The sequence below is a fragment of the Agromyces excoecariae genome (assembly GCF_051715505.1).
GTDB lineage: Bacteria > Actinomycetota > Actinomycetes > Actinomycetales > Microbacteriaceae > Agromyces.
The window spans coordinates 1-55,077 of record NZ_JBPSLA010000014.1; the positions used below are offsets into that span (position 1 = coordinate 1).

Genomic DNA, 55,077 nt, shown 5'->3' on the forward strand with positions numbered 1-55,077 from the left:
GTTCGTATGGTTCGCGTGATGACCGTGGTGGTCAGCGTTCGTATGGTTCGCGTGATGACCGTGGTGGTCAGCGTTCGTATGGTTCGCGTGATGACCGTGGTGGTCAGCGTTCGTATGGTTCGCGTGATGACCGTGGTGGTCAGCGTTCGTATGGTTCGCGTGACGATCGTGGTGGTGAGCGGAAGTTCACGCCGCGCGGCACCGGGGATCGCCGGTACGGTTCGCGCGACGATCGCGCCGGCCGCGAGGAACGACGCCCGGATCGACCCGGCGGTTCGCGCGAGCATCGTTCGCACGGACGTGTGGCGGGCCGACCCGCCCAGCGTTCCTCGGATCGCGAGCGCGCTCCGCGTCAGGCTCTGCACGGCGCCGCCGAGCTCTCCGTCCGTCCGCGCCATGACGACCCGCCGATCGCCGATCGCATCACGCCGAAGGATCTCGACTCGGCCGCTCGCGCCGAGCTGAAGACCCTCTCCAAGGAGAACGCGGAGTGGGTCGCGCGGCACCTCGTCGCCGCGGCAGAGGCCCTCGAAGACGACCCCGAGCTGGCGCATCGCCACGCGCTGTCCGCTTCCCGGCGGGCGGGCCGGGTCGCCGTCGTGCGCGAGACGCTCGCGATCACCGCGTACGCGACCGGCGACTTCGCCCTCGCGCTCCGCGAATTGCGCACGTACCGCCGGATCTCGGGCAACGACGACCAGATCGCGCTCATGGTCGACAGCGAACGAGGCGTCGGACGCCCGGACCGCGCCCTCGAACTCGGCCGCTCCGTCGACCGCGCGACGCTTCCGGCGGCGGTGCAGGCCGCACTCGCGATCGCCATGTCCGGCGCCCGCCTCGACCTCGAACAGCCCGAGCTGGCGCTCGCGGAGCTCGAGGTGCCGCAGCTCGATCCGGGGCGAGCGTTCTCGTACAGCCCGGCGCTGTTCTCCGCGTACGCGGAGGTGCTCGACGAGCTCGGCCGTTCTGCGGATGCCGCGCACTGGCGTGCGCTGTCGGACCGCGCCGAAGCGGCACTCGAGGGCGCGCGACCCGATTTCATCGAGGTCTACGAACTGGAGGTCGACGAGGAACCGGTCGCCATCGACGACCGCGCCGCATCGGCCGGGCCCGAGGGCTCGACCGATGCGGACGCCGATGCAGCTCCGCTTCGAGCTGACGCGGTCGGCGACACCGACGGCGACCCGTCTGATGCGATCGAACCCGAGGTCGCGGCGATCCTGGCTGAGACCGCGGACCTGGATGGCGAACGCGACCCAGACGCCCGCCTCGACCAGGCATGAGTCCACTCTTCGCCGGGCGCCGCGCGGCGCCGACGCCACTCGACGGGGTGGATGCGGTCTTCGCCGACCTCGACGGCGTCGTCTACGCCGGACCCCACGCCATCCCGCACGCCGTCGACAGCCTGAACCGTGCCGCCGAGTCGATCCCGGTCGCGTACATCACGAACAACGCCTCGCGCAGCGACGAGCAGGTCGCGGCGCATCTCAGCTCGCTCGGATTGTCGCCCACGCCCCGCGATGTCGTGACCTCGCCCCAGGCGGCGATGCGGCTGCTCGCGGCATCCGTGGCCCCCGGCGCGCTCGTGCTCGTCGTTGGCGGGGACGGGATCGTCAGCGAGCTCGAGCGAGGCGGGTACCGGGTCACCCGCTCCGCAGACGACGCACCCGACGCCGTCATGCAGGGGTTCCACCCCGATGTCGGATGGCGCCAGCTCGCCGAGGCCGCGTTCGCGCTGAACGCGCACGGCGGGCCGGGGGAGCCCGGCGGCATCCCGTGGATCGCGACGAACATGGACTGGACGATCCCGGTCGAGCGCGGGATCGCGCCCGGCAACGGCACGCTCGTCTCCGCGGTCCACACCGCCGCGGGACGCTTCCCCGAGGTCGCCGGCAAGCCGGAGACGCCGATCTTCGACGAGGCCCGCGAGCGCTTCGGCGCGGAGCGTCCGCTCATGATCGGCGACCGGCTGGACACCGACATCCGCGGCGCCAACCGTGCCGGCATCGCCTCGCTCGTCGTACTCACGGGTATCGACCGCGCGAAGCAGGTCCTCGCCGCGGATGCCTCGAGCCGGCCGGACTTCATCCTCTCCGACCTCCGCGGGCTCCACGAGCCGTATCCCGAGGTGGAGCGGCGCCGTGACAGCGTGCGCGTCCGCGGTGCGGAGGTTCGCGTGAACGGGCGTCGCGTCGTGATCGAACGCGACGGTGACGACGCGCTCGACCTGCTGCGAGCCGCATGCGCGGCGATCTGGGAGTGCGGGACGGCGATCCACGCGCTCGACGTGCCGGAGCGCCTGTACCGCTGATCGCGACGGCGTCCGGGTGATCGCCCGGGCGGCGCCGGCACGGCGCGGGTCGAGTCGTGATGACGGCGGCACCGGGTAGCGTTGACGTGTGAGCACTGGAGATTTCGACGCCGGAGAGACGGTGCGGGCACCGGAGGATCTCGCGGCGGCCGCCGCCGACGCGCTCTCCTCCATCGAGGCCTCACCGCTCGACGAGCGCGCGGCCGGGTTCGACGCGATGGCGGATCAGCTCCGGCGTGAGCTCGAGCGTTCCGATCCCACCCGTTCCGCGAGCTGATCGGTGGCCATCCAGCGACTCGACGCGGCGATGGCGGCGCGGGGGCTCGCGCGGTCGCGCACGCACGCGGCGGCGTTGATCGCCGACGGAGCGGTGCACGTCGACGGGGATCCGGTCACGAAGGCCTCGCACCGAGTAGCCGACGACGCGGTGATCGAGGTCACCGCCGCCGACCACTACGTCAGCCGCGCCGCGCACAAGCTCGTCGCGGCCCTCGACGCCTTCGGCGTGGACCCCGCCGGCCGCATCGTGCTGGATGCGGGAGCCTCCACCGGCGGCTTCACGCAGGTGCTGCTCGAGCGCGGTGCGGCGACGGTGCTCGCGGTCGACGTCGGGCACGGTCAACTCGCGCCCGAACTCCACGGACGGCCCGGTCTGGTCCTGGTCGAGGGCTGCAACGTGCGACACCTCGACGCGGCTGCGCTCGCCCGGCTCACCGGCGTCGACGATCCGCCCTCGCTCGTCACGGCCGACCTGTCCTTCATCTCGCTGACGACCGTGCTGCCGGCGCTACGCGTGTCGGCGGCACCCGACGCCGAGTTCGTGCTGCTCGTGAAGCCGCAGTTCGAGGTCGGGCGCAGCGGCACGCGCGAGGGCGTCGTGCGTGATCCCGCGGCCCGGGGCGATGCGGTCGTGAACGTGCTGTGGGCCGCTCATGATCTCGGTCTCCGCACGGCGGGCGTCCTGTCCTCCCCGATCGCCGGAACCCATGGGAACCGCGAGGTCCTCGTCCTGCTCAGTCCGACGCGCGGCGCGGATCCGTCAGAATGGTCCAGTCAGGTCGGAGAAGCGACGGGAGGCGTCACGGCGTGAGCGATGCACGGCATTTCCTGGTGGTCTCCCACACCGGTCGGTCGTCGGCGCTCGAAGCCACCGCCGACGTCTGCGGGCAGCTCGTGGCCGCAGGCGCGGTGCCGGTCGTGGCTGCGGAGCAATGGCACGACGTCATGACCGCCCTCCCCGAACTCGAGGGCATGGTCATGCGCTTCGAGGAGGTCTCCCCGAAGCGCATCGAGCTCGTCATCGTCCTCGGGGGCGACGGCACGATCCTGCGCGCGGCGGAGTTGACGCGGGATCACCCGGTCCCACTGCTCGGCGTGAACCTCGGTCACGTGGGCTTCCTCGCCGAGAGCGAGCGCGACGACCTCGGCTACACCGTCGGCCGCGCGCTGGCGCGCGACTACACGGTCGAAGAACGCATGACGTTGTCCGTGCGGGCCAAGGTCGGCGAGGAGGTCGTGTACGAGGGGTGGGCGCTGAACGAGGCGACCGTCGAGAAGGCCGAACGCGAGCGCATGCTCGAAGTGGTGATCGAGGTGGACCGCCGGCCGTTGTCCTCGTTCGGGTGCGACGGGGTGGTGATGTCGACGCCGACCGGCTCGACGGCGTACTCGTTCTCGGCGGGCGGACCGGTCGTCTGGCCGGCCGTCGAGGCGCTCCTGCTCGTGCCGCTCAGCGCTCACGCGCTGTTCGCGCGGCCGCTCGTCATCGGTCCGGACTCGTCGCTCGCCGTCGAGGTGCTGCAGCGGACCGAGGCGACGGCCGTGATCTGGTGCGACGGCCGGCGGATGTTCGAACTCCCACCCGGCGCGCGGGTGATCGTCCGCCGTTCGACGGTACCCGTGCGCCTCGCCCGGCTGCACCAGGCGCCGTTCACCGATCGGCTCGTGAACAAGTTCCAGCTGCCCGTCACGGGTTGGAAGGGGCCGGTCGCCGGTGATTGAGGAACTCGGAATCCGCGACCTCGGGGTCATCGCCGACGCCACGCTGCCGCTCGGACCGGGCTTCACCGCAGTCACCGGCGAGACCGGCGCCGGCAAGACGATGGTCGTCACGGCGCTCGGGCTCCTGCTCGGGGCTCGGTCCGACGCGGGCACCGTGCGCTCCGGCGCGAAGCAGGCGTGGGTCGAGGGGCGTTGGCTGCTGGCCGATCCCTCGGCCGTGGCCGAGCGCGTCGCCGACGCGGGCGGCGAGATCGATGCGGGGGAGCTGCTCCTCGGCCGCTCGGTGTCCGCCGAGGGGCGCAGCCGTGCGATCGTCGGAGGTCGGAGCGCCCCGGTCGGTGTGCTCGCCGAGCTCGCCGATCACCTGGTCGTCGTGCACGGCCAGGCCGACCAGCAGCGGCTCCGGTCGGCGACCGCGCAGCGCGAGGCGCTCGATCGGTTCGCGGGGCCGGGTCTCGCCGACGTGCTCGGCGCCTACCGCGATGCGTATCGCGCATGGCGCGCCGAAGGCGACGAGCTCCGCTCGCTTCGAGAGCACCACGAGGAGCGGCTCCGCGAGGCCGAGGAGTTGCGCATCGCGCTCGACGAACTCGAGAGCGCCGACCCGCAGGTCGGCGAGGACGAGGCGCTGCAGGAACGCGCCGACCGGCTCACGAACCTCGAAGACCTGCGCCTGGCCGCGGCCCAGGCCAGGGAGCTCATCTCGGCCGAGGTGGCCGGCGACGACACGCCGGACGCCATCACGCTCGTCGAGTCCGCTCGGCGCCACGTCGACCGCGTCGTGGCACACGATCCCGCGCTCGCCCCGATCGCGGAGGCGGTCGCGAGCGCCGGGTTCGCCCTCGCCGATGCGGCCGCGGAGCTCTCCGGGTACCTCGCCGGCCTCGACGCCGACGGGGCAGCGGAGCTCGAGGCGGTGCAGGAGCGCCGAGCGGTCCTCGCGAGCCTGATCCGCCGGCACGGCACGCTCGACGCCGCGATCGCATTCCGACACGACGGCGGACTCCGCCTCGTCGAGCTCGACGGCGACGACGACCGGATCGAGCTCCTCGAGCGCGCCGTCGAGCGCCGCGCCGAGGAGGTGGACGAACTCGCCGTCGAGCTCAGTGCGCTCCGGACCGACGCGGCATCCCGTCTGGCCGCCGCGGTCACCGGCGAGCTCACCGCCCTCGCGATGCCCGACGCCGAGCTCACCGTGGAGGTCGAGCCCCTCGCGGAGCCGACCTCGCACGGTCGAGACCAGGTCTCGATCCTGCTTCGCCCGCACCCCGGCACCGAGCCGCGACCGGTTGCGAAGGGTGCCTCGGGAGGCGAGCTCTCGCGCGTGATGCTCGCCATCGAGGTCGTCATCGCGGGTGCCGATCCCGTGCCGACGTTCGTGTTCGACGAGGTCGACGCGGGCGTCGGCGGCGCCGCCGCGATCGAGATCGGCCGACGCCTCGCGCGGCTGGCCGAGCGCTCCCAGGTGATCGTGGTCACCCACCTCGCCCAGGTCGCGGCGTTCGCGTCGAACCACCTCAGCGTCGTGAAGGGCACCGACGGTCGTGTCACGGCGTCCAGCGTCCGCCAGCTCGAGGGCGTCGAGCGCGAGGCCGAGATGGCGCGCCTGCTCTCGGGACTCGCCGACTCCGAGTCCGGGCTCGCGCACGCGCGCGAGCTGCTCGAGATCGCCGACGGCGACGCGGCCTGACGTTGCGCGGCCGGTCGGCGACACGCCCGGCGATGCCCGGTTCCGGGTCGGGATCCGTGGGGAATTCGCCCGAGAATCCGGCGGACGCGGCATCCGACCCCCGCACACGGGAGAGGTTCGGGCCATTCCCAGCCGGGAGTCGGATAGACTACAAGCCCGTGGTGGATGATCGCGGCGCAGACATTTCGAACGGCACGACCAAGCACATCTTCGTGACTGGTGGTGTCGTTTCCTCTTTGGGCAAGGGCCTGACGGCGGCAAGCCTCGGCAACCTGCTCACGGCGCGGGGCCTGCGGGTGGTGATGCAGAAGCTCGACCCCTACCTCAACGTCGATCCGGGAACCATGAACCCGTTCCAGCACGGCGAGGTCTTCGTGACCGACGACGGGGCCGAGACCGACCTCGACATCGGGCACTACGAACGGTTCCTCGACATCGACCTGTCGCAGGCGGCGAACGTCACGACGGGGCAGATCTACTCGACCGTCATCGCCAAGGAGCGGCGCGGCGAGTACCTCGGCGACACGGTCCAGGTGATCCCGCACATCACCGACGAGATCAAGCGCCGCATGCGCCTCCAGGCGACCGAGACGCCGAAGCCCGACGTCATCATCACCGAGATCGGCGGCACGGTCGGCGACATCGAGTCGCAACCGTTCATCGAGTCCGCGCGCCAGGTGCGCCACGAGCTCGGTCGCAAGAACGTCTTCTTCGTCCACGTCTCACTGGTGCCGTTCATGGGCGCGTCGGGCGAGCAGAAGACCAAGCCGACGCAGCACTCCGTGGCGGCCCTCCGCTCGATCGGCATCCAGCCCGATGCCCTCGTGCTGCGCAGCGACCGTCCGGTCACCGAGGCGAACAAGCGCAAGATCGCGCTCATGTGCGACGTCGACGAGGCAGCCGTCGTCAACGCGGTCGACGTGCCCTCCATCTACGACATCCCGACGATGCTGCACGAGCAGGGCCTCGACGCCTACCTGATCGAGGCACTCGGTCTCGACGACAAGGCCGCCGACGTCGACTGGTCGGCGTGGGCCGACCTGCTGCGCGTCGTGCACGACCCCGCACACGAGGTGACGGTCGGCCTCGTCGGCAAGTACATCGACCTGCCCGACGCGTACCTCTCGGTCACCGAGGCGCTCCGCGCGGGCGGGTTCGCCAACGAGGCCAAGGTCAACATCGAGTGGATCCCGTCGGACGAGTGCCGCACCCCGGAGGGGGCGAAGGAGAAGCTGTCGCACCTCGACGGCATCTGCGTGCCCGGCGGGTTCGGCGTGCGCGGCATCGAGGGCAAGCTCGGTGCGCTGCACTTCGCGCGTGAGAACGGCATCCCGACGCTCGGACTCTGCCTCGGCCTGCAGTGCATGGTGATCGAGTACTCGCGGAACGTGGCCGGGCTCCCGGGGGCATCTTCCAGCGAATTCGACCCCGACACCGAGTTCCCGGTCATCGCGACCATGGAGGAGCAGGTCGAGATCATCGCCGGCGGCGACCTCGGCGGAACCATGCGCCTCGGCCTCTACCCGGCTGCACTCGACGAGGGCTCGATCGTCGCCGAGCTCTACGGCGCGACCGAGGTCTCCGAGCGGCACCGCCACCGGTACGAGGTCAACAACGCCTACCGCGACCGCATCGCCGAGGCCGGCCTGGTCTTCTCGGGCATGTCGCCGAGTCGCCACCTCGTCGAATTCGTCGAGCTCCCGCGCGACGTGCACCCGTTCTACGTCGCCACGCAGGCGCACCCCGAGCTCCGCAGCCGGCCGAACGATGCGCACCCGCTGTTCCGTGGTCTCGTCGGCGCGGCACTCGAGCGCCGGAAGGCGAGCCTGCTCTTCGACGACGTCGAGGACGCCTGACGTGACGCGTGAGGTCGGCGGGCGGGCGAAGGCGCCCGCCGGCCTGCCCGCCGACGACTACGTCGACCTGCCGGTGCTCCACCGCGAGACCGTGTTCGAGGGCCGCATCTGGGACGTTCGCCGCGACACGCTCGAGTACGGCCCGGATCGGACCCGCATCGTCCGCGAGTACGTCGCGCACCCCGGTGCGGTCGCGATCCTCGCGCTCGACGAGGACGAGCGGGTGCTGCTCATCAAGCAGTACCGGCAGCCGGTGCGCGCCCGCGACTGGGAGATCCCGGCGGGCCTGCTCGACGTCGCGCACGAACCGCCCGTCGAGGCGGCAAAGCGCGAACTCGCCGAGGAGGCCGACCTCGTGGCATCCGACTGGGCCGTTCTCGCCGACTACTTCACGACGCCGGGCGGCAGCGACGAGGCGATCCGCATCTTCCTCGCCCGCGGGCTCGCCGCGGCGCCGGAGGCGTACGCCCGTGAGGACGAGGAGGCCGACATGGAACTGCGCTGGGTTGCGCTCGACGACTGCGCCGATGCGGTCCTCGCACGGCAGGTCGGCAACCCGTCGCTGACCGTCGGCGTACTCGCCGCCGTCGCGGCCCGCGCCCGAGGGTGGTCGACGCTCGGCCGCGCCGACGCAGCGTGGCCCGCGCACCCGAGCCAGAGGCCGGCCGCCGGGTGAGTCCGCGCGCGGTCGACGACTACCTGCGGCACCTCACCGTGGAACGGGGCCTCGCGCGGAACAGCCTCGCCTCGTACCGTCGAGACCTCGCCATCTACACCGACTGGCTGGACGGGGCGGGCATCGCCGGACCCGAGCACGCCGCAGCGGCCGACCTGTCGGCGTTCGTGCGCTACCTCGGCGCCGAGCGCGAGCCCACGCTCGCCGTCGCGTCGATCGCCCGGGTGCTCTCCGCGGTGCGGGGCCTGCACCGCTTCCTCGCCGAGGAAGGGCGCACGCCGACCGACCCGGCCAAGGACCTCCGGCCGCCGAAGCTCCCGATGCGACTGCCGAAGGCGATCCCGGTCGAGGACGTCGCCGCGATCATCGATGCAGCCCGCGTCGGCGAGGAGGTCACGGCGCTGCGGGACGTCGCGCTGCTCGAACTCCTCTACGCGACCGGCGCGCGCGTCTCCGAGGCCACTGCGCTGAACGTCGACGACCTGGTCGACGAGGACGTCGTCCGGCTCTTCGGCAAGGGCGGCACCGAGCGGATCGTGCCCGTCGGCAGCTACGCCAGGGCCGCCCTCGACGCGTACCTCGTCCGATCCCGGCCGGTGCTCTCGTCGCGGGGGAGCGCGACGCCGGCGCTCTTCCTCGGCGTGCGCGGCAGGCGCATGTCCCGTCAGGCCGTCTGGCAGGCGCTGCAGGATGCCGCGGAGCGGGCCGGGGTCGCGGCATCCGTCTCGCCTCACACGCTGCGGCACTCGTTCGCGACGCACCTGCTCGCCGGCGGTGCCGACGTCCGCGTCGTGCAGGAGCTGCTCGGCCATGCATCCGTCGCCACGACGCAGATCTACACGCTGGTCACAGCGGACACACTCCGTGAGATGTACACGGTCGCCCACCCACGCGCTCGCTAGAATCGACCAAGCAATCCGGAATCGACGGGGAGAGAGAGCCGCACCGTGACCTATGAACACGACCCGGCGGACGGCACCGCCACGCTGGAGTCGTCGGATCTGGGTCCCACCGGTCGCCCCGCGCGCGAGTTCCCCGAACCGCCCCGGCTGGCCTCGCACGGACCGGCCCGGATCATCGCCCTCTGCAACCAGAAGGGCGGCGTCGGCAAGACCACGACGACGATCAACCTGGGCGCGGCGCTCGCCGAGTACGGTCGCCGCGTGCTCGCGGTCGACTTCGACCCGCAGGGGGCGCTCTCCGCCGGGCTCGGCGTGCAGACGCACGACGTCCCGACCATCTACGACCTGCTGCTCTCGCGGAACGTGGCGCCGGCCGATGCCATCCAGCGCACCGGCGTCGAGGGCCTCGACGTGATCCCCGCCAACATCGACCTCTCGGCCGCCGAGGTGCACCTGGTGACCGAGGTCGCGCGCGAGCAGATCCTCGCCGGGGTGCTGCGCAAGGTCTCGGCCGACTACGACGTGGTCCTCATCGACTGCCAGCCATCGCTCGGCCTGCTGACCGTGAACGCGCTCACCGCGAGCCACGGCGTGGTGATCCCGCTGGAATGCGAGTACTTCGCCCTGCGCGGCGTGGCGCTGCTCATCGAGACGATCGACAAGGTGCGTGATCGACTGAACCCGGCGATCACGCTCGACGGCATCCTCGCGACGATGTACGACGCGCGGACGCTGCACTCGCGCGAGGTGCTCGAGCGGGTCGTCGACGCGTTCGACGACAAGGTGCTCGAGACCGTCATCACGCGCACCGTGAAGTTCCCGGATGCCACCGTCGCCGCGACGCCGATCACCGAGTTCGCGCCCGAGCACCCCGCCTCCCGGGCGTACCGTCAGCTCGCGAGGGAGCTGGTCGACCGTGGCGCGGTCGCCTGAGCCGAGGGCGGCGGAGACGATCGGTCCGGCGGGCGAGGCGGGCGACGCACCCGATGCGCCCGAACCGACTGCTGCCGCCGGCCCCGCCGCACCGATCGAGCCTGCGTCCGAACCCCGGTTCCGGGTCGCCCTGACGAACTTCGAGGGCCCGTTCGACCTGCTGCTCTCCCTCATCGCCAAGCACGAACTCGACATCACGGAGGTCTCGCTCTCGGCGGTGACCGACGAGTTCATCGCCTACCTCCGCGGCATCGAGACCGACGAGGACCTCGACCGGGCGAGCGAGTTCCTCGTCGTCGCGGCCACGCTGCTCGACCTCAAGGTCGCCGGACTCCTGCCGCAGGGCGAGCTCGTCGACGCTGAAGACGTCGCGCTCCTCGAGGCGCGCGACCTGTTGTTCGCCCGGCTGCTGCAGTACCGGGCGTTCAAGGAGGCGGCACGGTGGTTCGGCGGCCGCATCGAGGTGGAGTCGTCGCGCCACGCGCGCACGGTGAAGCTCGAGGAGCGGTTCCGCCAGCGCACGCCCGAGCTGCGCTGGACCCTCGGGCCCGCCGACTTCGCAGCGCTGGCCAAGCTCGCGCTCACGCCGCGCGAGCTGCCGACCGTGGGCCTGGACCACCTGCACGCACCGCTCGTGTCGATCCGCGAGCAGGCCGCGCACGTGGTCGCGGTGCTGCGCCGTGGCGAACCGGTCACGTTCCGTCGGCTCATCGCGGGCGTGGATCGGCCCGGGGTGGTCGTCGCTCGGTTCCTCGCGGTCCTCGAGCTCTACCGGCACAACGCGATCGGATTCGAGCAGCTCGAACCGCTGGGGGAGTTGACGCTGCGATGGGCCGCGAACGAGAACTGGTCCGACGATCGACTGGACAGCCTGGGAGCCGACTATGACGAATGAGACGGATGCCGCGATGCCGAGCGACGGCACGGCGCGCACCGATGCCGGGTCGGCCGCCGGCGACCGCCCCGAGGTCTCGGTGGCGACCCCGCTCGACGTGCCCGGCCAGCCCCGGCTCGACCTCGACCGCGCCCTCGAGGCGCTGCTCTTCATCGCCGACGAGCCGCAGGGCCTCGTGCACCTCGCCGCGGCGGTCGCGCGTCCCATCGCCGAGGTGAAGGCGTCGATCGGCCGCCTCGTCGCGGACTACGACGGCGGGGCGCCGTCGGGCGAGCCGCGCACCGACGCGGCCGGCGAGCAGCGCGAGGCCGGAGGCATCCGTCGGGCCTTCGAACTGCGCGAGGTCGGCGGCGGCTGGCGCTTCTACGCACGCACCGAGTACGACGCGCTCATCACCGACGCGGTGCTCGCACAGACCTCGACCAAGCTCTCGCAGGCGGCGCTCGAGACGCTCGCCGTGATCGCGTACAAGCAGCCGATCTCGCGCTCATCGATCGCGTCCATCCGCGCCGTGAACGTCGACTCGGTCGTGCGCACGCTGTACGGTCGCGGCCTCATCACCGAGGTCGACACCGACGAGGAGACCGGCGCGATCCTGTACGGCACGACCGACCTGCTGCTGACGAACCTCGGCATCGCGTCGCTCGACGACCTGCCGCCGATCTCGCCGCTGCTCGACGGCGGCCAGGAGGGATTCGAACGTGACCTCGTCTGAACGACCCGGCGGCCAGGACGGCTCGCCCGAGGGCGTCCGGCTGCAGAAGGCGCTCGCCGCGGCCGGGGTCGCGAGCCGCCGCGTCGTGGAGAACCTCATCGTCGAGGGACGCATCGAGGTGAACGGCCGGGTCGTGACCGAGCTCGGCACCCGCATCGACCCGCTCGCCGATCGCGTCTCGGTCGACGGCGTCGCGGTGCAGCTCGACCAGGAGAAGCGCTACTTCATGCTGAACAAGCCGCGCGGCGTCGTCTCGACGATGCGCGACGAGCAGGGCCGGCCCGACCTGCGCCGCTTCACCGACCCACTCGACGTACGGGTCTTCAACGTGGGGCGCCTCGACGGCGACACGAGCGGCCTGCTGCTGCTCACGAACGACGGCGAGCTCGCGCACGTGCTCGCGCACCCGTCGTTCGGCGTCGAGAAGACGTACATCGCGAAGGTGGCCGGGCGGATGACTCCGCAGACGCTGCAGCGGCTGAAGCGCGGCGTCGACCTCGACGACGGCCCGATCCGCGCGGACCGCGCGAAGATCCTGCAGGCGCAGGGCGACCAGCGGCACACCATGGTCGAGGTCACGCTGCACTCGGGCCGCAACCGGATCGTCAGGCGCATGCTCGACGCGGTCGGCCACCCGGTCGTCGAGCTCGTGCGCCGCCAGTTCGGCCCGCTGCACCTCGGCACGCTGAAGTCGGGCGCGGTGCGCGAGTTGACTAGAGTCGAACTCGGCCAGCTGCTCACCATCGTGCGCGCGGCGGACGCCGATCGGAAGGGGAACGGGTAGGTGGTCGAGTCACGGCTCATCGGACCGGTCCGCGTCGTCGGTGCCGGGCTCCTCGGAACGAGCGTGGCGCTCGGGCTCCGCACGCGAGGCATCGACGTGATCCTCGCCGACGCGTCCCCGACGCACGTCGCGATCGCCGTCGACCTCGGTGCCGGCCGGCTCGCGCAGGCCGACGACGCGCCGCAGCTCATCGTCGTCGCCGTGCCGCCGGACGTCACGGCGAACGTCGTCGCGGCCGAGCTCGCCGCCTTCCCGGGGGCGATCGTGACCGATGTCGCGAGCGTGAAGTCCGGCATCCTCGCCGAGCTCGAGGCCGTGGGCGCCGACGTCTCCCGGTACATCGGCTCGCACCCGCTCGCGGGCCGCGAGCGCGGGGGACCGCTCGCCGCACGCGCCGACCTCTTCGTCGGCCGCCCCTGGGTCGTCGCCGCGCACGACGAGATCAGCTACCGGCGGGCGAGCGCGATCGACGACCTCATCCTCGACCTCGGCGCGACCCTCGTCGAGATGACGCCGGAGGAGCACGACGCCGGCGTCGCGCTCATCTCGCACGTGCCGCAGGTCGTCTCGAGCATCATGGCGCGGCGGTTCCTCGACGCGCCGAATGCGGCACTCGGCCTCGCCGGGCAGGGCGTTCGGGACGTCACCCGGGTCGCGGCGAGCGACCCCGACCTGTGGGTGCAGATCCTCGGCGCCAACGCGTCTCCGGTGCGCGACATCCTCGTGGCCTACCGCGAGGACCTCGACCGATTCATCGATGCGCTCGAGGACCCCGCCGCGCCCGGCGCTCGCCGACGGGTCGCCGAGGAACTCACCGGTGGCAACACCGGGGTCGCGCGCCTGCCAGGCAAGCACGGGACCGACAAGCGCTTCACGACGATCGTCGTGATGATCGACGACCGCCCGGGGCAGCTCGCTCGCCTCCTCGCCGAGATCGGCGAGATCGGCGTGAACCTCGAAGACCTCCGCCTCGAGCACTCGCCCGGCCGCCAGGTCGGCCTCGCCGAAGTGCAGGTCGTGCCCGAGGCAGCCGACCGACTGACCACCGAGCTGGCCGCCCGCGGCTGGCGGATCGCAGGATGACCATGCAGCACGACCCCGTCCACCCGTTCGTCGTCGCGGTCGACGGCCCCGCCGGAAGCGGCAAGTCGAGCGTGTCGAAGGAGGCCGCACGGCAACTCGGCTGGGGCTTCCTCGACACGGGGGCCGCGTACCGGGCGCTCGCCTGGCACGCGATCGCCTGCGGCGTGGACACGGCGGACGCGGCATCCGTCGTCTCGTGCCTCGATTCGTTCGACTACCGCATCGGCACCGATCCGACCGGCTACGCGGTGCACGTCGGCTCGACCGATGTCACGCAGGCGATCCGCGAGCCGGGCATCTCGGGCGTCGTGAGCCGGGTGGCGCGGGTGCCGGAGGTGCGTGCGCACCTCATCGAGCTGTTCCGGGCGATCATGGCCGCCGAGCGGCGCGGTGGGATCGTCGTCGAGGGACGCGACATCACGACCGTGGTCGCGCCCGACGCGCCCGCCCGCATCCTGCTCACCGCGTCGGAGGAGGTCCGAATGGCGCGGCGCTCGGCGGAGCTCGTCGGTCACTCAGCCGCCGCCACGGGCCAACAGCTGCGCGCGCGCGACGCGGCCGACTCGAAGGTCGTCGACTTCATGAACGCCGCCGACGGCGTCGTCACGGTCGACTCGACCGACCTCGACTTCGACGAGACCGTCGAGGCGGTGCTCGCCGTCATCCGAGATGCTCAGGTTCGAACTGGTTGAATAGACAGGTTGTGCGCTCGCGCGCGACCCCGAGACACCCAGGAGTTGGAATGACCGATCGCGACGACGAGTTCGACGCCCCCGAGGACGACCTCGCCGAGCGCCTCGCCGGCGTCGACGACGAGCTCGCCGAGCAGCGCGCCGCCGCACTCCGGTCGGGCCTCGACGACTACGACCTCGAGGACGAGGACCTCGACCTGCTCGAGCACTCCGAGGAGGGCGTGGAGGGCATCCGCTACCTCCCGGCGCTGCCGGTCATCGCGATCGTCGGACGTCCCAACGTGGGCAAGTCGGCGCTCGTCAACCGCATCCTCGGCCGCCGCGAGGCCGTCGTCGAGGACACGCCCGGCGTGACCCGCGACCGCGTGTCGTACAAGGGCGAGTGGCTCGACCGCCGCTTCACCCTCGTCGACACGGGCGGTTGGGAGCCCGACGCGAAGGGCATCGACGCCTCGGTGGCCGCGCAGGCCGAGGTCGCGATCGACCTCTCCGACGTGGTGCTCTTCGTGGTGGATGCCACGGTCGGCGCGACCGCGACCGACGAGCACGTCGTCCGGCTCCTCCGCAAGACGAAGAAGCCCGTCTTCCTCGTCGCGAACAAGGTCGACGACGCCCGCCAGGAGCCCGAGGCCGCCGCGCTCTGGAACCTCGGCCTCGGCGAGCCGTACCCGGTCTCCGCACTGCACGGGCGCGGGGTGGCCGACATGCTCGAAGAGGTGTTCAAGGTCCTCCCGCAGGTCTCGGCCGTCGCGAAGGACGAATTCGGCGGCCCCCGCCGGGTCGCGATCCTCGGCCGTCCGAACGTGGGCAAGTCGAGCCTGCTCAACAAGGCCGCCCGCGAGGAGCGCGTCGTCGTCAACGACCTCGCCGGCACCACCCGCGACCCGGTCGACGAGCAGATCGAGCTCGGCGGCAAGGTGTGGCGCTTCGTCGACACCGCCGGAATCCGCCGCCGCGTGCACCTGCAGCAGGGCGCCGACTTCTACGCGTCGCTGCGCACGCAGGCCGCGCTCGAGAAGGCCGAGGTCGCGGTCGTGCTCCTCGACGTCTCGCAGCCGATCTCCGAACAGGACGTCCGCATCATCGACCTCGTGCTCGAGTCGGGCCGCGCGCTCGTGCTCGCGTACAACAAGTGGGACCTCCTCGACGACGACCGTCGCCGCTACCTCGAGCGAGAGATCGAGCAGGACCTGCACCACGTGCAGTGGGCGCCGCGCGTGAACATCTCCGCGAAGACCGGTCGGCACCTCGAGAAGCTCGTGCCCGCACTGGAGACCGCGCTCGAGTCGTGGGACACGCGCATCCCGACCGGCAAGTTCAACGCGTTCCTCACCGAGCTCGTCCAGGCCCACCCGCACCCGCTGCGCGGCGGCAAGCAGCCGCGCATCCTGTTCGGCACGCAGGCGTCGACGCGGCCGCCGACCTTCGTGCTGTTCACGACCGGGTTCCTCGACCCCGGCTACCGCCGGTTCATCCAGCGGCGCCTGCGAGAGATCTACGGCTTCGTCGGCACGCCCATCGTGACGAACATGCGCGTCCGCGAGAAGCGCCAGCGGGCGTAGCCCCGCCTGACGACCTGCCGAGCGGATGTCCCGACGAACACGAGCGCGATGGAGCTGACCGTGCGCGTGAAGCCGGGCAGCCGTCGGGGGCCGCTCGTCGTGCCGACGCCGGACGACCCCGCGGCATCCGTCACCGTGCACGTCCGCGAGCGCGCCGTCGACGGAGCCGCCAACGCGGGCGTCGTCGCCGCGCTCGCCGCGCACTTCGGGGTGCGCCGGGGCGACGTCGAGATCTTGCGCGGGCACACCGCGCGGATCAAGCGGGTGCGGGTCGACGGCGTGCGACCGGCTGGAGGCGCCACGCCGGCGCCTCGATCGCTCGCGGACGGCTGAAGGCCGTCACGACGCCCGTCGAAGCGAGCACCGAGTCGGGCGGGCGCGCCGCGAGGTCGTCGAAGCCCGACGCCGCGAGCAGGTCGTCCTCGATCTCGAGGAGCTCGGCGCGCAGCAGCGGCCAGGGTTCGTGCGTGTTCCGCGCCCAGACGGTGCGGCCGAGGTGCTGCTCGTGGAAGCCCCAGCGGGCGGTGAGGAACCCCGCGAGGTCCGCATCGGGCGCGTCGGCGCGGAGGGGCTCGCCGAGGCGGGCGCGGATGCGGGTCGACGGGCCGCCGGGGCCGTGACGACGGCTTCGGAAGTCGAGCTCGTGGCCGGAGGCATCCACCCGGTGGACGACGCGCGAACTCGCCCAGTGGTACGGCAGCCCGAAGGCGACCCGGGCCGCGATGACCGGGAGGAGGCGACCCGCTTCGAGGGTGCGGAAGACCACCCCGCGGTTGCCGTCATGGTCGACCGAGTAGAGCCGCACGTTCACCTCGACGAACGTGCCGAGGCGATGCATCGGCGGCAGCGGCGGGAAGCGGGTGTCGGCGAGGACGAATGGGATGAGGCCGACCCAGGTCGCGCCGTCGAGGACGTCGGGCCGCGTACCCGGCGGGAGGTGTGGCTCGACGAGCGCGGGGTCCACGCGCCAGTGCAGGAAGACGAGGTCGCGCCAGCGCTGCTCGACGACCACGCGGCCGGGCAACGGCGGGCTCGCGGACGGCAGTCCCTGCATGCGGCCATCATCGCGCGCGCGGCGGTGCGGTCGGAAGGGCCGTTGTGCCGTTGACGCACGAGGGCGCCGGCCCGACGATGGTCGCGTGGATCCTGGAGAGGACGCGCCCGAGGCGGCCGACGCACGTGCCGACGCGGGCACGGCGGTCGTCGCCGCGCTCCTCGCGGTCCGCGACCGGTTCCACGGGTTCCTCCCCGCGGCGCTCGCCGATGAGCACGATGCGCTGCACCAGTTGCGGACGAACGTGCGGCGACTGCGCAGCGTCCTCGCCGCGTACGGTGCGGTGCTCGACGAGGCCGTCGTCACCGGCCTGCGTCGACGGTGGCGCGAGCTCGGCCAGGAACTCGGCACGGTGCGCGACCTCGAGGTGCGCGTGCAGGTCGCGGAAGCGGCGCTCCTCGAGGCCGACGAGGCGGGCAGGTTCGCCTCCGCGACGGAACGCGAACGGATCCGCGGGACCCTGATCGACGAGGAGCGCGCCGCCCACGGCCGCGCGCACGCCCGGTTCGTCGAGCGCCAGGCCCTGCCGCGGGCCGTCGAGCGGCTCGAGGAGCTGGATCGGGTGCTCGCAGCGCCGCCGTTCACAGAGCGTGCGGCGCGCGACGCGACCGCCGAGCTCGGTAAGCTTCTCGACCGCGAGGCGACGCGCGCCGCGCGACGGGCGCGCCACCTGCCGACGGAGCCCTCGCTCGACGAGCTGCACGACCTCCGGAAGGCCTCGCGCCGGCTCCGCTACGCAGCGGAGGCGGTGACCCAGCCTCCGTCGGAGGTGTTCGGTGCGCGAGCGCGTGCGCTCGCAGACGCGGGCGACGACATCCACGACGTGCTCGGCGACCATCGCGATGAGCTGCTGTTCGCCGAGCACCTGCGGCGCGCGGCCGCTCACGCGGCGCACGCGGGCGACCCGGCCGACGTGCTCCGTCGCCTCGCCGACGACGCCGATGCCCGCGCCGCCGCACACCTCGCGAAGCTCCCCGACACGGCGCGCGAGCTCACGAGGGCCGCGGGCGCGTGGCACGCGCACCGCCCGCACTGAGCCCCGGAGCGCAGCCTCGTGCAGGTGATGCTCAGCCGAGCGGATGCTGCATGACCACCCGGTGCGGCTTCGGCCGCGCCACCTCGCTGAAGCCCGCGGCCTCGAACATCGACACGGTGCCCGGGAACAGGTCGGCCGCCGGCGGCTTGGTGCGCGCCGTCGGGTCGACCGCGTACGCCTCGAGCAGGGTCGCGCCGTGCTGGCGAGCGGCCTCGACCGCCGCAGCCGCGAGCGCGCGACCGACGCCGCGACGCCGGTGGGCACGCGGTACGACGAAGCAGGTGACCGCCCAGATCGACGGGTCGTCGAAGTCGTCGTCGGGCGAGGCCGATGCGACCTGGCTGTGAGGGAGTCGCTCGAGCGCGCTGCGCGGCTCGACCGCGCACCACCCGACGGGCGTCTCGCCGTCGTAGGCGATGAGGCCCGGCCCGGTGCCGGGCGCGGACAGCTGCTCCTCGAGGCGGCCTCGGAGTTCGTCACGGGTCGCGGACTCCCACCGCGAACCACGCAGCTTGTACCACTGGCACCAGCAGGTCGCGGGATCGCCGCGGGTGCCGAACACCGCTTCGACATCGGCGAACGGCACCGTCGATGCCGAGACCACCCGCAGGTTCGCGGCGGAATCGTCGGCTGCGGCGGCAGGGTCGGCAGGAGTGGCGGCATCGCTCATGGGGCGACGCTAACGCGAGCCGGCGACATCCGTCACACCCGTCGTGGATCGAGGCGCAGCGCCCTGAGGTCCTGCGCGAGGACGCGCAGGTCGTCGGGGTCCGCGGTGAACGCCTCGCCGAGCGCCGCCTTCCCGAGCATGGCGGCGGCGCGCGGGTATCGGCGCTGGTAGTCGGCGAGCAGCACGACACGGGCGTCCTCGTCGAGGTCGACCGCCAACGCCTCGAACCGCCGCGATCGCCAGTCGACGCGCACCTCCGGGCGCGCGGTCGCGTTGCGCCACCAATCGGTCTTCGCCCCGCGGCTCGCGACCACCCAGAGGGTCGGCGGACCGGATGCCCCGGCCGCGGCCTCGCGCCTGACGACCTCGAGCACGGTGCGTCGTGGGATCCCGCTCGTGCGTCCGACCGCGGTCAGCATGAGGAACCGGCCGCCCATGAGCCAGCCCAGGTGCGCTCGATACAGCGCCGACGGCGCGCGGTAGAACCAGGCGAGCAGGGGACCGGGCTTGGACATCGCCATCCCGCCACAGTAGGGCGTGGCGCCCCGCAGACCCGACGACGGCACGCTGCTGCTGCGCGACCCGAGAGATCGTGCATCAAGGTGATAGTGAAGTACCATCACGATATGGACGTCCCGCTGACCGTACTCGATCGACTCCTCCAGATCAGCGATCTCTTCCAGCGCGACCTCGCCCGCGAGTTCGCCGGCACGTCGCTCACCCCGGCGCGGACGCGCGTGCTCTGGGACCTCGTCCACTCCGGCCCCTCCTCACAGCACGCCCTCGCCACCCGACTCGAGGTGAGCCCGCGCAACATCACGGGCCTCGTCGACGCGCTGGAGGCGTCCGGCTACGTCCGGCGCGAACCGCACCCCGGCGACCGCCGTGCCGTCCTCGTCTCGCTCACGCCGTCGGCCGCCGAACTGATGCACGAGATGCAGCGCGACCACGCCGAGCTCTCCGACACGCTGCTCGGCGCCGTCGCGCCGGCCGACCGCGACGCATTCCAGCGCGGCGTCGGCGCCGTCGCCGACCGGCTGCGCGACCTCGTCGAGACGGCGGAGGCCGGCCGGACCGCGGCCCGCGCGGGAGTCGAACGGTGACCGCCGACGTCGATCGCGCCCCCGCGGCATCCGTCGCCCGCCGTGTCGGCGGCGTCGCTGTACGAGCCCTGAAGCTCGAATTGCGCATCTACGCGAGCATCGGGCGCCTCGTCGCCCGGCGGCCGGCGATCGCGCCCGGCGCCGCCGGGTTCGGCTACCACGCCCCGGTCGTCACGATCCTGTGGATCTTCATCGTGCTCTCGGCCGTCGAGATCCCCGTGCTCGACCTGATCGTGCACCGCTGGCCCGTCGTCAGGATCGTCGTGCTCGTCGTGGGCATCTGGGGCCTCACGTGGATGTTCGGCCTGCTCGCCGCCTACCTCATGCGCCCGCACACGGTCGGCCCCGAGGGCATCCGGGTGCGCGAGGGCCTCGAGACCGACGTGCTGCTCACCTGGGACGACGTCGCCTCGGTCGCTCGCGTGAAGCGGATCGACGAGCCGAAGTCGCCGAAGATCACAGAAGTGGATGGCTCGCGCACGCTGTCGCTCCGGATGCAGCACGAGACCGCCGTCGCCATCGAACTCGAGCGGCCGACCCTCGTTCGACTGCCGGTCGCGGCGCCGAAGGGCGGCGAGCAGCTCGTCGACGAGGTGCGCATCTGGGTGGACGACGTCGACGGATTCATGGCCGCCGTTCGGCAGCACATCTGAGGCGCGCTCGGCTTCGGTCGGCGCGTCTGGGCGGGCGCTCGCCGGTGCGCCGGTGTGCCCGCCCGCGTGCACGAGCACCCCTCCGGATGCCGCTATGATGGTCGAGTTGCCTTCGACGGAGACGCTGAGGGCATCGGGCTGTGGCGCAGCTTGGTAGCGCACTTGACTGGGGGTCAAGGGGTCGCAGGTTCAAATCCTGTCAGCCCGACCGAATGGAAGTCCCGGCGGATCGAATCCGCCGGGACTTCTGCGTTCCGGCCGTGATCCCGACCACCGCGCGCCCCCGTATGGTGAGGCCATGGAGATCGTCCCGGCGGCCGGCGCCGTGATCACCGACGACGACGGTCGCGTGCTGCTCGTCAGGCGCGGTGCGCCGCCGCAGCGCGGCCGCTGGTCGGTACCGGGCGGCCGTCTCGAACCGGGGGAGTCGTTCGCGGATGCCGCCGCGCGCGAGGTGCTCGAGGAGACCGGGCTGCGCGTGGCGGTCGGACGCGAGCTCTGGCGCCTCCGACTCCCGGCCGGGGACGCGCGGGAGTTCGACGTCCACGACTTCGCGGCGACCGTCGTCGGCGGTGCGCTCGCCGCGGGCGACGACGCCGCGGACGCGCGCTGGTTCGCGCCCGACGAGGTGCACCGGCTGCGCGTGACGACGCACCTCGTCGAGTACCTCAGGCGGGCCGGCGTGGTCGCCCCGCTGCCGCACGTCGACGAGCACGTCGACGAGGTGGCGGCCGGCCGCGAGCTCGTGTGGACGGCGCTCGTCGAGGTCGTGTCGCGGGCGGCATCCGCTCGGTTCGCCCGCATGCTGGGTGCGGAGGACGTCACGCGCGACGGCCCGGCCGTGCCGGCCGTCGGGGCGACCGTTCCGGGCTTCCACGTCGTCGTCGCCGAGCCGCCGCAGCGGCTGTCGCTCGCGGGGCGGCACCGGTACTCCGACTACGAGCTGAGCTTCCGGGTCGATGCGCTCGGGCCCGGCCGGAGCCTCCTCCGCGCGGAGACCAGGGCGATCTTCCCGGGCCGGCGCGGCACCGTGTATCGCGCCGTGCTGATGGGGCTCGGCCTGCACCGGGCGGCGACGCGACGGATGCTCCGTGCCGTGCGCCGACGCGCCGAGGCTTCCGCCCGCACGACCTGAGGCGCCCCGCGGATGGCGTCAGTCGAGGACGGACGCGGTCTCCACGAGCCGGCGCAGCGTCTCCGTGAACCGCGAGGCGGGGGCGCCGTCGATCAGGGCGTGGTCGAAGCTCAGCGTGATCGGCAGCATGCGGCGTGCGACGATGCGGCCGTCGCGGACGACCGCACGATCGGCGACGCCTCCCACGGTGACGATCACGGTCAGCGGTGCGAGCGGAACGGCCCAGCCCCAACCACGCGAGAACATGCCGATCGAGGTCACCCCGATGGCCGGACCGAACGCGGCGGCGATGCCCGGAACGGTTCCGGCGACGCGGATGGCGGTGCGCCGGAGCGGCCCCGGAAGCGCCAGGATCGCGCGGATCGGACCCCGTGCGCGATGATCGGTGCCGGGTCCGAGCTTCACCTCCCGCAGCAGCGCGGTGATCGCGGCCGGCGTCATCAGGTCGGCATCGTGGACCGTGACGACGTCGAGCACGGCGCGACCGGAGGTGCGACGCTCGACCGTCGCACCGATGTCGACGTGGTCGAAGGCGAGGATCCGCCCGCCCGTCCGGCGCACGTTCACGTCCGGATGCGCCGCGACCGCCCGGGCGAGCGAGGCGACCACGAAGCCCGTCCACGACACGTGCGGGTCGGCGACCGCGAGCCGGGCGGCGGCCTCGCCGACATCGAGCTCGACGAGCGCGTGCACCTGGAAGCGCCGATGCGCGCTCGCGAGGCGGTCGAGCACCGGGCGGCGCTCGCGGGGGATCGGCCGGAGGGAGTAGCCCCGGCGCTCCCGGCCCTCGGTTCGGGGCGGGTCCGGCACGCCGCCTCGGGTCGGGGCCGTGCTCACCGCACGCCGCCTCTCACCGCACGCCCGCCCAGAGGTCGCGCTCCCACGCTCGCGGGTCGACCACGACGCGCGACTCGACGTCGAACCGCATCGTCGCGCGCAGTTCCGCGTCGTACCGGGGCCAGTGCTCGCCGGGGTCGCCGGAGGTGGCGAACGCGACCCATGCGCCGTGCATCGCATCGGCGAGCGCTCGGGGAGGATTCGGGCCGAGCATGGGGCCGAACAGCGGCGTGTCGGGGGAGAGCGTGTCGAACACGAAGGGGATCTCGAGCGCGTGCACCGCGCCGAGCCCGGGCGAGGGCCAGGCGAACTCGTACATGTAGGTGCGTCCGCTCCCGGGCAGGTGGGCGTCGGCGAGGCGGATGGCGGGGATCCGCATCCACCAGTCGGTCTGGACCGAGGCGAGCACGTCGCCCGGCGCGGCGGGACCATGCCGATCCCGGTACGCCGCGAGCGAGGTCTCGACCGGCAGGTCGTACGCCGCCAGGGATTGCGAGCCGTACCGGGACACCGCTCCGGTGAGGATCTCGTCCGTGATCCGCCCGAACGCGCCGCTCACCATGAGCCACAGGCGCCAATCGTCGACGTTCGTGCCCACGATCACGTCGACCTCGCTCGCCGAGCCCGCCGCGATGCGCTCGATCGGCGCACCGGGGATCACGTCGCCGTCGACGACGGGCTGCCACGGCATGGTCGTCGCCACGACCGGCATCCCCCACCGATCGGGATCGGGGTGCGCCATCACGTCGGCCTTCAGGTCGGCCTGCGCCGCGAGCAGGCGCGGCACGCCGACCGACGCGATCCCCTCACGGGTCGCGGGGACGCCCAGTCGCTCGGCGAGGCGCTCCGCCACCCGCGACGCATCGGCCCGGGAGATCGCGTGGTGCGCGGCACCGCTCTGCAGGATCGCCCGCCGGAACAGTCCGGCCGCGGCCGGCATCGCCAGCAGCATGCCGATGCTCATCGCCCCCGCCGACTCGCCGAACACGGTCACGTTCCCCGGGTCGCCGCCGAACGAGGCGATCCGGTCGCGGACCCACTCGAGAGCCGCCACCTGGTCGAGGAGCCCGCGGTTCGCATTCCCGTCGTCGAAGGCGAGGAAGCCCTCGGCGCCCGGTCGCCAGTTGATGACGACGCACACCACGCCGTCGCGGGCGAACCGGCTCCCGTCGTAGGCGGCCGTCGAACTGAGCTCGAACATGCCGCCCTGGATCCACACCATCACCGGCAGCCGCACCGCGCCCGGATCAGGCGTCCAGACGTTCAGGTTCAGCACGTCCTCCGCGGGCGCCGCGTGCTCGAGGCCGGCGAACGCCTCGTCGACCCCGCGCCAGTCCTCCGACGCTCCTGCCGCCGCGCCGCCCGTCGGCGGGGGAGCGACCTGCGGCGGCTCCGGCCCGAGCGCACCGGCGTCGCGGACGCCGTCCCACGGTTCGACCGGTCGTGGCGGGAGCAGGCGGTTCGCGCCGAACGGCGGAGCCGCGTACGGCACCCCGAGGAAGGCGTGCACCCCGTCGACGACCCTGCCCCGCACCGCGCCCTGGTCGGTCCTGACGACCGTGTCCATGTTCTCCACGCTGCACCCGGCGGGCGCGCGCGTGCGGGGCGAAGGTCCCGCATCGGGTGCGCACGCCCGCGCAGTAGGCTGCGCGTGCATCCGTGCGTGGGAGGAGGTTCCGCCGTGGGCTTCACGCGCGCCGAACTCGAGTCGTACCGCGACGCGAGCGTCGACGATCTCATGCCGGAGCACCCGCGGCTCGTCTTCGTCGGCATCAACCCGGGGCTCTGGACCGCCGCGACCGGCACCCACTTCGCCCACCCTGGCAATCGCTTCTATCCGGCGCTGCTCGCCGCCGGCATCCTCCCGCGGCTACCGCACGTGGCGAACGGCATGAGCGACGACGACCGCCGGATGCTCCTCGACGCCGGCATCGGCATCACGAACCTCGTGCACCGCGCCACGGCCCGCGCGGACGAGCTCGACCGGAGCGAGCTCCGCAAGGGAGCCGCGCGCCTCGAGCACGATGTCGCGGCGTGGCGTCCGCTCGTCGTCGCCATCGTCGGCGTCACGGCGTACCGGCAGGGATTCGACCGTCCGAGGGCCCGCGTCGGGCGACAGGACGAGCGGATCGCGGGTGCCGAGCTCTGGGTCGTGCCCAACCCGAGCGGGCTGAACGCCCATGCGACCGTCGCGGACCTCGCACGGGCGTACGGCGAGCCCGCGCTCGCCGCCGGCGTCATCGCCGCACCGCCGGCGAGCGGCTGACGCTCGGCCGTGTCGACGACGGACCTCGTCTTCGCGCGTCGCACCGATCGCGGATGAGCGCATAATGGATTGATGGATTCATCAATCCATGGAGGAGTCAGCATGTTCACCGACGCCAGCAGGCCGCTCTACGAGGTCAAGGCCAACCTGTTCAAGGGCCTCGCGCACCCGCTGCGCGTCCGCGTGCTCGAGGTGCTCGCCGCGGCGCCCGACGCGGACACGCCGGTGGCCGTGCTCCTCGAAGCGACGGGGCTCGAGGCCTCCCACCTCTCCCAGCACCTCGCCGTGCTCCGCAACAACCGGCTCGTGACCGCGGAGCGCCGCGGCAACCAGGTCTCCTACCGACTCGCCTACCCGCAGGTCGCCGATCTCCTCCGCGTGGCCCGGGCACTGCTCGGCGAGATCCTGCAGGCCACCGAGCGTCAGCTCGTCGAGCAGGCGGGCCTGCCCGACATCCCCGCGCGGGCGACGGCGACGGATGCCGCGGCCGCCCCGATCGCCGAAGACGCGACGGCGCCGGCGGCCGGGTCATGACCGCGGCGACCGTGCACCGCGGCGCACGAGGCATCCGATCGCTGCTGCCCGGCGTCGCCGACTACCGCGGCCTCCGCCGCACGTGGAAGGGCGACCTCGTCGCCGGCGTCACCGTGGGGATCGTGGCGCTGCCGCTCGCGCTCGCGTTCGGCGTGAGCTCCGGGGCCGGTGCGGCGAGCGGGCTCGTGACGGCGATCGTCGCAGGGGTCGTCGCCGCGGAGTTCGGCGGTTCGAACGTGCAGGTCTCCGGGCCGACCGGCGCGATGGTCGTCGTGCTGGCGCCGATCATCGCCGAGCACGGCCCGGGCGCGCTGGCGGTCATCGGACTCCTGGCCGGCGCGATGGTCCTCGTGGCCGGCGCGCTGCGGCTCGGGCGCGCCGTGACGTTCATCCCGTGGCCCGTGATCGAGGGGTTCACGCTCGGCATCGCGGTGATCATCTTCCTGCAGCAGGTGCCCGCCGCCGTCGGAGTCCCCGCGACGGCGGGCGCGAATGCCGTGGCCGGCGCCGTGAACGCGCTGCTCGGCGCATCCTGGCCCGACTCGGCGTGGTCGATCGCGGTCGTCGCCGCGGTCGCCGCGATCATGCTCGTGGCGCCCCGCATCCATCGGCTCGTGCCGGGCTCGATCGTCGCCATCGTCGTCGTCACCGCGGTCGTCGCACTCGCCGGAGCGCCGGTCGCCACGATCGGGGCGCTGCCGAGCGGCCTCCCGGCGCCGACGCTGCCCGCGTTCGACCCCGCGACGATCCTCGCGCTCCTGCTGCCCGCGGCGACGGTCGCCGCCCTGGCCGCGATCGAGTCCCTGCTCTCTGCGCGGGTCGCCGCATCCATCTCCGACACCGGCCCGTACGACGCCGACCGCGAGCTCGTCGGCCAGGGGCTCGCCTCGATCGCCTCGGCTCTGTTCGGCGGCATGCCGGCGACCGGTGCCATCGCGCGAACGGCCGTGAACGTGCGCACCGGCGGACGCACGAGGCTCGCGGCGATCGTGCACGCGGTGCTCCTCGCCGTCATCGTCGCCGCGGGGGCCTCGCTCGTCGCCTCCGTCCCGCTCGCCGCGCTCGCCGGCGTCCTGATGGTCACCGCTGCGCGCATGATCTCCATCGCGACCGTGCGATCGGTCCTCGGTTCGACCCGGGCCGACGCAGTCGTGTTCGTCGCGACGGCTGTCATCACGGTCAGCGTCGACCTCATCACCGCGGTGCTCGCGGGCATCGCGGTGGCGGCGTTCCTCGCGCTGCGCGCGCTCGCCCGGTCGAGCGGCGTGCATCGGGAGGAACTGCCGGGACCGGCGGAGGCCGGCGACGAACGCGTCGGGCTGTTCCGGCTCGAGGGCGCCCTCTTCTTCGGCGCGGCCGAGCGCATGCTCGAGCGCGTCGGGGCGATGCGCGACGTCGACGTCGTCATCATCCGGATGTCGCAGCTCCAGATCCTCGATGCGACCGGGGCGCAGGTGATCACCGAGCTGGTCCAGGCGCTCGAGCGACGCGGCGTGACCGTGCTCGTGAAGGGGATCCAGGCCCGGCACCTCGAGCTCGCCCGCCGGGTGGGCGTCATCGACTCGCTCCGGCACCGGAACCACCTGTTCGACGACCTCGCGAGCGCGGTCGCGCACGCGCGCAGCCACGTCCGCCGGGCGTCAGCGGCGATGTGACGATCGGGGTCGGTCCGACGTACGATCGAGGCACGCCGGCCGGGGCGCTCGGGAGGGAGCACCACTGGCCACCTGGCATCCGATCCTCGCCGCCGACGAACCCGAACCGGGGCGGTGGCGGCTCGTCGACTCGCTCGGCCGCGAGTACGGCCGTGTCGACATCGTGCGCCTCGGCGGCGACGTGCGCTACCGCGCCGAGTTCGAGGGGCGACTCCTCGGATGGGGCACGACGCTGCGCGGCGCCTGCGAGCGCGTGCACCTGGCGTTCGTGCGCTCGCACGGCCCCGGGGAGTGGCAGGGGTACCCCGATTTCTCGCGTGCCGAACCATGAGGATCCCCCTCTCACGGAGGTGAGCATCCGTCGACTGTTCGGATGACTTTCACAGGGAATGGGCACGACTCGTGGAGAAAGGGTGTGCAGACTGGCGACTTCGCCGCGGCGACCCCCATTTCCAGCACCGAGACGAGAACCGCGACGCGCGAGGACAGCACCTCGGGCGTCGCCACGAGATTTCATGCGCAACCAGAACAGTTCCCCCAGCACCACCCCGACCACCCACGACGAGACCGTCGACGCCACGCGCGCCCGGGTCCGTCGGACCCGTCGCAACCGGCGTGCCGCGTGGATCGCCTCCGGCGCCGTCGTCGCGATCGGCGCGATCGTCGGCTCCGGCTTCGCGGTCCAGTCGGCCGTCGCCGACCAGGAGCGTCGCATCGCCGAGACCGCGGCGATCGCCGAGGGCGCCGACCGCGGCATCGACCAGCTCGACGCGGCCGGCGGGCTGCTCGAGGCCCACGCCGTCAAGACGGCCGAGGACACGCTGAAGGCCGCCGACGTCACGATCGCGAAGGCGAAGGGCAAGGCGGATGCCACCGACCTCGCCTCCTCCGTCGCGAGCCTCTCCGACTACAGCTACCTGGCGCCGGAGCGCGTCTTCGAGCTCGCGAGCCTCACGTCCGCGAAGGTCGACGACGTGACGGCGAAGGTCGCCGAGTTCGACAAGAAGGCCGCCGAGAAGGCCGCTGCCGAGAAGGCCGCCGCCGAGAAGGCCGCTGCCGAGGCCGCCGCCGCGGCCGCGGAGCAGTCGGCTGCCGCCACGCCGTCGTACCCGAGCGGCCCCGCCAACCCGAGCGGTGCGCAGGCGACCGCCCGCGACCTCATGGCCTCGATGTACGGCTGGGGCGGCGACCAGTTCGGCTGCCTCGTCGACCTCTGGAACAAGGAGTCGGGCTGGAACGTCTACGCCCAGAACCCCTCGAGCGGCGCATACGGCATCCCGCAGGCGCTGCCCGGCGACAAGATGGCGACCGCCGGTGCCGACTGGGCGACGAACGCCGCCACGCAGATCAAGTGGGGCCTCGGCTACATCGCCGGTCGCTACGGCACCCCGTGCGGCGCGTGGTCGCACTCGGTGTCGGTCGGCTGGTACTGACCCCGGGTCCGATCGGACCCCCGCTCACCCGGTGGCCGACGGCGTCTCGAACGCCGACAGCCACCGGGTGAGCACCCGTTCGAGCACCGCTCGTTCGTCGGCGTCGATCGCCGCGAGCAGGCGGTGCTCGTTCGCCATGTGCGCCGTCACGACCTCGTCGATGAGCTCCCGGCCGCTCGGCGTCAGCGCGATGACCCGACCGCGCCCGTCGATGTCGCTCGTGCGTCGCGTGACGAGTCGGCGCGCGACCAGCCGGTCGACGCGCTTGGTGACGGCACCGCTCGTCACCATCGTCGAGGCCGCGAGATCGCCCGGCGTGCGTTCGAAGGGCGTGCCGGCCCGGCGGAGCGTGGCGAGCACGTCGAACTCGCCCTCGGAGAGCCCGAACCGGTCGTAGACGGCGACCAGCTCGTCGGTGAGCGCGTTCGCCAACCGGTGCAGGCGGCCGATGACCCCCTGGGGGGAGACGTCGAGGTCGGGGCGCTCGCGGCGCCATTCCCGCATGATGCGGGCGACCCGGTCGTCGGTGGCATCCGTCGTCATGTGGGCCATTGTATCTTCCATGGAAGCTATACTGTCTTCCATGGAAACTATATGGCGTCCGGTGGTCGTGACCGCGATCGCCCCGATCGCGTGGGGCAGCACGTACTGGGTCACCCGCGAATTCCTCCCGCCGGACGCCCCGCTGTGGGGGTCCGTCTTCCGCGCACTCCCGGCGGGCCTGCTGCTGTTCGCACTCAGGCCGCGGCGCCCCCGCGGAGCATGGTGGTGGCGGGCCGGCGTCCTCGGCGCCCTCAACGTCGGGGTCTTCTTCGCGCTCATCTACCTCGTGGCCCAACTGCTTCCCACGAGTATCGCCACGACGATCATGGCGACCTCGCCCGCGGCCATGATGGTCCTCGCCAGGCTGTTCGCCGGTGAACGGTTGAGGCTCGTCCCGCTCCTCGGCGCCGGGCTCGGCATCGCCGGCGTCGCGCTCCTGCTCGCCGGCGGCGGCGGCAGGGCGGCCCCCCTCGGCATCGGCGCGTCCGTGCTGGCGATGCTGCTCTCCTCGCTCGGGTACATCCTCGCCAAGCGCTGGCGCGGGGGCACCGACATCCTCTCGATCACGTCGTGGCAGCTGCTCGCCGGCGGCCTCCTGCTCCTTCCCACCGCGTTCGTCGTCGAGGGGGCGCCTCCGATGCCGGACGGCCCCGGCCTCGCCGCATTCGCCTACGTCAGCGTGATCGCCACCGCCGTGGCCTTCGCCGCCTGGTTCGCGGGACTCGCGCGCCTCCCGGCCGGCACCGTCGGCCTCGTCGGGTTGCTGAACCCGGTCGCCGGCGTGCTGCTCGGCGTGCTGGTCGCGGGCGAGCGGCTCGAGGGCTGGCAACTGGTCGGCCTGGCCGTCGTGCTCCTCGGGATCGTGCTCGGGCAGCCGGCGCTCCAGCGATCGCTCGCCCGGTTCGGGGAGAGCATGCCGCTCGTGTGGTGGCCCCGCAGGCACGCGTCGACGTCCGAGGCGGAATCGCATCCCGACGTGCCGTCGAGCGCCCGGATCTCGTGGGCGGCTCGCGCGTCAAGGCCGTGATCGGCCGCGGCTCGCTCGCTAGCCTGACGTGATGACCGAGCAGACGAGCGACGATCAGGCGGGGGAGCAGGCCGCCGTTGGCGGACTTCGCGAACGGATGACGCGGCTCGTGCAATGGGCGCTCAGCACGAAGCCCGCGCGCGCGTTCCTGCTCTACCAGGAGCAGCACGGGGCGATGCTCGCCGACAGCGTGACCTACCGCACGCTCTTCTCGGTGTTCGCCGGCACCTTCCTCGGGTTCGCCGTCGCGGGGATCTGGCTGGCCGGCAATCCCGACGCGATCGACGCGATCGCCGCCACGGTGGGAGGGGTCATCCCCGGTCTCATCGGCGACGGGGCGGTCATCGACCCGGAGGCGCTGATCCAGCCCATCACCCTGAGCATCGCGGGAACGCTCGCGCTCATCGGACTCGTCGGCGCCGCGATCGGCGCGATCCGATCGCTCCGGATCGCGCTCCGGCAGTTGGCCGGACGCCCCGACGACGACAGCTTCTTCCTCTGGCAGCTGCTTCGCGACCTCGCGATCGCGATCGGCTTCGGCGGTCTGCTGACGGCGGGGGCCGTCGTGACGGTCGTCGGCACGGGTGCGCTCGACGCGCTCGTCGACTGGCTCGGACGCCCCTTCGGCGGCGTCCTCTTCGACACCGGGTCGCGCGCGCTCTCGGTGCTCGTCGCGTTCGCGATCGACACCGTCGTCATCGCGGGCCTCTTCCGTTTGCTCGCCGGATTGCGCCCGAGCGCGCGTGCCCTCTGGTCGGGGGCCCTCCTCGGCGGCGCGGGACTGACCGTGCTGCAGGTGCTCTCGGGACTCTTCGTCGGCGGCGCGACGAGCAACCCGCTGCTCGCGTCGTTCGGCTCGCTCATCGCCCTGCTCATCTGGCTGAACCTGTCGAGCCAGGTCGTGCTCATCGCCAGCGCGTACGTCGTGACCGGCGTCGAGGAGGAACGTGATCGCGTCGCCGTCCGCTACGGCGCGACCTCGATGGCGTTGCGCCGGCTGAAGCGCGCCGAGCGGCGGGCAGCGGATGCCGCGGCGGAGGTCGCTGCGGCGCGCGACGCACTGCCCGGGGTCCACGACCCGGCCGCGCGCGACCGGCGCTGAGCGGTTCCGTCGACGTCGTCGGGTGCGCTGCGGTGCGGCCGGGCTCGCGATCGACGCACCCGGCCCGGCACACTGGTGGCGTGCCGACCGTGCTCCAGCTCACGCGCTCCATCGTCGCCCCGATCACCCGGACCGGGCTGTTCCGGCGGATCGCTCCCGTCCTGCTCCCGCCGGTGGAGGCCGTCCTCGGCACGCTGAGCGGCGGACGGCTGCAGCTGGCATCGCTGCTCGTGCCCTCGCTCGTCCTGCACACCGTCGGCGCCCGCACGGGCGTCGCGCGGGACGTGCACCTCATGTACACGCCCGACGGCCGGGGTCGGGCGATCGTCGCGGGCACCAGCTTCGCGCGGGACCGGCACCCGGGGTGGACCTACAACCTCCTGGCGAACCCCGACGCATCGATCACGGTCCGCGACCGTACCCTCCGCGTCCGTGCCAGCCCGATCCCGCCGACGGGTCGTGAGGCGGCGTGGGCTCGCATCGAGGCGCAATGGCCCGGCTACCGCGGATACGAGCGCGACTCGGGGCGCATCGTGCGGCTGTTCCTCCTCCGACCGGTCGCGGAGCTCGCCGGCCCTCAGGACGGCAGCTCGGTCGCCGGCGGTTCCCTCGACGCGTCATCCGCTGCAGATTAGGCTGCACCGCATGTGCAGGAACATCCGAACCCTCCACAACTTCGAACCGGCGGCGACGAGCGACGAGGTCCGGGCGGCCGCACTCCAGTACGTCCGGAAGGTGAGCGGTTCCACGCATCCTTCGAAGGCGAACCAGGCGGCATTCGACGAGGCGGTCGAGGAGATCGCGCACCTCACGCAGCACCTCCTCGACCACCTGGTGACCTCTGCGCCGCCGAAGGACCGCGAGGTCGAGGCCGCGAAGGCGCGAGCGCGAGCCGCGCAGCGCTACGCCACGGCGAGCGCGTGATCGCCGACGTCGGGGGAGCGCGGTAGCGTCGCCGACATGGCCCGCGACGCGACGACCCTCGAGATCGACGGACCCGACGGCGTGCGCGTCGTGCGGGTCTCCAGCCCCGACCGCGTCGTCTGGCCCGAGGTCGGCATCACCAAGCTCGAGCTCGCGCAGTACTTCGTCGCGGTCGACGGGGCGTTCGTGGCGGCCAACGGCGATCGCCCCGTCTCGCTCGAACGCTTCCGCGACGGCATCGGCGGCGAATCGTTCTTCTCGAAGAATCCGCCGAAGGGCGCGCCGGCGTGGATGCGGGACGTGATGGTCACCTACCCGAGCGGTCGCAGCCATCCGCAGCTCGTCATCGACGAGCCGGCCGGCGCGGTCTGGGCCGCCCAGATGAACACCATCGTCTTCCACCCGTGGGCCTCGCGGGCGAGCGCACCGGACCTGCCCGACCAGCTTCGCGTCGACCTCGATCCGCAGCCCGGCACCGGGTTCGACGATGCGGTGCCGGCCGCGTTCGCCCTGCGGGAGCTGCTCGCAGAGGTCGGGCTCACCGGTTTCGTCAAGACCTCCGGCAATCGCGGCATCCACGTCTTCGCGCCGATCGAACCCGTGCACGAGTTCCTCGACGTCCGGCATGCGGTCATCGCACTCGGGCGCGAGCTCGAGCGTCGCATGCCCGACCGCGTCACGACGGCGTGGTGGAAGGAGGAGCGGGGCGAGCGCATCTTCGTGGACTTCAACCAGGCCAACCGCGACCGCACGATGGCCGGCGCCTACAGCCCGCGGGCGCTGCCCACGGCCGCCGTCTCGTGCCCGCTCGAGTGGGAGGAACTGGAGGGGGCGGACCCGGCGATGTTCACGGTCCGCTCGGTGCCGGAGCGCCTCGCCGAGCGCGGCGACCCGTGGGCCCGCATGCACGCCGCGCCGGGTCGGATCGACGCCCTGCTCGACTGGTGGCGGCGCGACCTCGACGACGGGCTCGCCGAACTGCCGTTCCCGCCCGACTTCCCGAAGATGCCCGGCGAGCCGACGCGCGTGCAGCCGAGTCGGGCGCGCCGGCCCGACGCCGACTGAGTCTCAGACCTCGGTGAGCGCGCGGCGCGCGGGCGGCGGCTGGCCGTGCACCTGGCGATGCAGGCGTTCCATCCTGGCGTCGAGCTCGGCCGCGGTGCGCGCGGCGTCGGTGAGCTGGTCGAGGAGTTCGTCGGGAACCATGCGGTCGAACTTGTAGTAGATCTTGTGCTCGAGGCTGGCCCAGAAGTCCATCGCGATCGTGCGGATCTGCACCTCGACGGCGACGGGATGCGCGCCGGTCGAGAGGAACACCGGGACCTCGACGATGAGGTGGAGGCTCTGGTACCCGTTCGCCTTGGGCTCCGCGATGTAGTCCTTCACCTTGACGACGCGCACGTCCTCCTGTGCGGTGAGGAGTTCCGCGATCCGGTACGCGTCCGACACGAAGCTGCACGTGACGCGGACGCCGGCGATGTCGGTGATCGTCGACCGGATCGCCTCGAACGACGGTGCGATGCCCTTCCGGCGCATCTTGTCGATGACGCTGTCGAGGCTCTTCAGGCGGCTCGAGATGTGCTCGATCGGGTTGTACGAGTGCGCCTGGCTGAACTCCTCCCGCAGGATCGAGAGCTTGGTGATCACCTCGTCCATGCCGAACTTGTAGCGCTGCATGAACCGCTCGGTCTCGTCGCGGAGGGCGCGCATCTCATCGAGCGTCTGCCCGTCGATCGTGTCGAGGGTGCGCTGCGCCCGGTCGGTCAGCATCGGCTGCGGAGCGGGGCGGGCTGGCGGAGTTCCGTCGAGCGGCGTCACGCCCGCAACGCTACGGCGCGAACCTCGGTGTTCCCTCTGCGGGCGCGATGCGTCGCCGATGAGCGCTGGGGAGCGGGCGAGATTCAACGGTGGGCGTCGAGGTAGCGCCAGCGGTCCTCGCGGACGAATCGGCTCGTCTCCCGCTGCACCCCGCGTTGGCCGTCGTGCACGTACCGCGCGGCGAACTCGACGATGCCGTCGCGATCGAGCGGGCCGCCGCGTTCGGTGCGCACGATCTCGAGCGAGCGCCAGCGGAGTTCCGGGTCGAGTTCGAGGTGCTCGGGTCGGGTCGACGGATGCCACGTGGCGAGCAGGTACGCGCGGTCCCCGACCACGAACGCCGTGTAGCGGGAGCGGATCAACTGCACCGCCGTCGGTGCGGCGCCGCCGGCGAGCAGGGGCCCGCAGCATTCGCCGTACGCGTTCCCGCTTCCGCAGGGACAGCGGGCGTCGTCGGTCGGAGTCATGAACGTCCGGTCGGGATCCATGGGTCCAGTCTCACGCAGGCACGGTCATGGTCTGCCCAGCAGAAGTCGAGGTTTCGTTCAGAAAGACCGTGCAGAGTAGGGGACTCGTGCGCCCGGGCCCTCGGCTCGCGCCCGTCCATGCCCCAGCTCGGAGGGCCACCGACCCCCAGGATCCGAGCCCCCAACGCCTATGCAGTCTTCCAATCCGATCACGCCTGCCCCCACCGAGACCACCGGTACGACCGGCACCGCCGGGACCACCGGGATCACCGAGACCACGCCGTTCCGCACCGAGGCCGCGACCCGTCGTGCGACGCGACGGAACCGTCTCGTCCGACGTCGTCGCCTCATCCTCGCCGGTGCGCTCGTCGCCGTCGGCGCGATCGCCGGCACCGGGCTCACCGTCAACTCGTCGCTCGCGGCGCAGCGCGTCGCGGAGACCGACGCCCTCACCCAGTCCACCGGGCTCGCCGCCGAGCAGCTCGGCGCGTACGCCGGCGTCGCCGAGGCCAAGGTCCACGCCGAGGCCGAGGACACGCTCACGCTCGCCGCGGACACGCTCTCGGCCGTCGAGGGCAAGATCGACGCCGAGCCGCTCGCGTCGTCGGTCGCCACCCTCGGCGACTACGAGGTGCTGCCGATCGACGAGGTCCGCGATCTCACGCGATCGACCCGCGCCGAGATCCAGAAGGCCGAGGAGGCGGCGAAGGCCCACGACCAGGAGGTCGCCGCGCGCGAGGCCGCAGAAGCGCTGGCGCGCGCCAACACCCCGGAGGGCGCCAAGCAGACCGCCCGGGCCATGGCCGCATCCCAGTACGGCTGGGGCGAGGGCGAGTTCCAGTGCCTCGTGCAGCTGTGGACCAAGGAGTCCGGCTGGAACTACCAGGCCGAGAACGCCTCCAGCGGCGCGTTCGGCATCGTGCAGGCCCTTCCGGCCGAGAAGCTCGCGACCGCCGGTGCCGACTGGCGCACGAACGCCGCCACGCAGATCAAGTGGGGCCTCGACTACATCGCCCGCGGCTACGGCACGCCGTGCTCCGCCTGGGGGCACTCGCAGTCCGTCAACTGGTACTGAGCGCCGAGCACTTCGAGTGAGCCGTCGACCCGCGGGGTCGGCGGCTCACGTCGTCCTCGGATCCAGCAGCGCGCGTCGATCGGGGTGCCGGTCGAACCACTGCTCCACGTACCAGCAGCTCGGGACGATCCGCAGCTTCGACCGCGCCTCGACGTCGTCGACCGCGAACCGCACGAGTTCCGCCGCGAGGCCGCATCCACGGTACGGCGGGTTGGTGAACGTCCGCACGAACGCCACCGTGTCGCCGAGCTCACGGTAGTCGAGCACGCTCGCGACCTGCCCGTCGATGCGGATCAGGTACCGCCGGAGTTCGGGTTCGTGCACCACAGCCTTCACCCGCCCAAGGCTACGCCCGGCGGGGCGCATCATCGCTCAGCGACCGCGGAGGCGATCGAGGTCGCGTCGTTCGCGCTTGGTCGGTCGCCCGGTGCCGCGGTCGCGCAGCGGAGCGGATGCCACGGACTCGCGCGGTGGGGGCGCGGGCGTCCGGTCGTCGGCCGCCGCCGCCGCGAGCTCGGCCGACACGCGCTTCACGATCGGGCGTCGCACGATCAGGATCCGGTCGAAACCGTGCAGCCGGACGCGTACCTCGTCTCCGGGTCGGACGGGCTGCGCGGCCTTGGCGCGCTCGCCGTTCACCCGCACGTGGCCGGCCCGGCAGGCCGCGGTCGCCGCCGAGCGCGTCTTGCACACCCGGACCGCCCAGAGCCACGCATCCACGCGGGCCGAGTCGAGTTCCGCCACTCCGCCAGCCTACGGCCGCGGTGGAGGTCGCACGCGCCCCGTCAGCCCAGGAGCGCCCACCAGATCATCAGCATCGTCACGAGGAAGCCGACGACGTAGTTGATCAGGATGAAGTGGCGCCAGCCGCGGTTCGAGGCGCCGGAGTCGGCATCCGTCACCGAGCGGTACGGCCACGCGGCCCAGAGGTAGGGGAGCACGAGCAACGAGGCCAGCGGCCCCGGCCATTCGGTCGCGAGCATCAGGAGTCCCGCGACCGCCCACAGCCCGAGCGCGATCCGTACCGTCGTCGCGGCGCCGAACGCCGTGGCGATCGAGGAGATCCCCGCCTCGCGATCGGGAACGACGTCCTGGACGGCGCCGAACGCGTGGCTCGCCATGCCCCACGAGAAGAAGGCGATGAGCAGTGCGACGAGCGACCACGTGAAGTCGGCGCCGGCGACCGCGAGGCCGTAGACCGCCGGACTGACGAAGTGCGTGCTCGACGTGACCGAATCGAGCACCGGGCGCTCCTTGAAGCGCAGGCCGGGCACCGAGTAGGCGAAGACCGCGAACAGGCTGATCGCCAGCACGAGCCACGACCAGGGTTCGTCGGCCCCGCCGAGCCAGAGCATGACCGCCACGAGCGGTGCGGCGGTCACGATGCCGGACCAGACGACGGTGCGGTGCAGGCTCGGATCGAGCAGGGCCCCCTCGGCGCCGCCCTTCCTCGGGTTCCGCAGGTCGGATTCGTAGTCGAACACGTCGTTCACGCCGTACATCAGCAGGTTGTAGGGCACGAGGAAGAACAGCGTGCCCACGACGAGCAGGGCGTCGACCCGGCCGGTCGTGAGCGCGTACGCGGCGGCGAACGGGAACGCCGTGTTGATCCAGCTGACCGGCCGAGACGACAGCAGCACCTGGCCGGCCCGGTGCGCGATCCCCCCGCGGGTCTCCGCCGCGCTCATCGGTCGACCCCCTCGGTGCGGCCCGCACGCGCTCGAGTGCCGATGCCCCAGACGGCGGGAAGCAGCAGCACGCCGGCGAGCGGATACAGGAAGTCCTCGATCGGCGCGAGCCCGATCGTCCAGCCCGACCGGTGCGCGTCGTCGTACGCGACGATCCCGGTGCCGACGATGATCGAGTCGAAGACGGCCGTGAGGACCAGGAGGACCGCGGCGGCGATCGAGGTCGCGATCACCCGCCGCCGGAGCGCCGCACGTTCCCGAGGTCGCGCCGCCCACGCGGCGAACACGGCGACGGCGAGGAACGGGAGGCTGATCAGCAGGTACGTCACCGACGCTCCTCCCGCTCCGTTGCGGCGCCACGACGGTCGAGCACGGCGAGGGCGCGCTCGCCGCCGAGCACGAGGACGAGCGTGAGGTAGCACAGGAAGAGGAGGAAGACCGGCTCCTCGAGCGGAAGCTCCGGTGCGAGCTCGATCCCGGTCACGATCTCCGACGTGCCGCGGAAGAAGACCCCGGTGACGATGCCCGCCGCGTCCCACACGAGGAAGAACGCGACGCCCACGACGACGGCGACCGCCGCGGCCAGCGGTGCCCGCCAGAACACGAGGCGCCAGCGGGCGTCGATGAGCGCCATGCATCCGATGACGACGAGCAGGCCGGAGAGGTAGGCGAACGCCGTCATGCGACGGTCGTGGTCGGGTCGGCCGGCTCGTGAGCGCCCGTGCCGACGGGCTCCGCGAGTGGGCCGGGCGACCGGTCGCCGCGCACGCGCTTCAGGACGTTCTCGGCGCTGATCAGGCACATCGGCAGGCCGATGCCCGGAACGGTCGACCCGCCCGCGTAATACAGGCCGTCGACGCGCCGCGACCGATTCGTTCCGCGGAGCATCGCCGATTGCCGGAGCGTGTGCGCCGGGCCGAGCGCACCGCCCTGCCACGAGTTGAGGTCGGCGGCGAAGTCGGCAGGGCCCACCGTCCGGCGCACCACGATGCGCTCCTGCAGGTCGTCGAGGCCCGAGACCTCGGCGATCCGGCGGATGGCGCGGTCGGCGGTCTCCTCGACGAGGCGGTCGCCCGTGCCGTCCTCCCCGCCCCGTCCGATCGCCGGGTCGGCCGGCACCGGCACCAGGAGGAACAGGTTGGTGTCGCCGGCGGGTGCCACCGAGGCATCCGTCGCGCTCGGCATGCACGCGTAGAAGGATGCGGGATCGGGCACGTGCGGGTCACCGCCGAAGATGGCACCGAAGTTCTCATGCCAGTCCTCGGTGAAGAAGAGGGTGTGGTGCGCGAGGCCCGGCACCGTCCCGCGGATGCCGAGCATGGCCAGCACCGCGCCCGGGCCGGGGTTGCGGCGGCGCCACCAGGCCTCCGGATACGTCTGAGCGTGCCGCGGGAGCAGTTCGGTCTCGGTGTGGTGCAGGTCGGCGGCGGACACGACCCGATGCGCCGGGGCGACGACGCTCCGGCCCGATGCCGACCTGAAACGAGCTCCGGCGACGGCCGGCCGGGCACCGCTCGAGGACAACTCGATCGCCTCGACGCGCGCACCGGTGACGACGTCGACGCCTGCCGCGACCGCGAGCGCGGCGACGCGGTCGATGAGCTCGGCGAACCCTCCGCGCGGGTAGAACACGCCCTGCTCCAGGTCCATGTGGCTCATCAGGTGGTACATGGCGGGCGTCGCATCCGGCGAGGAACCGAGGAACACGGCCGGATAGCCGAGCACCTGCCGCAGACGACGATCGTTGACGGCGCGGGCGGCGAACCGCTCGAGCGGCGTCGTGAGGAGCGTCGCGAAGCGCCCCGCCTGCCGGAGGACCTCGCCGGAGAGCAGCGAACGGGGATCGTCGAAGTTCGTGTAGAGGAACCGCCGGCGGGCGACGTCGTACGCGGACGCCGCGGAGTCGAGGTAGCGCTCGAGGGCGGCGCCGGCTCCCGGCTCGATCGACTCGAACAGCGCGACGTTCCCTGCTCGTGTCGGCTGCACGTCGAGCGGCCGGTCGTGGCCGTCGGCCCACACGCGGTAGCCGGGATCGAGCTGCACGAGATCGAGCTCGTCCGCGGCGCTGCTGCCGAACAGGCGGAAGAAGTGGTCGAAGACCTCCGGCATCAGGAACCACGACGGTCCGGTGTCGAACCGGAACCCGTGGCTCGACCAGCTCCCCGCCCGGCCCCCGAGTTCGTCGCGTGCCTCCAGGAGGGTGACGCGGTGGCCGTCGCGCGCGAGGAGCGCCGAGGCCGCGAGCCCTGCGATCCCGCCGCCGATCACCACGATCCGTTCGGACGACCCGATCATCGTCGATTCCCTCCAGTGATGAGTGCTGATCGGACGGCGATCGCCAGCTTCTCGCCGTCCGGGACGCGGATCCGCGTCGCGATGATCTCGGAGGCCGGCGTGGCGCGGCATCGTGCCGACAGGCTCGCGAACAGGCCGTGCGCCGCGGCGACCGCGGTCCGCGCTCGGCGCGGGAGCTCGTGGAGCACGTCGCCCGCGATCGCGAGGTCGTGGTCGATGTCGTCGAGGATCGCGGTCTTGTCGGCCTCGGTGAACGCGTCGGGGTCGACGCCGGGGAAGTAGTTGCGCCCGAGCGTCCGCCAATCCATCGCCAGGTCGCGGAGGAAGTTGATCTTCTGGAACGCCGCGCCGAGGTGGACCGCGCCGCGCTCGAGGCGCGTACGCCGTTCGGGATCGACGGCGCTGTCGGCTCCAGGGACGTCGGCAGCGAGGAAGGTCTGCAGGCACATCAGGCCGACGACCTCGGCAGACCCGTGGATGTACGGACCGATCTCCTCCGGCGCGAACGGTGCCGGATCGAGGTCGCGCCGCATCGAGGCGAAGAAGGGCCTCGTGAGCTCCGTGCCGAACCCGGTCCCGCGGGCGACGCCCGCGAACGCGTGCACGACGAGGTTCGCGGAATACCCGCACGCCATCGCCCGCTCCGTCTCGGCCTCGAGCCCGTCGAGGACCTCGAGTTGCTCGTCGAGCGTCAGCCCGGCCTCGGCCGCGGCGCCGTCGACGACTTCGTCCGCGATGCGGACGAGTGCGTACACCGACCTGATCCGGCGACGGGACTCCGCGTCGAGGAGCCGGGCCGCCGCGCCGAACGAGGTCGAGTACCGGGCGATCACCGTGGCCGAACTCGCCTCGGCGGCCTCCGAGTACCGCTCCAGGAGGGTGGGGTCGTGCCGTCGATTCATCGCACCCGCTCCGTCGCGCGCTGCGCGAACTCGCCGAGCTCCGCGCGGAGGGCCTGCGGCAGTTCGGCGGCGTCGAGCTCGTATCGGGCGAGCGTGACGTGCTCGTGGGCGAGGGCCAGCGCTGCATCCAGCGCGCCGCAGGCCCGGAGCTCCTCGCGGAGTCCGGCGGCCGACTCGTCGTCGAGCGACGGGTCGCCCAGCCGCTGCCGGATGCTCGGCCACGAGGACGTCGTCGCGGCATGCGCGATGAGCGCGGTGCGCTTGCCCTCGCGGAGGTCGGCCGATGCCGACTTGCCCGTCACCGAGGGATCACCGAACACCCCGAGGACGTCGTCGACGATCTGGAAGGCGACTCCGGCGAGGCGGCCGAACCGGCAGAGTGCCGCCACCGCGGGCTCCGGCGCGCTCGCGAGCACGGCGCCGGCCGCGAGCGGCGCCTCGAACGAGTAGACCGCGGTCTTCTGCTCGAGCGTCGCGAGCACGCCCTCGAGCGCCGGCGTCGATCCGTCGAGCGTCGAGACCACGTCGGCGAGCTCGCCGGCCGCCGAGACGAACACCGCATGGTCGAGGATGTCCAGGAGCGACTCGCGGCAGGCCCGATCGACCGGGAGCATCGCGAGCTCGCGGTGCGCACGGCTGAGGGCCAGGTCGCCCGCGAGCACGGAGGCGGTCGACGCCCAGACCTCGCCCGCGCGTTCGTCGCCGCCGTGCGCCTGCGCGCGGGCCGCGAACCGCCCCGCCACGTTCGGCATACCGCGCCGGACCGTGTCGCGATCGATCAGGTCGTCGTGGATCAGGAACGCCGTGTGCAGCAGCTCGAAGGCGAGGGCCACGCGAGTGGCGAGCGCTCGTTCCGACCCGCCGAATCCGTGGTACGCCGACCACACCAGCCGCGGGCGGACGCGCTTGCCGCCGGAGCTCTGCTGCTCGATCGACTCCCACAGCGCCGTGTAGTGGCTGCCGTACGCGCCCGCCCGGTCCCGCGCGTCGGCGAAGAACCGGCGGAGCTCCTCGTCGATCGCGGAGTCGAGCAGTTCAGGCACGGAAGAGCTCCAGTTCCTTCGCCTGGAGCACGAGCCACGGGCTGAACGCCCACGGCGCTGCATCGGCGGCGGTGGCGAGGGCCCGCGGGTCGACCCAGCGGTACTCCGCGACCTCGCGCGGATTCGGGTCGGGCTCGCCGGCCGCGGTCGCGACGTAGACCGGGCACACCTCGTTCTCGACGATGCCGTTGGCGTCCGTCGCCCGGTACCGGAAGAGGGGCAGCGCCAGCTCGACGGTGTCGAGTTCGAGCCCGAGCTCGAAGTCGGCGCGACGACGCACGGCGTGCAGCAGCGGCTCGGCCGGCTTGGGGTGGCCGCAGAACGAATTCGTCCACACACCCGCCCAGGTCTGCTTCGTGACGGCGCGGCGCGTGATGAGCACCTCGCCGATCGGGTTGACGATGTGGCACGAGAAGGCGAGGTGCAGCGCCGTGTCGGGTCCGTGGGCCGCGCTCTTCGGGGCTCGGCCGATGGGCGTGCCCGACTCGTCGAGCAGGACCACCTCGTCCTCTACGGTCTCGGTCGTACGGTGCATGGCGGCCTCCTCGTCCGTTGGGCGATGCGACGAACCGGGGTTCGTGTCCCCGAAGCTAGCAGCGGGCCCCACCGCGGCGGAACAACCGAAAGTTGGACCGGGACCGCGCGGCGGCCGACGGATGTCGCGCAGGGCGGATCGTGCGTCATGCTTGACGGGTGACTGGCGAGAGCGGGGACGGCTGGGCCGAAGGCCCCGGCGGCGCCCGGTACTGGGGTCGGTACGGTGCGGCCGGCCTGCTGCTCGTCGAACCGAGCGGGTCGATCCTGCTGCAGCACCGGGCGGCGTGGAGCCACTTCGGCGGCACGTGGGGGATTCCCGGTGGAGCGCGCCATCGCGGCGAATCCGCTCTCGACGCCGCCGTTCGCGAGGCGACCGAGGAGACCGGGATGCCCGAGGGCATCGCGACCGCACGGTTCGAGAGCGTGCTCGACCTCGGGTTCTGGTCGTACACGACGGTCGTGGCCGACGCCGCGGAGCGGTTCGAGCCCCACCTGGCCGACCCCGAGAGCATCGCGCTTCGTTGGACGGCGCTCGGGGCGGTCGAGGGGCTCCCGCTGCATCCTCGATTCGCGGAGGCATGGCCCGCGTTGCGTGCCCGGCTGCAGGACGCCTCCGCTCGATAGGATCGAGACGTGGCCGAGAAGAGCACGGGGGTGTCGGATCGGATCTGGACGCTGCCCAACCTGCTGAGCATGCTCCGGCTCCTGCTCGTTCCGGTCTTCCTCGTCCTCGTGATCCTCGGCGAGTACATCCCGGCACTCGTGGTGCTCGTCGTGGCGAGCCTCAGCGACCTGCTCGACGGGTTCCTCGCCCGCCGGCTCGACCAGGTCACCCGGCTCGGACAGCTCCTCGACCCCGCCGCCGACCGCCTCTACATCTTCGCCGCGCTCATCGGCCTGGCCGCGAACGACCTGGTCCCGTGGTGGATCGTCGTCGTCATCGTCGCCCGCGACGTCTTCCTGCTGGTCCTCGGAGTCGTGCTCGCCAACCACGGGTACGGGCCGCTGCCCGTCCACCAGCTCGGCAAGGCGGCGACCTTCGCGCTCTTCACCGGCATCCCCGTCATCATGCTCGGGCTGGCCTTCCCGGTCCTCCTGCCGATCAGCGAACCCTTGGGATGGGCCATCACGATCTGGGGCGCGTTCCTCTACTGGTGGGCCGGCGTCATCTACGCGATCGAGACCGCGCGTGTCGTCCGCGAGACGCGTGCCTCCGGGCCACCGGCATCCGATACGCTTGAGCCGGGAGGTTAGCGGTGGCGGATTCCGACATGACCCAGACCGGCGCGAACGGCGAGGAGCGCGAGCCGGCGGCTGAGACGTCGGCGCATCGCGTCGACCAGCCGAACGACACGACGATGGGGTTCAGCCGCGAGGCTGCGGCGCAATTGAGCGCACTCGACGCCGACGTGAGCGCGGCCGAGCAGGAGGCGATCGCGGCATTGCCGTCGGCGTCCGCGTTGCTCATCGTGCGCCGCGGTCCGAACGTCGGCGCCCGGTTTCTCCTCGACACCGAGGTGACCTCGGTCGGCCGGCACCCCGACGCCGACATCTTCCTCGACGACGTCACGGTCTCACGGAAGCACGCCGAGTTCGTGCGCCACGGCACCGCGTTCGAAGTCCGCGACCTCAACTCGCTGAACGGCACCTACTTCGACGGCATCCGGATCGAGACGGCGCTGCTCAGCGACGGCGCCGAGGTCCAGATCGGCAAGTACCGCCTCACGTTCTACGCATCACGACACGACCTCGCCCCGACGGGCACCGGGTGAGCGAGGGCGCCGCGGCGCGGCGTCCGGCTCACGCCCCGCCGCTGCTCGGCATCGGCCAGGTCCTGGCGAAGCTCCAACCGGAGTTCCCGGAACTGACGCCGTCGAAGCTGCGCTTCCTCGAGGAACAGGGCCTGGTGGCGCCTGCGCGCACTGCGGCGGGATACCGCAAGTTCTCGCCCTCCGACATCGAGCGGATCACGGTCGTGCTCTCGATGCAGCGCGACCACTACCTGCCGTTGAAGGTCATCAGGGCCCACCTGGACGAGATCGACGCGGGCCGCACCCCCGCGTTGCCGGGTGTCGTCGATGCGGCGGCGTTCCGTGCGACGGCGACCCGGTACTCCCGTGAGGAGCTGCTTCGTGCCGCCGGTGCGGGCGCGGCGTTGCTCGATGAGGCCATCGGCGCCTCGCTCATCCGTCCCGCAGAGGTCTACGGCACGGAGACGCGGGACCTGCTGGCCGCGTTGGCGGCGTTGCGCGCCAGCGGGATCGAGCCGCGTCACCTTCGCGGGCTGAGGGCGTCGGTGGAGCGCCAGGTCGAGCTCGTCGAGCGCGCGATCGCCCCCGAGCGGCGTTCGGACCCGGCCGGTCGGGCCCGGAGTGCCGAGCGCGCCAGGGAACTGGGCGATCGGCTCGCCGTCGTGCACGCCGCAGTGCTTCGCGACACGCTCGACCGCCACGCGCACTGACCGGACGACACGCCGTGACGTTCGGCCCGATGTCCTCGACTCCGGTGGTCGGCGTGGGTAGCGTTGAGTCCGCGCCGCCGCGGCGACGACGAGAGTAGAGGGGCGATCGGATGAGCGAGCTCGATCGGAGCGAACGAACACGCTACGACCTCGGACTGCTCTTCACCGACGGCCTTCCGGAGCACGACGACGCTGCCGGGTATCGCGGGGCGGTCGCCGCCCGGGCCGCGGGCATCAGCTACCGTCAGCTCGACTACTGGGCTCGCACGCAGTTGGTCGAACCCACCGTGCGCGGCGCAGCGGGCTCAGGTTCCCAGCGGTTGTACGGCTTCCGCGACATCCTCGTGCTCAAGCTGGTGAAGCGACTGCTCGACACGGGGATCTCGCTGCAGCAGATCCGGGTCGCCGTGACCCAGCTGCGCGAGGCGGGAATCGACGACCTCGCCCAGACGACCCTCATGAGCGACGGCGCGAGCGTCTACCTGTGCACCTCTGACGATGAGGTCATCGACCTCGTGAACCGTGGGCAGGGCGTGTTCGGCATCGCGGTCGGCAAGGTGCTGCGGGAGGTCGAATCGACGCTCGTGGAACTCGATACGCAGTCGTCCGACCACGTCGACGAACTCGCCGCGCGCCGGGCGCGCGCATCACGCCGGATCTCCTGAGAAGCGACCCGTTCAACGCGCGACGCACCCGCTCCCGAGTCCTCGACGGAGTCCCTCGAGCTGCGCATGACGCCATGTGACGTCGCCTGCGAGGCTCAGCGCTTCGGCGCGTCGAGCTCCATCTGCGCGGCGCCGGCGGGACCGTAGTCGCCGATCCGAGCCGCGCGCAGCACGCGCTCGAGCAGCTGGTCGAAGTGGCTCGACATCTCCTCCGCGCTCTCGCCCGGCCACATGTGCAGCGGCTTGGCCGCGCCCTGCGCCTGCTGCAGCGAGGTGCGCTCGGGCAGCTGCGGGCTGAGGACGAGCGGGCCGAACATGTCGCGCAGCTCCTTGATGCGGAACTGGTGCTCGAGCGACTGCACTCGCGCCCGGTTCACGATGATGCCGAGCGGCTGCAGCCGCGGTGAGAGCCCGCGCCGGATCTCCTCGATGGCGCGGAGCGCGCGATCGGCCGCCGCGACGGAGAACAGGCCCGGCTCGGTCACCACCGCGACGCGGTCGCTCGCAGCCCAGGCGGTGCGGGTCAGCGCGTTCAGCGACGGCGCGCAGTCGATGAGGACCAGCTCGTAGTCGGACTCGACGTTGGCGAGCGCCTCCTCGAGCTTCCAGATGTCGCGGATCGACGGGTGCGGTCCGTCGTAGTTGATCGCAGACGGACTCCCGATCATCACGTCGATGGTCGACTGCGGGTTGGACCTCGTCCACCCGCTCGGAGCGATCGCCGAGCGGACGATCTTCTCCTTCGGCGATGCCAGGACGTCGGCGACGTTGAGATGACCGGACACCTGGATGTCCATCCCCGTCGAGACGTCGGACTGCGGGTCCAGGTCGACCACCAGTGTTCGCACGCCTCGCGCGAAGGCAGCCGACGCCAGCCCGAGGGTGACGGTGGTCTTGCCGACCCCGCCCTTCAGTGAACTGACCGAGAGAACGTGCACGAGCGAATACGTTACCGTTACTCGCAGAGCGATACCTAAATGTTCGCTGAGCGGAAGACCCCCATCGGAAAGGCCTGCATGTTCTCGAAGATCCTGGTCGCCAATCGCGGTGAGATCGCCATCCGCGCGTTCCGAGCCGCCGTCGAGCTCGGTGCGAAGACCGTCGCCGTCTTTCCCTATGAAGACCGCAACTCGCTCCACCGGCTGAAGGCCGACGAGGCGTACCAGATCGGCGAGCAGGGGCATCCGGTTCGCGCCTACCTCGACGTGTCGGAGATCATCCGCGTCGCGAAGGAATCCGGGGCCGACGCGATCTACCCGGGCTACGGCTTCCTGTCGGAGAACCCCGAGCTGGCGCAGGCCGCGGCCGACGCCGGCATCACCTTCATCGGGCCGCCCACGCGCGTGCTCGAGATGGCGGGCAACAAGGTGACCGCGAAGCAGCAGGCGATCGCCGCGGGCGTCCCGGTGCTGAAGTCGACCGAACCGTCGACGGACGTCGAGGCGCTCCTGGCCCAGGCCGACGACATCGGCTTCCCCATCTTCGCGAAGGCCGTCGCCGGCGGCGGCGGCCGCGGCATGCGCCGGGTGGACCGCAAGGAGGACCTGCGCCGTTCCCTCGAGGAGGCGATGCGCGAGGCCGACAGCGCCTTCGGCGACCCGACCATGTTCCTCGAGCAGGCCGTCCTCCGTCCCCGTCACATCGAGGTGCAGGTGCTGGCGGATGCCACCGGCGAGACCGTGCACCTCTTCGAGCGCGACTGCTCGGTCCAGCGGCGCCACCAGAAGGTCGTCGAGATCGCACCGGCGCCGAACCTGTCCGACGACATCCGCCAGGCGCTCTACCGCGATGCGGTCGCGTTCGCCAAGTCGATCGGGTACGTCAACGCCGGGACGGTCGAGTTCCTGCTCGACACCGCGGGAGATCGAGCGGGGCAGCACGTCTTCATCGAGATGAACCCGCGTATCCAGGTGGAGCACACCGTGACCGAGGAGGTCACCGATGTCGACCTCGTCGTCGCGCAGATGCGCATCGCGGCGGGGGAGCGGCTCGAGGACCTCGGCCTGACGCAGGATCGCATCCACCTGCGCGGCGCGGCCCTGCAGTGCCGCATCACGACGGAGGACCCGACCGCGAACTTCCGCCCTGACACGGGGAAGATCACGACCTACCGCTCGCCCGGCGGCGCGGGCATCCGACTCGACGGCGGCACTGTGAACCCGGGTGCGCAGATCAGCCCGCACTTCGACTCGATGCTCGCCAAGCTCATCTGCCGCGGGCGCGACTACCAGCAGGCGGTCACGCGCACGAAGCGCGCCCTCGCAGAGTTCCGGATCCGCGGCGTGTCCACCAACATCCCGTTCCTGCAGGCGGTCATGGACGACCCGCACTTCATGAGCGGCGACCTCAGCACCTCATTCATCGACGAGCGGCCTCAGCTCGTCCGCGGGCGCGTCTCGAAGGACCGTGGGACGAAGATCCTGAACTGGCTGGCCGATGTCACGGTGAACCAGCCGAACGGCGCCGCCCCGACGGCCGTCTCACCGGCCGAGAAGCTGCCCGAGATCGACCTGTCGGCGCCGGCACCCGCCGGCTCGCGTCAGCGACTGCTCGAGCTCGGACCGACGGGGTTCGCGGCGGCGCTCCGCGCCCAGACGCCGCTCGCCGTCACCGAGACGACCTTCCGCGACGCCCACCAGTCGCTCCTCGCCACGCGCGTCCGCACGAAGGACCTGGTCGCAGTCGCGCCGTACGTCGCTCGCATGACACCGCAGCTGCTGTCGGTCGAGGCCTGGGGCGGTGCGACGTACGACGTCGCCCTGCGCTTCCTCGGCGAGGACCCGTGGGAGCGGCTCGCCGCGCTGCGCGAGGCACTGCCGAACATCAACATCCAGATGCTCCTGCGAGGGCGCAACACCGTCGGTTACACGCCGTACCCGACCGAGGTCACGGACGCGTTCGTCCAGGAGGCGGCGGCGACGGGCGTCGACATCTTCCGCATCTTCGACGCGCTGAACGACATCGCCCAGATGCGCCCGGCGATCGAGGCCGTCCTCGCGGCCGGCACCCCGATCGCCGAGGTCGCGCTCTGCTACACCGGCGACCTGCTCGACCCGGCCGAGGACCTCTACACGCTCGACTACTACCTCCGCCTCGCCGACGAGATCGTCGACGCCGGGGCCCACGTGCTCGCGATCAAGGACATGGCCGGCCTGCTCCGCCCGGCCGCGGCCGAGAAGCTCGTCGCGGCGCTCCGCGAGCGGTTCGACCTGCCGGTGCACCTGCACACGCACGACACCGCGGGCGGTCAGCTCGCGACGCTGCTGGCGGCCAGTCGCGCCGGCGTGGATGCGGTCGACGTCGCAAGCGCGCCGATGGCGGGCACCACCAGCCAGCCCTCGGCGTCCGCACTCGTCGCCGCACTCGCACACACCGACCGCGACACCGGGATCGCGCTCGACGCGGTGTCCGACCTCGAGCCGTACTGGGAGGCCGTGCGGCGGATCTACCGTCCGTTCGAGTCGGGCCTGCCCGGACCCACCGGTCGCGTCTACCACCACGAGATCCCCGGCGGCCAGCTGTCGAACCTCCGCCAGCAGGCGATCGCCCTGGGACTCGCCGACGACTTCGAGCTCATCGAGGACATGTACGCCGCGGCCAACGAGATCCTCGGTCGGGTGCCGAAGGTGACGCCATCTTCGAAGGTCGTCGGCGATCTCGCGCTGCACCTCGCGGCGGTCAAGGCCGACCCGGCGGACTTCGCCGAGAACCCCGAGAAGTACGACGTGCCCGACTCGGTCATCGGCTTCATGGCCGGCGAGCTCGGCGACCTGCCGGGTGGATGGCCCGAGCCGTTCCGCACGAAGGTCCTCGCGGGCCGCGACGTCCGCATCGGCGTCACCGAGCTGACCCACGCGCAGCGTCGCGGGCTCTCCGAGCCCGGGGTAGAACGGCAGGCACTGCTCAACTCGCTGCTGTTCCCGGCACCGACGCGCCAGTTCGAGCAGATCCGGGAGCTGTTCGGCGACCTCTCCGTCATCGACACGGCGGACTACCTCTACGGACTCCGGCCCGGCTCGGAGCACGTCGTCGAGATCGACCGTGGCGTCCGACTCTACGCGGGCCTCGAGGCCATCGGCGAGGCCGACGACAAGGGCATGCGCACCGTCATGACGATCCTGAACGGCCAGCTCCGGCCGGTGTTCGTGCGTTACCGCAGCATCACCGTCGAGTCGCGGGCCGCTGAGAAGGCGGATGCCTCGCAGCCGGGTCACATCGCGGCGCCGTTCTCCGGCGTGGTGACCCTGCAGGTCGAGGCCGGTGCCGAGATCGAGGCGGGCCAGGCCGTGGCATCCATCGAGGCGATGAAGATGGAGGCCGCGATCACGTCGCCCGTCGCCGGGGTCGTCGAGCGGGTCGCCATCCCGAAGACCCAGCAGGTGGAGGCGGGTGATCTGCTCGTCGTCGTGCGCCCGGGTTAGACTCGGGACTGTTCCGCACTGATGAGGAGGGGAATCGGTGGCAGAGCACGATGACGATCCGACCCGCGGCACCCGCCGGCCAGTCTCCCGCACCACCGCCGACCGCGCACGGTCGAGCGGGGCGCATGCCGCAGACGAGGTCGACGTCCGCGTCGACCTCCCGCCGGCGCCGGCTCGGGTCATGCCCGACGACGAGGTCGCCGTGGCCATCGACGATGTCGCGGTCGACCCCGGCGACCTGACCGCGGTCACGACCGGTACCACCTCCGTCGACGTGGTGCCCGCCCTGGCTGGCGCCGCGTACCGTTCGGCCGGGCGGCACGACGCGTCGCCGTACGGAGCGCTCCTCGCCGCCGACGGTGCACGGCTTCGTCGTGAGCGGGTGACGACCGACACTAGCTCGCATGTGGCGATCGTCGCGGACGGCGAGTCGGCGGTCGTGCCCGCCGAGATGCCCGAGACCGCCGAGTCGCTGACGGCGGATCGCCTGATCGACGTCAACCGAACGACGCGACCCGCCCCCCACGGCGGCATGAACCGCCTCCTCTACGAAGCGACCTTCCACCTCGTCAACCTCGGGGACTCGGCGAAGGTCCGGGCGCACAAGGAGATGAGCGAGCGCATCCGCCGTCGATTCGAGGGTGGGGCGCGCTTCGTCCCGGTCCTGACGCGCAAGGGCGGTGTCGGCAAGACGACGGTGACGGCGTTGCTCGGCATGGCCCTCGCCGATGCGCGCGACGACCGGATCATCGCGATCGACGCGAACCCCGACCGGGGGACGCTCGCAGAGCGGGTCGATCGGCAGACGCGGGAGACGGTGCGCGACGTCGTGGCGAAGGCGTCCTCGATCGGCGGCTACACCGATTTCTCGCGGTTCGTCTCGCGCGATGGGACACGGCTCGACATCCTCGCCTCCGACACCGATCCGACGCTCTCCGAGGCGTTCGACGACAACGACTACAACGTCGTCGCCGGACTCGCGGCACGCTATTACTCGCTCGTGCTCACCGACTGCGGCACGGGGATCGTCCACTCGGTGATGCGCGCGACGCTGCAGCGCGCGGACTCCATCGTGATCGTCTCGGGCGGCAGCGTCGACGAGGCGCGCCTGGCCAGCGAGACGCTCACCTGGCTCGAGGCGAACGGGTACGGCGAGCTCGTCCGCAACGCCGTCGTCGCGATCAACCTGGCCACGCAGGGCACGCATCTCGTCAAGGTCGACGAGATCGAGGCCCATTTCCAGTCTCGAGTGCGCGAGATCGTGCGGATCCCGTACGACCCGCAGCTCGCAGCGGGGTCGGTGGTGAACTGGAGCGACCTTCGTCCGGTGACCCAGCACTCGGCCCGCGAACTCGCCGCCCTCGTGGTGGAAGGCCTGCCCGTCGAACGCGGGCACTGAACACGGAGCACCATTGCCGGAACGTCCGATTCGCCTGTTCGGCGACCCTGTCCTGAAGACCGTCTCGAGCCCCGTCGACCTCGTCGACGACCGCGTGCGATCCCTCGTCGAAGACCTCGTCGACAGCGTCCGGCTGCCCGGGCGCGCCGGCGTCGCGGCACCCCAGATCGGCGTGAACCTGCGGGTGTTCAGCTACAACGTCGACGGGGAGGTCGGGTACATCATCAACCCGGTCCTCGTCGAGGTCGAGGGCGACCCCGAGCTCGTGGACGAGGGCTGCCTCTCGGTCCCCGGACTCTGGCACAAGACGCCGCGGCATCCGTTCGCCCGCGTTCGCGGCATCGACCTGGACGGCAACGAGATCGAACTCGCCGGGGAGGGCCTCATGGCGCAGGCGCTCCAGCACGAGACCGACCACCTCGACGGAGTGCTCTACCTCGACCGACTCCAGAAGGACGAACGCCGGGCGGCGATGCGCGCCGTGCGCGAATCCGACTGGTTCTGACCCGCGCGCGCCGGCCGCACGTCACCTTCGATGCACTGGTGACCGACGACGGATGCCCCGCGGCGCGGGCCGCGGGGCATCCGGTCGACGCTTGGTTCAGCTGATGATCGAGTGTCCCTCGGTCGCGGGAGCGCCCGAGTAGAGCCCCTCGATCTCCGCCGAGAAGTCGTCGAGGATGACGTTCCGCTTGATGCTCATCTTCGGCGTCAGGTGACCGCTGTCCTCGGTGAACTCGATCGGCAGGATCGCGAACTTGCGGATCGACTCGGCACGCGAGACGTTCTCGTTCGCGGCGTCGATCGCGCGCTGCACCTCGGCGAGCACCGCCGGGTTGGTCGCAGCCTCGTCGACGCTCATCCCGGCGTCCTCGCCATGGTTGTTCAGCCAGACGGGGAGCATCTCGGGGTCGAGCGTGACGAGCGCGGAGATGAACGGCTTCTGGTCGCCGACGACGACGACCTGCCCCACCAGCGGGTTCGCGCGGATCGGGTCCTCGAGCGCCGCGGGGGCGACGTTCTTGCCACCGGCCGTGACGATGATCTCCTTCTTCCGGCCCGTGATCGTGAGGAAGCCGTCGGCGTCGAACTCGCCGATGTCACCGGTCTTGAACCACTCGCCGTCGAAGGTCGCCGCCGTCGCCTCGGGGTTCTTCCAGTACTCCTTGAAGACGTTGACGCCCTTGACCTGGATCTCGCCGTCGTCTGCGAGCCGCACTGCGACACCGGGGAGTGCCGGGCCGACGGTGCCGATCTTGGACCTGTGGGCGAGGTTCACGGTCGCGGGCGCGGTGGTCTCGGTGAGGCCGTAGCCCTCGAGGATCGTGATGCCGAGCGCGTGGTTGAAGTGGCCGAGCCGGGGGCCGAGCGGCGCGGACCCGGAGACCGCGTACTTGACGTTGCCGCCCATCGCCGCCCGCAGCTTGGAGTAGACGAGGCGATCGAACAGCGCGAACCTGAGCTTGAGGCCGAGCGGGATCTTGCCGCCCGCCTCCTTCGCCGTGGAGTACGCGACCGCGGTCTCGGCGGCGGCGTGGAAGATCTTTCCCTTGCCGCCGGCCTCTGCCTTCTGCTCGGACACGTTGTAGACCTTCTCGAACACCCGCGGGACGGCGAGGAGGAAGGTCGGCTTGAAGCTGGCGAGCGAGGGCAGGAGCTGCTTGGTGTCGGGCTGGTGGCCGACGCGGACGCCTGCATGCACGCAGAGCACCGAGATGAACCGGGCGAAGATGTGCGCCGTGGTGATGAAGAGCAGGGTCGAGGCGCCGTTGGGGTCGAGCACGACCTCATCGAGGGCCACCGCCGAGTTGCGGCAGAGCTCGACGAAGTTCGCGTGCGTGAGGACGCAGCCCTTGGGCTTGCCGGTCGAACCCGACGTGTAGATGAGCGTGGCGATGTCGGAGCCGACCGCGAGGTTACGGCGTCGCTCGATCTCGTCGTCGGGGACCTCGGTGCCGGAGGCGGCGAGCTTGTCGAGGTCGCCGAGGTCGATCTGCCAGACGTTGCGGATGCCCGGGAGGTCGGGGTGCACCTCGTCGAACCGGGCGAAGTGGTCGGCCGTCTCGAGGATGACGGCGATCGCACCGGAGTCGCTGAGGTTCCAGCGGACCTGGGCGGGAGAGCTCGTCTCGTACACGGGGACGAGGATGGCGCCCGCGAACCATGCGGCGAAGTCGATGAGGGTCCACTCGTACCGGGTCTTGCTCATGAGCCCGATCTTGTCGCCGGGCTGGATGCCCGCTGCGACGAGGCCCTTCGCGAGTCGGACGACCTGTTCGTGGAACTCGCGGGTCGTGACCGGGCTCCACCCGCCGCCGGCGGTCGGCAGGGAGAAGAGCACCGAATCGGGCGTCGCCTTGACCCGTTCGACCAGCAGGTCTGTGGTGTTCGCGTCGGGGTCGGCGGGGACCAGGGGCGCGGTGGTGAACTCGATCACGGTAGCTCCTTCGGCACCGGGAGGGTCGCACGGGTACGGGGTCGCACGACCACGGCAGTGGGGTTGACTACACTCTAGTCGGTGCGGCGCCGGCCGGACCGGCTCCTCATACCCACCCACCCCAGGCGAAAGGCGTTCGACGTGCACGCGATCGGCATCGACATCGGCGGCACCAAGATCGCGGGCGCCGTGGTCGACGAGCTCGGAGTCATCGTCCGCTCGGCCAGGGTGCCGACGCCCGTGGACACCGCCGCCCTCGAGGATTCGGTCGTCGCGATGATCGGCGAGCTCGCCGGTGGCGAACGCATCGACGCGGTCGGCGTCGCCGCCGCGGGCTTCATCGACGCCGCGCAGTCGACCGTCTACTACGCGCCGAACATCGACTGGCGCAACGAGCCGTTCCGGGAGAAGCTCGAGGCGCGCGTCGGCGGCAACGTCGTGGTCGAGAACGACGCGAACGCCGCAGGCTGGGCCGAGTTCCGCTTCGGTGCCGGCCGGATGGTCAGCGACATGGTCATGCTGACGATCGGCACGGGCGTCGGCGGCGCGATCGTGGCTGGCGATCGACTGTTCCGAGGCGGGTTCGGGGCGGGCGCCGAGCTCGGGCACCTGCGACTCGTCCCGAACGGCGTGGCCTGCGGGTGCGGCCAGCACGGGTGCCTCGAGCAGTACGGCTCCGGTCGGGCCCTCCTGCGGATGGCGAACGAGATCGCCGACGCCGGTGGGATCGGCCAGAATCTCGCTCGCGCACGGGAGCAGCACGGCGCGCTCGACGGCACGATCGTGGGCGGCCTCATCGCGGTGGAGGATCCCGGCGCGGTCGCCGCACTCCGCCAGCTCGGACGGTGGCTCGGCGAAGCGTCGGCGAGCCTGTCGGCGGTGCTCGACCCGCAGCGCTTCGTCTTCGGCGGCGGCGTCGCAGTCGCGGGAGAGCTGCTGCTGGCGCCCATCCGCGAGGCCTACCTCGAGCACCTCCCTGCGCGTGGCTACCACCCCGAGCCCGACTTCGTGATCGCCGAGCTGGTCAACGACGCCGGCGTCGTCGGCGCGGCCGACCTCGCGCGCGTCTGGGTCGAGGAGCACGCCTGACGCCAGCGGCGCTAGGCTTGCCGGGCAGCGGGACGAGACGGAGGACCAGGGTGTTCTACTGGATCATGAAGCACATCGTGGTGGGGCCGCTGCTCCTCTCGATCTTCCGCCCGTGGGTCGTCGGACTCGAACGGGTCCCCAAGGAGGGCCCCGTCATCCTCGCCTCCAACCACCTCTCGTTCATCGACTCGATCTTCCTGCCGCTCGTTGTCGACCGCCCGGTCGTCTTCCTCGCCAAGAGCGAGTACTTCACCGGCAAGGGGCTCAAGGGCTGGGCGACGCGGGTGTTCTTCCAGGCCGCGGGTCAGCTGCCCATCGACCGCTCCGGCGGCAAGGCCTCCGAGGCCTCCCTCAACACGGGCCTGCGCGTCCTCGGCGAGGGACGGATCCTCGGCATCTACCCCGAGGGCACCCGCAGTCCCGACGGCAAGCTCTACCGCGGGCGCACGGGCGTCGCTCGCATGGTGCTCGAGGCCGGCGTCCCCGTCGTCCCGGTGGCGATGATCGGAACGGCCGAGATCATGCCGATCGGCACGCGACTGCCGAAGGTGCGGCGGGTGGGCATCGTCTTCGGCGAGCCGCTCGACTTCTCGCGTTTCCACGGCATGGAGGGCGACCGCTTCGTGCTCCGCTCGGTCACCGACGAGCTCGTGTACGACCTGCGGAGCCTCAGCGACCAGGAGTACGTCGACGTCTACGCGAGCACGC

Annotated in this window: 62 protein-coding genes and 1 tRNA gene (1 of these 63 only partly in view); 43 read left to right on the plus strand and 20 right to left on the minus strand. The window is 71.9% G+C overall.

The window, feature by feature from the left end; all coding sequences use genetic code 11:
- A partial coding sequence (locus ACSJD1_RS13350; RefSeq protein WP_438855782.1) for a hypothetical protein occupies window positions 1-287 on the minus strand: 287 nt, incomplete at its 3' end.
- Between the two features lie 15 nt (window positions 288-302).
- Between ACSJD1_RS13350 and ACSJD1_RS13355 the strand changes: the two genes are divergently transcribed.
- From ACSJD1_RS13355 to ACSJD1_RS13435, 17 genes are all read left to right on the plus strand, one after another.
- Entirely contained in the window at window positions 303-1,283 is a 981-nt protein-coding gene (locus ACSJD1_RS13355) for a hypothetical protein (RefSeq protein ID WP_438855783.1), read from the plus strand.
- Window positions 1,280-2,311 (plus strand): HAD-IIA family hydrolase, encoded by a 1,032-nt coding sequence (locus tag ACSJD1_RS13360; RefSeq protein ID WP_438855784.1) that lies wholly within the window; start codon window positions 1,280-1,282, stop codon window positions 2,309-2,311. Before ACSJD1_RS13355 ends, ACSJD1_RS13360 begins: the two co-directional genes overlap by 4 nt.
- 88 nt (window positions 2,312-2,399) lie before the next feature.
- Window positions 2,400-2,588 carry a hypothetical protein gene (locus ACSJD1_RS13365; protein WP_438855785.1) on the plus strand — a complete coding sequence of 63 codons (189 nt, stop codon included), beginning with the start codon at window positions 2,400-2,402 and terminating at the stop codon, window positions 2,586-2,588.
- A 9-nt stretch (window positions 2,589-2,597) separates the two neighbouring features.
- Window positions 2,598-3,401 carry a TlyA family RNA methyltransferase gene (locus ACSJD1_RS13370; RefSeq protein WP_438856033.1) on the plus strand — a complete coding sequence of 268 codons (804 nt, stop codon included), beginning with the start codon at window positions 2,598-2,600 and terminating at the stop codon, window positions 3,399-3,401.
- Window positions 3,356-4,312 carry an NAD kinase gene (locus ACSJD1_RS13375; protein ID WP_438855786.1) on the plus strand — a complete coding sequence of 319 codons (957 nt, stop codon included), beginning with the start codon at window positions 3,356-3,358 and terminating at the stop codon, window positions 4,310-4,312. The genes ACSJD1_RS13370 and ACSJD1_RS13375 overlap by 46 nt, the downstream gene beginning before the upstream one ends.
- Window positions 4,305-6,002, plus strand: coding sequence for a DNA repair protein RecN (recN, locus tag ACSJD1_RS13380; RefSeq protein ID WP_438855787.1), 1,698 nt, complete (start codon window positions 4,305-4,307; stop codon window positions 6,000-6,002). Before ACSJD1_RS13375 ends, recN begins: the two co-directional genes overlap by 8 nt.
- A 182-nt stretch (window positions 6,003-6,184) precedes the next feature.
- Window positions 6,185-7,858 carry a CTP synthase gene (locus tag ACSJD1_RS13385; protein ID WP_438856034.1) on the plus strand — a complete coding sequence of 558 codons (1,674 nt, stop codon included), beginning with the start codon at window positions 6,185-6,187 and terminating at the stop codon, window positions 7,856-7,858.
- Between the two features lie 43 nt (window positions 7,859-7,901).
- Window positions 7,902-8,534, plus strand: coding sequence for an NUDIX domain-containing protein (locus ACSJD1_RS13390; RefSeq protein ID WP_438856035.1), 633 nt, complete (start codon window positions 7,902-7,904; stop codon window positions 8,532-8,534).
- Window positions 8,531-9,436: a site-specific tyrosine recombinase XerD gene (locus ACSJD1_RS13395; RefSeq protein WP_438855788.1), complete on the plus strand. Its 906-nt coding sequence runs from the start codon at window positions 8,531-8,533 to the stop codon at window positions 9,434-9,436. Before ACSJD1_RS13390 ends, ACSJD1_RS13395 begins: the two co-directional genes overlap by 4 nt.
- A gap of 45 nt (window positions 9,437-9,481) precedes the next feature.
- Window positions 9,482-10,369 (plus strand): ParA family protein, encoded by an 888-nt coding sequence (locus tag ACSJD1_RS13400; RefSeq protein WP_438855789.1) that lies wholly within the window; start codon window positions 9,482-9,484, stop codon window positions 10,367-10,369.
- A gap of 94 nt (window positions 10,370-10,463) precedes the next feature.
- Window positions 10,464-11,264 (plus strand): segregation and condensation protein A, encoded by an 801-nt coding sequence (locus ACSJD1_RS13405; protein WP_438856036.1) that lies wholly within the window; start codon window positions 10,464-10,466, stop codon window positions 11,262-11,264.
- Entirely contained in the window at window positions 11,254-11,979 is a 726-nt protein-coding gene (gene scpB / locus ACSJD1_RS13410) for an SMC-Scp complex subunit ScpB (protein WP_438855790.1), read from the plus strand. Before ACSJD1_RS13405 ends, scpB begins: the two co-directional genes overlap by 11 nt.
- The gene (locus tag ACSJD1_RS13415) at window positions 11,966-12,763 is read left to right on the plus strand and encodes a pseudouridine synthase (protein WP_438855791.1); all 798 of its coding nucleotides are present in this window, start codon (window positions 11,966-11,968) and stop codon (window positions 12,761-12,763) included. Before scpB ends, ACSJD1_RS13415 begins: the two co-directional genes overlap by 14 nt.
- On the plus strand, window positions 12,764-13,846 hold the full coding sequence (locus ACSJD1_RS13420; protein ID WP_438855792.1) for a prephenate dehydrogenase: 1,083 nt from the start codon (window positions 12,764-12,766) through the stop codon (window positions 13,844-13,846).
- Entirely contained in the window at window positions 13,843-14,538 is a 696-nt protein-coding gene (cmk, locus tag ACSJD1_RS13425) for a (d)CMP kinase (protein WP_438855793.1), read from the plus strand. The genes ACSJD1_RS13420 and cmk overlap by 4 nt, the downstream gene beginning before the upstream one ends.
- 50 nt (window positions 14,539-14,588) lie before the next feature.
- On the plus strand, window positions 14,589-16,100 hold the full coding sequence (gene der, locus ACSJD1_RS13430) for a ribosome biogenesis GTPase Der (protein ID WP_438855794.1): 1,512 nt from the start codon (window positions 14,589-14,591) through the stop codon (window positions 16,098-16,100).
- Window positions 16,101-16,148: 48 nt separating this feature from the next.
- Window positions 16,149-16,433, plus strand: coding sequence for a DUF167 domain-containing protein (locus tag ACSJD1_RS13435; RefSeq protein WP_438855795.1), 285 nt, complete (start codon window positions 16,149-16,151; stop codon window positions 16,431-16,433).
- On the opposite strand, the gene ACSJD1_RS13440 is transcribed toward ACSJD1_RS13435, so the two are convergent.
- Window positions 16,357-17,154 (minus strand): YqjF family protein, encoded by a 798-nt coding sequence (locus ACSJD1_RS13440; RefSeq protein ID WP_438855796.1) that lies wholly within the window; start codon window positions 17,152-17,154, stop codon window positions 16,357-16,359. The genes ACSJD1_RS13435 and ACSJD1_RS13440 overlap by 77 nt on opposite strands.
- Window positions 17,155-17,239: 85 nt before the next feature.
- On the opposite strand from ACSJD1_RS13440, the gene ACSJD1_RS13445 reads away from it, so the two are divergent.
- Window positions 17,240-18,190, plus strand: coding sequence for a CHAD domain-containing protein (locus ACSJD1_RS13445; protein WP_438855797.1), 951 nt, complete (start codon window positions 17,240-17,242; stop codon window positions 18,188-18,190).
- A gap of 31 nt (window positions 18,191-18,221) precedes the next feature.
- On the opposite strand, the gene ACSJD1_RS13450 is transcribed toward ACSJD1_RS13445, so the two are convergent.
- Together ACSJD1_RS13450 and ACSJD1_RS13455 are read right to left on the minus strand one after the other, a co-directional pair.
- The gene (locus ACSJD1_RS13450) at window positions 18,222-18,860 is read right to left on the minus strand and encodes a GNAT family N-acetyltransferase (protein ID WP_438855798.1); all 639 of its coding nucleotides are present in this window, start codon (window positions 18,858-18,860) and stop codon (window positions 18,222-18,224) included.
- Between the two features lie 32 nt (window positions 18,861-18,892).
- Entirely contained in the window at window positions 18,893-19,381 is a 489-nt protein-coding gene (locus ACSJD1_RS13455; protein WP_438855799.1) for a nitroreductase family deazaflavin-dependent oxidoreductase, read from the minus strand.
- 105 nt (window positions 19,382-19,486) lie between these two features.
- Here ACSJD1_RS13455 and ACSJD1_RS13460 point away from each other — a divergent pair, with 105 nt between their 5' ends.
- The 4 genes from ACSJD1_RS13460 to ACSJD1_RS13475 all read left to right on the plus strand — a co-directional run bounded on the left by ACSJD1_RS13460 (window position 19,487) and on the right by ACSJD1_RS13475 (window position 21,751).
- Entirely contained in the window at window positions 19,487-19,963 is a 477-nt protein-coding gene (locus ACSJD1_RS13460; RefSeq protein WP_438855800.1) for a MarR family winged helix-turn-helix transcriptional regulator, read from the plus strand.
- On the plus strand, window positions 19,960-20,616 hold the full coding sequence (locus tag ACSJD1_RS13465) for a hypothetical protein (RefSeq protein ID WP_438855801.1): 657 nt from the start codon (window positions 19,960-19,962) through the stop codon (window positions 20,614-20,616). Before ACSJD1_RS13460 ends, ACSJD1_RS13465 begins: the two co-directional genes overlap by 4 nt.
- A gap of 134 nt (window positions 20,617-20,750) precedes the next feature.
- Window positions 20,751-20,824: transfer RNA gene (locus ACSJD1_RS13470), tRNA-Pro, on the plus strand.
- Between the two features lie 90 nt (window positions 20,825-20,914).
- Complete coding sequence (locus ACSJD1_RS13475; protein ID WP_438855802.1) at window positions 20,915-21,751, plus strand: NUDIX hydrolase; 837 nt, start codon at window positions 20,915-20,917, stop codon at window positions 21,749-21,751.
- An 18-nt stretch (window positions 21,752-21,769) separates the two neighbouring features.
- On the opposite strand, the gene ACSJD1_RS13480 is transcribed toward ACSJD1_RS13475, so the two are convergent.
- Both ACSJD1_RS13480 and ACSJD1_RS13485 read right to left on the minus strand, forming a co-directional pair.
- Entirely contained in the window at window positions 21,770-22,588 is an 819-nt protein-coding gene (locus ACSJD1_RS13480) for a 2-oxo acid dehydrogenase subunit E2 (RefSeq protein ID WP_438855803.1), read from the minus strand.
- 13 nt (window positions 22,589-22,601) lie between these two features.
- Complete coding sequence (locus ACSJD1_RS13485) at window positions 22,602-24,155, minus strand: carboxylesterase/lipase family protein (protein ID WP_438855804.1); 1,554 nt, start codon at window positions 24,153-24,155, stop codon at window positions 22,602-22,604.
- A 114-nt stretch (window positions 24,156-24,269) separates the two neighbouring features.
- On the opposite strand from ACSJD1_RS13485, the gene ACSJD1_RS13490 reads away from it, so the two are divergent.
- The 5 genes from ACSJD1_RS13490 (at window position 24,270) to ACSJD1_RS13510 (ending at window position 28,476) form a co-directional block, all read left to right on the plus strand.
- The gene (locus ACSJD1_RS13490; protein WP_438855805.1) at window positions 24,270-24,854 is read left to right on the plus strand and encodes a mismatch-specific DNA-glycosylase; all 585 of its coding nucleotides are present in this window, start codon (window positions 24,270-24,272) and stop codon (window positions 24,852-24,854) included.
- 102 nt (window positions 24,855-24,956) lie between these two features.
- Complete coding sequence (locus tag ACSJD1_RS13495) at window positions 24,957-25,388, plus strand: ArsR/SmtB family transcription factor (RefSeq protein WP_438855806.1); 432 nt, start codon at window positions 24,957-24,959, stop codon at window positions 25,386-25,388.
- Window positions 25,385-27,043: a SulP family inorganic anion transporter gene (locus tag ACSJD1_RS13500; RefSeq protein WP_438855807.1), complete on the plus strand. Its 1,659-nt coding sequence runs from the start codon at window positions 25,385-25,387 to the stop codon at window positions 27,041-27,043. Before ACSJD1_RS13495 ends, ACSJD1_RS13500 begins: the two co-directional genes overlap by 4 nt.
- Window positions 27,044-27,206: 163 nt before the next feature.
- A complete protein-coding gene (locus ACSJD1_RS13505) occupies window positions 27,207-27,374 on the plus strand; it encodes a hypothetical protein (protein ID WP_438855808.1) in 168 nt (55 codons plus the stop codon).
- Window positions 27,375-27,558: 184 nt separating this feature from the next.
- Window positions 27,559-28,476, plus strand: coding sequence for an aggregation-promoting factor C-terminal-like domain-containing protein (locus ACSJD1_RS13510; RefSeq protein ID WP_438855809.1), 918 nt, complete (start codon window positions 27,559-27,561; stop codon window positions 28,474-28,476).
- 24 nt (window positions 28,477-28,500) lie between these two features.
- On the opposite strand, the gene ACSJD1_RS13515 is transcribed toward ACSJD1_RS13510, so the two are convergent.
- Window positions 28,501-29,019 carry a MarR family winged helix-turn-helix transcriptional regulator gene (locus ACSJD1_RS13515; RefSeq protein WP_438855810.1) on the minus strand — a complete coding sequence of 173 codons (519 nt, stop codon included), beginning with the start codon at window positions 29,017-29,019 and terminating at the stop codon, window positions 28,501-28,503.
- A gap of 40 nt (window positions 29,020-29,059) precedes the next feature.
- Between ACSJD1_RS13515 and ACSJD1_RS13520 the strand changes: the two genes are divergently transcribed.
- The 5 genes from ACSJD1_RS13520 (at window position 29,060) to ligD (ending at window position 33,137) form a co-directional block, all read left to right on the plus strand.
- A complete protein-coding gene (locus tag ACSJD1_RS13520) occupies window positions 29,060-30,046 on the plus strand; it encodes a DMT family transporter (protein ID WP_438855811.1) in 987 nt (328 codons plus the stop codon).
- A gap of 31 nt (window positions 30,047-30,077) precedes the next feature.
- On the plus strand, window positions 30,078-31,148 hold the full coding sequence (locus ACSJD1_RS13525) for a YihY/virulence factor BrkB family protein (protein ID WP_438855812.1): 1,071 nt from the start codon (window positions 30,078-30,080) through the stop codon (window positions 31,146-31,148).
- 80 nt (window positions 31,149-31,228) lie between these two features.
- Complete coding sequence (locus ACSJD1_RS13530) at window positions 31,229-31,783, plus strand: nitroreductase family deazaflavin-dependent oxidoreductase (protein WP_438855813.1); 555 nt, start codon at window positions 31,229-31,231, stop codon at window positions 31,781-31,783.
- 10 nt (window positions 31,784-31,793) lie between these two features.
- Window positions 31,794-32,072, plus strand: coding sequence for a DUF2277 domain-containing protein (locus ACSJD1_RS13535; protein ID WP_438855814.1), 279 nt, complete (start codon window positions 31,794-31,796; stop codon window positions 32,070-32,072).
- Window positions 32,073-32,108: 36 nt separating this feature from the next.
- A complete protein-coding gene (gene ligD, locus ACSJD1_RS13540; RefSeq protein ID WP_438855815.1) occupies window positions 32,109-33,137 on the plus strand; it encodes a non-homologous end-joining DNA ligase in 1,029 nt (342 codons plus the stop codon).
- A 3-nt stretch (window positions 33,138-33,140) separates the two neighbouring features.
- On the opposite strand, the gene ACSJD1_RS13545 is transcribed toward ligD, so the two are convergent.
- Both ACSJD1_RS13545 and ACSJD1_RS13550 read right to left on the minus strand, forming a co-directional pair.
- The gene (locus ACSJD1_RS13545; protein WP_438856037.1) at window positions 33,141-33,782 is read right to left on the minus strand and encodes a GTP pyrophosphokinase; all 642 of its coding nucleotides are present in this window, start codon (window positions 33,780-33,782) and stop codon (window positions 33,141-33,143) included.
- Between the two features lie 191 nt (window positions 33,783-33,973).
- On the minus strand, window positions 33,974-34,378 hold the full coding sequence (locus ACSJD1_RS13550; protein ID WP_438855816.1) for a YchJ family protein: 405 nt from the start codon (window positions 34,376-34,378) through the stop codon (window positions 33,974-33,976).
- 169 nt (window positions 34,379-34,547) lie between these two features.
- Between ACSJD1_RS13550 and ACSJD1_RS13555 the strand changes: the two genes are divergently transcribed.
- A complete protein-coding gene (locus ACSJD1_RS13555) occupies window positions 34,548-35,432 on the plus strand; it encodes an aggregation-promoting factor C-terminal-like domain-containing protein (protein ID WP_438855817.1) in 885 nt (294 codons plus the stop codon).
- 45 nt (window positions 35,433-35,477) lie between these two features.
- On the opposite strand, the gene ACSJD1_RS13560 is transcribed toward ACSJD1_RS13555, so the two are convergent.
- From ACSJD1_RS13560 to idi, 9 genes are read right to left on the minus strand one after another with little or no spacing between them, the layout of a single operon-like run.
- The gene (locus ACSJD1_RS13560; protein WP_438855818.1) at window positions 35,478-35,768 is read right to left on the minus strand and encodes a GNAT family N-acetyltransferase; all 291 of its coding nucleotides are present in this window, start codon (window positions 35,766-35,768) and stop codon (window positions 35,478-35,480) included.
- 36 nt (window positions 35,769-35,804) lie between these two features.
- Complete coding sequence (locus tag ACSJD1_RS13565; protein ID WP_438855819.1) at window positions 35,805-36,176, minus strand: RNA-binding S4 domain-containing protein; 372 nt, start codon at window positions 36,174-36,176, stop codon at window positions 35,805-35,807.
- Window positions 36,177-36,217: 41 nt separating this feature from the next.
- The gene (locus ACSJD1_RS13570; protein WP_438855820.1) at window positions 36,218-37,120 is read right to left on the minus strand and encodes a prenyltransferase; all 903 of its coding nucleotides are present in this window, start codon (window positions 37,118-37,120) and stop codon (window positions 36,218-36,220) included.
- Window positions 37,117-37,449, minus strand: a complete 333-nt coding sequence (locus ACSJD1_RS13575; protein ID WP_438855821.1) for a lycopene cyclase domain-containing protein — start codon at window positions 37,447-37,449, stop codon at window positions 37,117-37,119. The genes ACSJD1_RS13570 and ACSJD1_RS13575 overlap by 4 nt, the downstream gene beginning before the upstream one ends.
- On the minus strand, window positions 37,446-37,802 hold the full coding sequence (locus ACSJD1_RS13580; RefSeq protein WP_438855822.1) for a lycopene cyclase domain-containing protein: 357 nt from the start codon (window positions 37,800-37,802) through the stop codon (window positions 37,446-37,448). Before ACSJD1_RS13580 ends, ACSJD1_RS13575 begins: the two co-directional genes overlap by 4 nt.
- Entirely contained in the window at window positions 37,799-39,415 is a 1,617-nt protein-coding gene (gene crtI / locus ACSJD1_RS13585) for a phytoene desaturase family protein (RefSeq protein WP_438855823.1), read from the minus strand. The genes ACSJD1_RS13580 and crtI overlap by 4 nt, the downstream gene beginning before the upstream one ends.
- On the minus strand, window positions 39,412-40,317 hold the full coding sequence (locus ACSJD1_RS13590; protein WP_438855824.1) for a phytoene/squalene synthase family protein: 906 nt from the start codon (window positions 40,315-40,317) through the stop codon (window positions 39,412-39,414). Before ACSJD1_RS13590 ends, crtI begins: the two co-directional genes overlap by 4 nt.
- A complete protein-coding gene (locus ACSJD1_RS13595) occupies window positions 40,314-41,360 on the minus strand; it encodes a polyprenyl synthetase family protein (RefSeq protein ID WP_438855825.1) in 1,047 nt (348 codons plus the stop codon). Before ACSJD1_RS13595 ends, ACSJD1_RS13590 begins: the two co-directional genes overlap by 4 nt.
- The gene (idi, locus tag ACSJD1_RS13600) at window positions 41,353-41,895 is read right to left on the minus strand and encodes an isopentenyl-diphosphate Delta-isomerase (protein ID WP_438855826.1); all 543 of its coding nucleotides are present in this window, start codon (window positions 41,893-41,895) and stop codon (window positions 41,353-41,355) included. Before idi ends, ACSJD1_RS13595 begins: the two co-directional genes overlap by 8 nt.
- Before the next feature lie 158 nt (window positions 41,896-42,053).
- Here idi and ACSJD1_RS13605 point away from each other — a divergent pair, with 158 nt between their 5' ends.
- The 5 genes from ACSJD1_RS13605 to ACSJD1_RS13625 all read left to right on the plus strand — a co-directional run bounded on the left by ACSJD1_RS13605 (window position 42,054) and on the right by ACSJD1_RS13625 (window position 45,023).
- Complete coding sequence (locus ACSJD1_RS13605) at window positions 42,054-42,521, plus strand: NUDIX domain-containing protein (RefSeq protein ID WP_438855827.1); 468 nt, start codon at window positions 42,054-42,056, stop codon at window positions 42,519-42,521.
- 9 nt (window positions 42,522-42,530) lie between these two features.
- Window positions 42,531-43,151 (plus strand): CDP-alcohol phosphatidyltransferase family protein, encoded by a 621-nt coding sequence (locus ACSJD1_RS13610; RefSeq protein WP_438855828.1) that lies wholly within the window; start codon window positions 42,531-42,533, stop codon window positions 43,149-43,151.
- Window positions 43,152-43,168: 17 nt separating this feature from the next.
- On the plus strand, window positions 43,169-43,669 hold the full coding sequence (locus ACSJD1_RS13615) for an FHA domain-containing protein (RefSeq protein WP_438855829.1): 501 nt from the start codon (window positions 43,169-43,171) through the stop codon (window positions 43,667-43,669).
- Entirely contained in the window at window positions 43,666-44,358 is a 693-nt protein-coding gene (gene ftsR, locus ACSJD1_RS13620) for a transcriptional regulator FtsR (protein WP_438855830.1), read from the plus strand. The genes ACSJD1_RS13615 and ftsR overlap by 4 nt, the downstream gene beginning before the upstream one ends.
- Before the next feature lie 110 nt (window positions 44,359-44,468).
- The gene (locus tag ACSJD1_RS13625; protein ID WP_438855831.1) at window positions 44,469-45,023 is read left to right on the plus strand and encodes a MerR family transcriptional regulator; all 555 of its coding nucleotides are present in this window, start codon (window positions 44,469-44,471) and stop codon (window positions 45,021-45,023) included.
- A 95-nt stretch (window positions 45,024-45,118) separates the two neighbouring features.
- On the opposite strand, the gene ACSJD1_RS13630 is transcribed toward ACSJD1_RS13625, so the two are convergent.
- Window positions 45,119-45,961: a ParA family protein gene (locus ACSJD1_RS13630; RefSeq protein WP_438855832.1), complete on the minus strand. Its 843-nt coding sequence runs from the start codon at window positions 45,959-45,961 to the stop codon at window positions 45,119-45,121.
- Window positions 45,962-46,039: 78 nt separating this feature from the next.
- Here ACSJD1_RS13630 and ACSJD1_RS13635 point away from each other — a divergent pair, with 78 nt between their 5' ends.
- The 3 genes from ACSJD1_RS13635 to def are packed head-to-tail and all read left to right on the plus strand — an operon-like array spanning window position 46,040 to window position 51,348.
- Window positions 46,040-49,444 (plus strand): pyruvate carboxylase, encoded by a 3,405-nt coding sequence (locus ACSJD1_RS13635; RefSeq protein WP_438856038.1) that lies wholly within the window; start codon window positions 46,040-46,042, stop codon window positions 49,442-49,444.
- 37 nt (window positions 49,445-49,481) lie between these two features.
- Complete coding sequence (locus ACSJD1_RS13640) at window positions 49,482-50,843, plus strand: MinD/ParA family ATP-binding protein (protein ID WP_438855833.1); 1,362 nt, start codon at window positions 49,482-49,484, stop codon at window positions 50,841-50,843.
- 13 nt (window positions 50,844-50,856) lie between these two features.
- Window positions 50,857-51,348: a peptide deformylase gene (gene def, locus ACSJD1_RS13645; protein ID WP_438855834.1), complete on the plus strand. Its 492-nt coding sequence runs from the start codon at window positions 50,857-50,859 to the stop codon at window positions 51,346-51,348.
- 96 nt (window positions 51,349-51,444) lie between these two features.
- Here the strand turns inward: def and ACSJD1_RS13650 are convergent, their stop codons facing one another.
- A complete protein-coding gene (locus ACSJD1_RS13650; protein WP_438855835.1) occupies window positions 51,445-53,280 on the minus strand; it encodes an AMP-dependent synthetase/ligase in 1,836 nt (611 codons plus the stop codon).
- A gap of 141 nt (window positions 53,281-53,421) precedes the next feature.
- Here ACSJD1_RS13650 and ACSJD1_RS13655 point away from each other — a divergent pair, with 141 nt between their 5' ends.
- Both ACSJD1_RS13655 and ACSJD1_RS13660 read left to right on the plus strand, forming a co-directional pair.
- On the plus strand, window positions 53,422-54,369 hold the full coding sequence (locus ACSJD1_RS13655) for an ROK family glucokinase (RefSeq protein ID WP_438855836.1): 948 nt from the start codon (window positions 53,422-53,424) through the stop codon (window positions 54,367-54,369).
- 50 nt (window positions 54,370-54,419) lie between these two features.
- A protein-coding gene (locus ACSJD1_RS13660; RefSeq protein ID WP_438855837.1) for a lysophospholipid acyltransferase family protein crosses the window boundary here: on the plus strand, window positions 54,420-55,077 show its 5' portion. 38 nt of this gene lie beyond the right edge of the window; the window shows 658 of its 696 coding nt (coding positions 1-658); it begins with the start codon at window positions 54,420-54,422; the stop codon falls past the right edge of the window.

What these genes read in the sequence shown, in the direction of transcription:
- ACSJD1_RS13360 (WP_438855784.1), top strand. Translation starts at nt 1,280, where the DNA reads ATGAGTCCACTCTTCGCCGGGCGCCGCGCGGCGCCGACGCCACTCGAC.
- ACSJD1_RS13375 (WP_438855786.1), top strand. Translation starts at nt 3,356, where the DNA reads ATGGTCCAGTCAGGTCGGAGAAGCGACGGGAGGCGTCACGGCGTGAGC.
- scpB (WP_438855790.1), top strand. Translation starts at nt 11,254, where the DNA reads ATGACGAATGAGACGGATGCCGCGATGCCGAGCGACGGCACGGCGCGC.
- cmk (WP_438855793.1), top strand. Translation starts at nt 13,843, where the DNA reads ATGACCATGCAGCACGACCCCGTCCACCCGTTCGTCGTCGCGGTCGAC.
- der (WP_438855794.1), top strand. Translation starts at nt 14,589, where the DNA reads ATGACCGATCGCGACGACGAGTTCGACGCCCCCGAGGACGACCTCGCC.
- ACSJD1_RS13435 (WP_438855795.1), top strand. Translation starts at nt 16,149, where the DNA reads ATGGAGCTGACCGTGCGCGTGAAGCCGGGCAGCCGTCGGGGGCCGCTC.
- ACSJD1_RS13440 (WP_438855796.1), bottom strand. Translation starts at nt 17,154, where the DNA reads ATGCAGGGACTGCCGTCCGCGAGCCCGCCGTTGCCCGGCCGCGTGGTC.
- ACSJD1_RS13450 (WP_438855798.1), bottom strand. Translation starts at nt 18,860, where the DNA reads ATGAGCGATGCCGCCACTCCTGCCGACCCTGCCGCCGCAGCCGACGAT.
- ACSJD1_RS13455 (WP_438855799.1), bottom strand. Translation starts at nt 19,381, where the DNA reads ATGGCGATGTCCAAGCCCGGTCCCCTGCTCGCCTGGTTCTACCGCGCG.
- ACSJD1_RS13460 (WP_438855800.1), top strand. Translation starts at nt 19,487, where the DNA reads ATGGACGTCCCGCTGACCGTACTCGATCGACTCCTCCAGATCAGCGAT.
- ACSJD1_RS13475 (WP_438855802.1), top strand. Translation starts at nt 20,915, where the DNA reads ATGGAGATCGTCCCGGCGGCCGGCGCCGTGATCACCGACGACGACGGT.
- ACSJD1_RS13485 (WP_438855804.1), bottom strand. Translation starts at nt 24,155, where the DNA reads ATGGACACGGTCGTCAGGACCGACCAGGGCGCGGTGCGGGGCAGGGTC.
- ACSJD1_RS13495 (WP_438855806.1), top strand. Translation starts at nt 24,957, where the DNA reads ATGTTCACCGACGCCAGCAGGCCGCTCTACGAGGTCAAGGCCAACCTG.
- ACSJD1_RS13500 (WP_438855807.1), top strand. Translation starts at nt 25,385, where the DNA reads ATGACCGCGGCGACCGTGCACCGCGGCGCACGAGGCATCCGATCGCTG.
- ACSJD1_RS13510 (WP_438855809.1), top strand. Translation starts at nt 27,559, where the DNA reads ATGCGCAACCAGAACAGTTCCCCCAGCACCACCCCGACCACCCACGAC.
- ACSJD1_RS13515 (WP_438855810.1), bottom strand. Translation starts at nt 29,019, where the DNA reads ATGACGACGGATGCCACCGACGACCGGGTCGCCCGCATCATGCGGGAA.
- ACSJD1_RS13520 (WP_438855811.1), top strand. Translation starts at nt 29,060, where the DNA reads ATGGAAACTATATGGCGTCCGGTGGTCGTGACCGCGATCGCCCCGATC.
- ACSJD1_RS13525 (WP_438855812.1), top strand. Translation starts at nt 30,078, where the DNA reads ATGACCGAGCAGACGAGCGACGATCAGGCGGGGGAGCAGGCCGCCGTT.
- ACSJD1_RS13535 (WP_438855814.1), top strand. Translation starts at nt 31,794, where the DNA reads ATGTGCAGGAACATCCGAACCCTCCACAACTTCGAACCGGCGGCGACG.
- ligD (WP_438855815.1), top strand. Translation starts at nt 32,109, where the DNA reads ATGGCCCGCGACGCGACGACCCTCGAGATCGACGGACCCGACGGCGTG.
- ACSJD1_RS13545 (WP_438856037.1), bottom strand. Translation starts at nt 33,782, where the DNA reads ATGCGCGCCCTCCGCGACGAGACCGAGCGGTTCATGCAGCGCTACAAG.
- ACSJD1_RS13550 (WP_438855816.1), bottom strand. Translation starts at nt 34,378, where the DNA reads ATGGATCCCGACCGGACGTTCATGACTCCGACCGACGACGCCCGCTGT.
- ACSJD1_RS13555 (WP_438855817.1), top strand. Translation starts at nt 34,548, where the DNA reads ATGCAGTCTTCCAATCCGATCACGCCTGCCCCCACCGAGACCACCGGT.
- ACSJD1_RS13570 (WP_438855820.1), bottom strand. Translation starts at nt 37,120, where the DNA reads ATGAGCGCGGCGGAGACCCGCGGGGGGATCGCGCACCGGGCCGGCCAG.
- ACSJD1_RS13580 (WP_438855822.1), bottom strand. Translation starts at nt 37,802, where the DNA reads ATGACGGCGTTCGCCTACCTCTCCGGCCTGCTCGTCGTCATCGGATGC.
- crtI (WP_438855823.1), bottom strand. Translation starts at nt 39,415, where the DNA reads ATGATCGGGTCGTCCGAACGGATCGTGGTGATCGGCGGCGGGATCGCA.
- ACSJD1_RS13590 (WP_438855824.1), bottom strand. Translation starts at nt 40,317, where the DNA reads ATGAATCGACGGCACGACCCCACCCTCCTGGAGCGGTACTCGGAGGCC.
- idi (WP_438855826.1), bottom strand. Translation starts at nt 41,895, where the DNA reads ATGCACCGTACGACCGAGACCGTAGAGGACGAGGTGGTCCTGCTCGAC.
- ACSJD1_RS13615 (WP_438855829.1), top strand. Translation starts at nt 43,169, where the DNA reads ATGACCCAGACCGGCGCGAACGGCGAGGAGCGCGAGCCGGCGGCTGAG.
- ACSJD1_RS13625 (WP_438855831.1), top strand. Translation starts at nt 44,469, where the DNA reads ATGAGCGAGCTCGATCGGAGCGAACGAACACGCTACGACCTCGGACTG.
- ACSJD1_RS13635 (WP_438856038.1), top strand. Translation starts at nt 46,040, where the DNA reads ATGTTCTCGAAGATCCTGGTCGCCAATCGCGGTGAGATCGCCATCCGC.